Origin of the sequence: Streptomyces violaceusniger Tu 4113 (genome assembly GCF_000147815.2) — a bacterium.
Taxonomy (GTDB): Bacteria; Actinomycetota; Actinomycetes; order Streptomycetales; family Streptomycetaceae; genus Streptomyces; species Streptomyces violaceusniger_A.
This window is the reverse complement of sequence record NC_015957.1, coordinates 9,742,933-9,800,283: the sequence shown is the minus strand read 5'-3', so window position 1 is coordinate 9,800,283 and position 57,351 is coordinate 9,742,933. Positions and strand designations below refer to the sequence as shown.

The following is a 57,351-nucleotide window of genomic DNA, read 5'->3' as shown; positions in this document are numbered from 1 at the left end:
GATGGCCATCAGCATGTTGAGCTTGGAGGCCCGCCGGGCCGGCCACAGCGCGGCGATCACGCCGACCAGCGCGGCCATCAGCAGGAACAGACCCATCCGGGCCCACGGCAGCACCATCTCGTAGGTCGGCAGCTCGGAGGCGATCAGCTCACCGGCCGCCCAGCCGAAGAAGACGCCGAGGCCGATGCCGAGCACTCCGCCGAAGAGCGAGATGACCAGTGACTCCAGCCGCACCATCCGCTTGATACCGGCCCGGTCCAGGCCGATCGCCCGCAGCATGCCGATCTCCTTGGACCGTTCGAAGACCGACATCGCCAGGGTGTTGATGACCCCGAGCACCGCGACGATCACGGCCATGCCGAGCAGCCCGTAGAGCATGTTCAGCATCAGGGTGAAGGCCTTGGCGATTTCGTCCGAGAGGTCCTGCTTGTTCTGGACCTTGATCGCGGGGTTGTCGCCGAGCGTCTTCTTCAGCAGGTTCTGGGTGTCCTGCGTGGCGCCGCCCTTGGTCTTCAGCATCACCTGGAAGTCGGCGACGGTCGTCATGTGCGGGGTGACCGTGGCGCTGTCGAGCATGACGCCGTTGACCATCTGGTTGCCCTCGTAGACACCGCCCACGGTCAGCCGGCCCTTGCTGCCGTCCTCGTAGGTCACGGGGAAGGCGGAGCCGACCTTCCAGTGGTTGTTGTGGGCGATCTTGTCGTCGACGAGGACCTTGGTGCCCCCGAGCGCGCCGAAGGAGCCCTCGGTGAAGTCCACGTTCACCAGTTCCTTGATGGCCTTGGGGTCGACGCCCATCAGGGTCTCGGTGTCACCGGCGACCCGGGCCGGGGAGGAGCGCAGCGGGCTGATCGCGGTGACGTCGGGCACCTTGGCCAGGGTCTTGGACACCTCCGGCGACAGCGGCCGTACGCCGTCCCCGCCCATGCTGACCACGTAGTCGGACTTCAGCCCGTCGGCGGCCATGTTGTTGATGCCCTTCTGCATGCTCCCCGCGATCACCGTCATGCCGGTGATCAGGGTGAGGCCGACCATCAGGGCGGAGGCGGTGGCGGCGGTACGGCGCGGGTTGCGCACCGCGTTCTGCCGGGCCAGCTTGCCGGGCATCCCGAAGATCCGCAGCACCGGGGAGACGGCCGCGATCAGCGGCCGGGACAGCAGCGGGGTGAGGATGAAGACGCCGATCACCAGGACGGCCGCGCCGAACGCCATCGGGCCCTGGCCGTCGCTGCCGCTCATGCCCGCACCGGCCACCACCAGGGCGACACCGGCCGCGGCGAAGAGCGAGCCGATGGTGTTGCGGACCACCAGACCACGGGTGGTCGGCGCGGCGTGCACGCTGTTCATCGCGGCGACCGGCGGGATCTTGGCGGCGCGGCGGCCGGGCAGCCAGGCGGAGAGCACGGTCACCACGACGCCCACGAGCACCGAGACCAGCACGGTGGTCGGCGCGACGACCAGCGGACCGTCCGGGACGCTGGCCCCGGTGGAGTTGAGCACCGAGCGCAGCAGGGCGCCGATGCCGACACCGGCCGCGAGGCCCACCACGGCCGCGACGGCACCCACGAAGGTGGCCTCCAGCAGCACCGACCGGGTCACCTGACGGCGGGTCGCACCCACCGCGCGCATCAGGGCGAGCTCCCTGGTGCGCTGGGCGACCAGCATGGAGAAGGTGTTGACGATGATGAAGATGCCGACGAAGAGCGCGATCCCGGCGAACACCAGCATCGCGGTCTGCATGCTGCTCATGCCCTCTTCGATCACCTTGGCCTGGTCCTTGGCGAGCTTCTTGCCGGTGGTGGCCTTGGCCTGCTCGGGCAGGACCTTGTCGATCTCGGACTTCAGCGTCGCCTGCGAGGTGCCCGCGGCGGCCTTCACGTCGATCTCGTCGAACTGCCCGGGCTTGGCGAACAGCTTCTGGGCGGTGACCGTGTCGTAGAGCGCGAGGGTGCCGCCGGCCGCGACAGTGCCGTCGTCGGTGGTGAAGACGCCGACGACCTTCTCGGTGCGCACCGGGCCGTCGACGGAGACCCGGATGGAGTCCCCGGCCTTGTACTTGCCGCGCTCGGCGGTCTTGGAGTCGAGCGCGATCTCACCCGCGGCCTTGGGGGCGCGGCCCTCGGCCATCGTGTACCGGGGGTCCTTGCCGTCGGCTCCCGGGTAGTAGTTGCCGCCGCGGTTGGAGAAGCCGCCGCCGAGCAGGTCGCCCTTCTTGTCGGCGAGGGCGGAGTAGCCGTTCACGACACCGTAGGCGGAGCCGACGCCGGGCGCCTTGGCCGCCTTGTCGAGCACCTGCTGGCTCAGCCGGGGGGCGTCACCGGGGATGGCGGAGTCGTCGTCCTTCTTGTCCGGGCTGATGGCGACGTCGACGCCCTGGAAGCCCTTCTGGGAGCTCTTCTGGTAGGCGTCGGAGATGGTGTTGGTGAAGACCAGGGTGCCGGCGACGAAGGCCACACCGAGCATCACGGCGAGCACGGTCATCAGCAACCGGGCCTTGTGCGCAAGCACATTGCGCAGGGCTGTACGGAGCATGAGTGTCAGTCCTGAGAGGTGGGGAGGGGAGTGCGAGGCGGCGTACGGATACGGGCGCGCCCCGCGTCAGCTCGTACGGCCCTTGGCGTCGAAGCGCTTCATGCGGTCGAGGACCGAGTCGGCGGTGGGGTTGCGCAGGTCGTCCACGATCCGGCCGTCGGCGAGGAAGACCACGCGGTCGGCGTAGGACGCGGCGACCGGGTCGTGGGTCACCATCACGATCGTCTGGCCCATCTCCCGCACCGAGTTGCGCAGGAAGCCCAGGACCTCGGCGCCGGAACGGGAGTCCAGGTTTCCGGTCGGCTCGTCGGCGAAGATGATCTCCGGCTGGCCGGCCAGGGCGCGGGCCACCGCGACGCGCTGCTGCTGACCACCCGACAGCTGGTTGGGCCGGTGCTTGAGCCGCCCGGCCAGACCGACCGTGGCCACGACCTTGTCCAGCCACGCGGCGTCGGCCTTGCGACCGGCGATGTCCATAGGGAGGGTGATGTTCTCCAGCGCGTTCAGCGTCGGCAGCAGGTTGAACGCCTGGAAGATGAAGCCGATCTTGTCGCGGCGTAGCTGGGTGAGCTTCTTGTCCTTGAGCGTGGTCAGTTCGACGTCGCCGATCCGGGCCGAGCCGCTGGAGATCGTGTCGAGACCCGCCATGCAGTGCATCAGCGTCGACTTGCCGGAGCCCGAGGGGCCCATGATCGCGGTGTACTCCGCCTGGCGGAACTCGACGGAGACCGAGTCCAGGGCGATGACCTGGGTCTCGCCTTCGCCGTAGACCTTGGAGAGATCGGTGGCCCGGGCGGCCGCCGCTGACGTGCGGTGGGCGGTTTCGACGCCGAAGGGGGTGGTGGTCACGGTGGATGACTCCTGTCGTGCTCTGCGGGAGTGGGCGGGACGTCACTCCATGGTTCCGGTTGTGAAAGGGGACGGGATCAGCCCGTGCTCCGGTTCTGCGGGGGGTCTCGCGATGTAGGTGGTGGTGGCGGAGTCCTCCTTGAGGAGGAGAAGACACCCCGGGCGGGGCGTCGAGATTGCGTCAATCCCCAGTTAATGGGGGTTCAGGGCATATCGGCAGGTCCAATGGCCGTCGGCAACTTCGGGTACCCCGCCCCGCTGCTGATGCACCCTCAGTTGCCAATAAAATAAGACAACCTCGGTCCGAGGATTCACTGTGCGGGGGCATGTCCCCGGATAGGCTCGTGCTGCTCTCTTCCAGGGGAGGGCCGTATGCGCTCCGTATGGCCCAGGGGGAACCGCCGCCCGGATGGTGGAATGCAGACACGGCGAGCTTAAACCTCGCTGCCCCTCGCGGGCGTACCGGTTCAAGTCCGGTTCCGGGCACCTTCAGATCCGGTGGGCGCACTCAGCGTGTGTGGATGGTCGCCCAATGTGCGTGCGCGGGGCCCGCAGGGGCCTCGCGCGGTCTCTCTCTGCGTGAAAAGATCCTCCTTGGGCACTAGGGTGCCTTCTTTGCTTACCTATTACTCTTGAGTCAAGGTCGCGCCCGGCGGCCATGGAGGAGTGAGATGAGGAGCAGCAACCCGGTCTTCTCGCGACGGGGGTTCAGCCGCAGCGGCGGCTACGCCGGTTTCGGCGCGGCGCCGCAGGCCGGGAACCCCGTCGCCGGTCAGGGCAATCCGTACGCGCAGACACAGGCGCCCACGAACCCCTATGCGGCGGGCGACCAGCAGAATCTGACCCCTGAGCAGCTGCAGCAGATGTACGGCGCGCCGCCGGCGGGCCCGCTGCAGACCGGCCGGATGACGATGGACGACGTCGTCATGCGCACCGGTATGACGCTCGGCACCGTCATCGTCGCCGCCGCGGTCGCGTGGATCGCGCAGCTTCCGGTGGGCGTGGGCTTCGGCGCCGCGCTCGTGGCGATGGTGCTCGGTCTCGTCCAGGCGTTCAAGCGCACGGCCTCGCCTGCGCTGATCATGGGTTACGCCCTCTTCGAGGGTCTCTTCCTCGGCGTCATCAGCCAGGTGTACAACGACCGCTGGTCCGGCATCCCGATGCAGGCCGTGCTCGGCACGATGGCCGTGTTCGTCGGTGTGCTCGTCGCGTACAAGACCCGTCTCATCCGGGTGAACGCGCGATTCCAGCGCTTCGTGCTCGCCGCCGCCATCGGCTTCGTGCTGCTGATGGCGGTCAACTTGCTGTTCGCCGCCATCGGAGGCGGGGACGGCCTCGGCTTCCGCAGCGGTGGCCTCGGCATCGTCTTCGGCCTCGTCGGTGTCGTGCTCGGCGCGGCGTTCCTGGCGATGGACTTCAAGCAGATCGAGGACGGCGTCCAGTACGGCGCTCCGCGCGAGGAGTCCTGGCTGGCGGCCTTCGGGCTGACGCTCTCGCTGGTGTGGATCTACCTGGAGCTGCTCCGGCTGATCTCGATCTTCAGGGACTAGCGTCGGGTGGTGCGGGCCTCGTCCGCACCACCGGCTCGGACCCGCCACACCTGAAAGGGCCCGCGGAGGCGATGACCTCCGCGGGCCCTTCTTCCTGCGCGGCTTAAGCCGCCCGGTTCGGTGGGTCTGTCATACACGCTTCTGCCTCCGGGCAGCGGCTACAGCAGCTTGCGTGCCGCACGCCTCAAGTCGTGTTCATGGATGATGGCTTTCGCATGGCCGTAGGCGAGCTGGTGCTCGCCGCGCAACCAGCTCACCTTCTCCTCGAAGCGGAAGAAAGCGGGGCCATCGTCGACCGTGCGCAGCCAGTCGGCAACTTCACGGCCCGTGCACTGGGGGATGCGGGAGAGTAGGTTCCGGTGAGTCTCGTCGGAGAAGATTTGGGACATCGGCGCCTCCGGACGCTTCCATGCCGGCCCCCGGGTCCATGGCCCGGGTTTCCTTCAGCTCACCGTGCCTGAGTGTTCGCCCGTTGGCAACAGTCCCTCAGTGGCGCATACGCTCGGAGCGTGGATGATGCGACCCCCCTCATGACCGCCGTCGACCGGCTCGCCGACCGGCTGCGCGCCCTTCCGCAGTCCCGGCTGCGCGCGGGCGCCGCGGCCGAAGGACTGGCGCTGGCTAGGGAATTGTCGGCGCGCGCACAGCGTCTGGAGGAGCCGGGAACCCCGCCGCGGATCATGCCGGACGCGGGGCTGTTCGTGGTCGCCGACCAGGTCGCGGTGGCCGGACATGACTTGGTGCACGCGCTGGAGCGTGCGCCGGGCGGCTCCGGGGGCGGCCGGGCGGCGCGGGGGGTCACCGAGGCGGTGGCGCTCGTGGTGCAGACGGCCGGGCGCTGCGGGGTCTGAGGGCGCCGGTCGCTGAGGCTGACCGCGGGTTCGTGCCGGGGCTGACCGCGGGTTCGTACCGGGGCTCACCGCCGGTTCGTACCGGGGCTCACAGCGAGGCGATGACGCGGTCGGCCAGGACGTACACATTGTCCTCGCCGCAACCGAACGTGAGCGCATACGCACCGGAGACGCCCGAGCCGCCGAGCAGCACCGGGGTGGTGCCCTCGCGCAGCGCGTCCGCCAGCCGCTCGGCCGTCTCCCGGTGGCCCGGGGTCATGCAGATCGTGGTGCCGTCGGCGAAGACATAGACATCCAGGGTGCCGAGGGGCCCGGGGCGCACATCGGACAGCGGGGTGCGGGCGTCGGCCAGTTCGGTGATCCGGGTCACCGTACGGTCGTGGTCGGCCACGGGTGACGACGGGGAGAAGTCGGGGTGGGACGGATGGCGCCGGCGGGCCGCCGCGAGCTCGGCCGACTCCCGGGGCTCGGCCGCCGGCTCGGGCTCGACGCTCAGCTCCAGCTCCACCTCGGCCTCGACCTCGGGTTCCTGGTCCCCGGCGGAGTCCAGCGCCTCGGGACCCAGCGCGTCCAGGCCGAGCAGCGGTTCGAGCCCGGCCAGATCGGCCTGGCGGGGCACGAAGAGCTGCGCGTCCTGTACGGCGTCCTCGCCGTACCCGCCGGGCCCGCCCAGCAGCGAGTGGGCGTCGGCCGTTCCGGCGGAGTCCCTGGCCTCCTGGGCGGCCCAGAACGCCCGTGCCTCGGCCAGCTCGCGCTCCCGCTCCTCGGCGAGCGCCTCGGCGACGGCCGCGCGTATCTCGGCGACCGGGGTGGCGCGGGGTGCGGGCACCGTCACACCGTTCTCCTCGCCGCCTCTGCTCTCCTGGGCGCCGGCGGCGACGGTGGCCGCGAGCTCGGCGCGCAGCTCACAGATCTGCCGGCGCATACCGCGCGCGGTGTGCAGGGCGGCCGCCCCTACGGCCGTGGCGGTCACCGCGGCCAGGAGGAGGGCAAGAGTCGTGGGGCTCACTGACGTACTCCCGGTTGGCTGTTGATCCCCCGAATTCCTACCTCAGCTTGAGGCTTATCGCCTCTCGACGTCAGTGCATACCATCACCAAATGGGCAGAATTCGGTACCGGAAGGGCCTTTGGTCACCGGTGCTGAGCTGGGCAGACGGCTCTCCCCCAGGACCTTTGTCACATCCTGGGGGAGATTCGGTCACGGCTCGATCGAAACCAGTGTCTCAGACGCGGGGCGGCTCGGCCCCTCGGCCCGGCCCGGATCGGTCCAGCGGCTCGGCCGGGCTCGGCCGCCCGGCTCGACCCGGCTCAGCTCAGGCGCTCGATGACCATCGCCATGCCCTGGCCGCCGCCGACGCACATGGTCTCCAGGCCGAACTGCTTGTCGTGGAACTGCAGCGAATTGATCAGCGTGCCGGTGATCCGGGCACCGGTCATGCCGAAGGGGTGGCCCACGGCGATCGCGCCGCCGTTGACATTGAGCCGGTCCAGGTCGATGCCCAGATCGCGGTAGGACGGGATGACCTGCGCGGCGAACGCCTCGTTGATCTCCACCAGGTCGATGTCGCCGACCGACATCCCGGCCCGGGCCAGCGCCTGCTTGGACGCCTCGACCGGTCCGTACCCCATGATCTCGGGGGAGAGGCCGGAGACGCCGGTCGACACGATCCGGGCCAGCGGGGTCACGCCCAGCTCCCGCGCCTTGGTGTCGGACATGATCACCAGCGCCGCGGCGCCGTCGTTGAGCGGACAGCAGTTGCCCGCGGTGATCCGGCCGTCGGGACGGAAGACCGGCTTCAGGCCCTGCACGGCCTCCAGGGTGGTGCCCGCGCGGGGACCGTCGTCCTGGCTGACGACCGTGCCGTCCGGGGTGGTCACCGGGGTGATCTCACGCTCCCAGAAGCCCTTCTTGATGGCTTCCTCGGCGAGATTCTGGGACCGGACGCCGAACTCGTCCATGTCCTCGCGGGTGACTCCCTTGAGCCGGGCCAGGTTCTCGGCGGTCTGGCCCATGGCGATGTACACATCGGGGAGCAGGCCGTCCTCGCGCGGGTCGTGCCAGCCCTCGCCGCCCTGCTCGGCGCGCGTGACCGTACGGGCCTCGGCGTCCGCGAACAGCGGGTTGTGGGTGTCCGGCAGCCCGTCCGAGGTGCCCTTCTTGGCCCGCGAGACCATCTCGACGCCCGCCGAGATGAAGACGTCGCCCTCGCCCGCCTTGATGGCGTGCATCGCCATCCGCGAGGTCTGGAGGGAGGAGGAGCAGTAGCGGGTGATCGTGCAGCCGGGGAGGTGGTCCATCCCCATCTGCACGGCCACGACTCGCCCCAGGTTGTGCCCCTGCTCACCGCCGGGCGCCCCGCAGCCGAGCATCAGGTCGTCGATCTCGCGCGGATCGAGCTCGGGGACCTTGGCGAGCGCGGCCTGGATGATCTCGGCGGTGAGGTCGTCCGGGCGCAGATCTTTGAGCGATCCCTTGAAGGCGCGGCCGATGGGAGAACGGGCTGCAGAGACGATCACTGCTTCGGGCATCACGGCTCCATGGGGGCGGGGGTGCGGGTGGGACTCTGAGGGAAGTTACCCGTACGTATCGGCAGGGTCACGGGGTGCGGGCTGTGACGCGGAACTCTTTTTTCCAAGCGTACGCTCAGCGACCCCGGTCTCGCTCTGGTCGCGGCGCCCTTCCCTCGCGCCCTACGGGACGCCGATACGCACCCGGGCGCCGCCGCTGGGGCCCAGCGGCCCCGGGGCCCCGAACGCGGGCCGGGCCGCCCGCTGCCCGGACGGGCGGGAGCTTCCAGGGCCGGGTGCCCTGCTCCCGGCGCGCCCAGTACTTGACCTGACGCAACTAATTCATCAAGCGATTTCCAGAGGGGTACCCCACCCCCCCTGCCCCCGGCATCGGCCTCGCCCCCGGCCCACGGAAGCCGCCACCGCCCCGACGGCCGGCGGCGCGGCCCCGGCCCGCCACCGCCTGCTGCCCGGCGTTGGCCTTGACCCCTGGCGGCGGGAGCCGCGACCGGCCCTCGCCCCCCTGCGGCCCGGCGGTCGGCGGCGAGGGCTCGGCCGGGCACCTCCGCCGCCGCTGCTCATTTGCGCCGAAGGCGCGAGACGAAACCCGCGCTCGGTCGGGCAGATCAGCGCGCGCCCGGAGGGGCATGGCCGCCGGGGGCCGCGGCGGCATGGCAGCCGGGGCGCGGCCATAGGAGCCGCTATCGGCCCGGCGGCGTGGGCGCAGCCCGGCACCGCCCGCTCTCCGGCGTTGGCCTTGACCCCTGGCGGCGGGAGCCGCGACCGGCCCTCGCCCCCGCCGGCCCGGCGGTCGGCGGCGGAGGCCCGGTGGGCACCTCCGCCGCCGCTGCTCATTTGCGCCGAAGGCGCGAGACGAAACCCGCGCTCGGTCGGGCAGATCAGCGCGCGCCCGGAGGGGCATGGCCGCCGGGGGCCGCGGCGGCATGGCAGCCGGGGCGCGGCCATAGGAGCCGCTATCGGCCCGGCGGCGTGGGCGCAGCCCGGCACCGCCCGCTCTCCGGCGTTGGCCTTGACCCCTGGCGGCGGGAGCCGCGACCGGCCCTCGCCCCCGCCGACCCGGCGGTCGGCGGCGGAGGCCCGGTGGGCACCTCCGCCGCCGCTGCTCAATTGCGCCGAAGGCGCGAGACGAAAGCCACACCCGGCCGGGCAGATCAGCCCCCACCGAAGGGGCCCGGGCCGCAGGCCCGGGTGGGCTGGGGCCCCAGCCCAAGGGGAGCCGGGCCCGGTGGGGGTCAGCAGCCTGAAGGGGGCGGGGAGGTCGGGGACGAGGTGTCGGGGGAGCCGGACACGGTCGCCGGCTCCTGCGTCGCGGGCCGATGGCGCCGCAGCAACCGGGCCCAGGGCCCGCGAGCCGCCGTGACCTCGGTGCCACCCTCGGCGGCCGCCTCGGCCGCCGCCGTGGCGACCGGCAGGATGCCCTCGTCGAGCGTCTCCGGCGCCTCCTCGGGCCACAGGCCCAGCGAGTCGCACAGGGTCGGCAGAATGGCCATCGCGGCCGTGGCGTACCCCTCCGCCGAGGGGTGGAAGTTGTCCGGGCCGAACAGCTCGCGCGGATTGGCCGCGAACTCGGGGCCGAGCAGATCGCCCAGCGAGACCGTGCGTCCGTCCTGCTCCACCACCCCGATCGTCTGCGCGGCGGCGAGCTGTCGGCTCAGCCGCCGCGCGACCCAGCGCAGCGGCTGATAGACGGGCTCGATCGTGCCGAGGTCGGGACAGGTGCCCACCACCACCTCGCAGCCGCTCTCGCGCAGTCTGCGCACCGCGTCCGACAGCAGCCGCACCGACTTGGCGGGCGGCATCCGACGGGTGACGTCATTGGCACCGATCATGATCACGCACACGTCGGGAGGCAGCTCCGCATCCTCCAGCACCAGCGTGACCTGGCGCTCCAGATCGCTGGACTGCGCCCCCGGCAGTGCCACGTTCCGCAGGTCCACCGGGCGCTCGGCGACCGCCGCGAGCCCCGAGGCGAGCAGCGCGCCCGGTGTCTGACGAGGGCGGTGGACGCCCTGCCCGGCGGCCGTGGAGTCGCCGAGAAAGGCCAGCCGCAGTGGGGGCTGGCCGGTCCTGCGGGCGAAGGCGAAGCCATATCGGCCGTCCGCGCGCGGCGGAGGATCGTCCGACCCGCCCACGACCCGTTTCGCATGGGACACCTCGGTGAGCAACAGCACGGCGGTCACCCCGCCCAGCAGCCCGATCCCGCCGCCCCCGTACGCCGCCGCGGCCGCGATCCGCCGCGCCACCCTCGCCCTCGACATCGACATGGGTCCAGCCCACCTCCGTCCGCACGCGCACGCGCTTCTTTCTCCTTTGTACGCCTCGCTAACAACTTGTTGCCCCGCACAGCCTTCCTCCCAACTCACGGGTCGCAGGGCGGGGGCGCGCAATAAGCTGATAGCACGGCGCCGCGATGGCGGCCGCCCCGACGCGGAGATCCCGCGGAACCGGACCAGGAGCAGGTGTGCAGTACTACGAATCGATGATTGAGCTGGTCGGCAACACCCCGCTGGTGAAGCTCAACACCGTGACCGAGGGCATCCGGGCAACCGTCCTGGCCAAGGTCGAATACTTCAATCCCGGTGGCTCGGTGAAGGACCGGATCGCGGTCCGGATGATCGAGGCAGCCGAGCGCTCCGGTGAGCTCAAGCCGGGCGGCACCATCGTCGAGCCGACGTCCGGCAACACGGGCGTGGGCCTCGCCATGGTCGCCCAGCGCAAGGGCTACAAGTGCATCTTCGTCTGCCCGGACAAGGTGTCCACGGACAAGATCAACGTGCTGCGGGCCTACGGCGCCGAGGTGGTGGTCTGCCCCACCGCCGTGGACCCCGAGCACCCCGACTCGTACTACAACGTCTCCGACCGGCTGGTCCGCGAGACGCCGGGTGCCTGGAAGCCCGACCAGTACAGCAACCCGAACAACCCGCTCTCCCACTACGAGTCCACCGGCCCCGAGCTGTGGGAGCAGACCGAGGGGAAGATCACCCACTTCGTCGCGGGCGTCGGCACCGGCGGCACGATCTCCGGCACCGGCCGCTATCTGAAGGAGGCCAGCGAGGGCCGGGTCCAGGTGATCGGCGCCGACCCCGAGGGCTCGGTCTACTCCGGCGGCTCCGGCCGCCCGTATCTGATCGAGGGCGTCGGCGAGGACTTCTGGCCGACCGCCTACGACCAGACCGTCGCGGACGAGATCGTCGCGGTCTCCGACAAGGACGCCTTCCAGATGACGCGGCGGCTGGCCAAGGAGGAGGGGCTGCTGGTCGGCGGCTCCTGCGGAATGGCGGTCGTGGGCGCGCTGAAGGTCGCCGAGCGGCTCGGCCCGGACGATGTGGTGGTCGTGCTGCTGCCCGACAGCGGTCGTGGCTATCTGTCCAAGATCTTCAACGATGAGTGGATGGCCGACTACGGCTTCCTGGAGGAGGACGGCCCCTCGGTGCGCGTCGGCGACGTCCTCCAGGGCAAGCAGGGCGGACTGCCCTCGCTGGTCCATATGCACCCGGACGAGACGGTGGGCGAGGCCATCGACGTGCTGCGCGAATACGGCGTCTCGCAGATGCCGATCGTCAAGCCGGGCGCCGGGCACCCGGATGTGATGGCCGCCGAGGTCATCGGTTCGGTGGTGGAACGCGAGCTGCTGGACGCCCTGTTCGCCCGGCGCGCGGAGCTGACCGACCCGCTGGAGAAGCACATGAGCCCGCCGCTGCCGCACGTCGGCTCCGGCGAGCCGGTCGAGGACCTGATGGCGGTGCTGGGCACGGCGGACGCGGCGATCGTGCTGGTGGAGGGGAAGCCGAAGGGTGTGGTGAGCCGGCAGGACCTGCTGGCGTACCTGGCCAGCGGCGCCAAGTAACCGCTCATAAGCGGGCTCATCAGGGGGCTCGAACTGGACCCGAACGGGGCCCGAACGGGGCCCAACTGCCCTTCGAGGGAGGTCCGCCAGGGCTTCGGGGAAGTGGTACGTACGTGTCACGCGCCCGCAGCACAGGGTTAACACAGCTCCGGCAGATTAGTGGGCGTCGGAAGGACGACACCGACACCCAGGATGAGGCGACAGGACCTCCGGAGCGGCTCCCGGACTCCATGGTCGCCTGGACGCGGAAGTCCGGCCCTGACCCGGCCCGCGTCCCCCGCGGGGACCGCCGTCGTCCCGCCCTCGGTGCCCAGCACCGGGGTGCGGCGGTCCCCGCGCAGTCTTTTTTGGGCATCGGTTCGCCTCCGGGGCGCTTCAGTCTCCCCCAGCTACCGCTGGGAGGCGCCCCCTGTCGACGGTCGACCGTGCTCGGTCGCTCACGAGGCGGAGCCGCAAATCGATCGCAGCCCTCGCTCCCTGCGCGCGCTCTCCCTTTCGACAGCGACGCGCCCCTTCGGCTCGCCCCCAGCTACCGCTGGGAGGTGCCCCCGGCCGGTCAGTCCAAGCGCCCGGAGGCTCTACGGCGTCCGAGGAACCTAGTAGCGTGTCGCTGCTTAGTTATGGCATGTCTAGTTGGGAGGTTGGTGTCTGGCAGAGTCCTTCCCCTTTGCCAGACAGGACTGTTGTCATGGGTTCGCAGAAGAAGCGGCCGGTCAGGTTGACCGCGCAGGATCGCGAGGAGTTGGTACGGGTGACCACGACGGGTGTCCGCCCAGCCTCGATGACCATGCGCGCCCGAGTGCTGCTTGCGCTGGATACCTCGGTGGGTGAGGTGGATCCCAAGGAGGTGATCGCGGCCCGGCTCGGCGTCTCCGGTGAGACGTTGCGGCTGGTCGCCAAGCGTTTTGCCGAGACCGGTGGCGATGTTCACGCCACGATCGCGCGGAAGAAGCGCGACCTCCCGCCGGTGCCCTCGCCGGTGACCGGCGAGGTCGAGGCCCGGCTCATCGCGATGGCCTGCTCGCAGCCACCGGCGGGGCATGCCCGATGGTCGCTGCGGCTGCTGGAGAAGCACGTCGCGCTGAGTGAGGACATCCCGGACCTGGACCACTCCACCATCGGGCGGGTGTTAAAAAAACGGAACTGCGTCCTCATCTGAAGAAGTGCTGGACCATCCCGCCACGGGCGAACGCGCAGTTCGCTGCGGCGATGGAAGACGTCCTGGCCGTGTACGCCCGGCCCTACGACCCGGCCAGTCCGGTGGTGTGCATGGACGAGAAGCCCTACCAGCTCCTGGCGCATGCCCGGGACCCGATCCCCGCCCGGCCGGGACAGGACCTGAAGGAAGACAGCGAATACGTGCGGCACGGCACCTGCTCGGTCTTCTGCTGGGTCGAGCCCCTGCAAGGGTGGCGGCGCGTGGACGCCCAGCCCCGCCGGACCAAGGTCGACTGGGCACGCCAGGTCGAACGGCTCCTGACCCTCGACTACCCCGACGCCGCCAAGGTCGTGCTGGTGATGGACAACCTCAATACCCACACCACCGGGTCGCTGTACGAGGCGTTCGGCCCAGCCAAGGCGTTCACCCTGGCGCAGCGCCTGGAGATCCACCACACCCCCAAACACGGCTCCTGGCTCAACATCGCCGAGATCGAACTCTCGGCCCTGACCCGGCAATGCCTGGACCGGCGCATCGAGGACCTCGCCGTGCTCAACGCCGAACTCACCGCCTGGCAACACGCCGCCAACACCAATCAGCGCCAGGTCAACTGGCACTTCACCACCCAAGACGCCCGCACCCGACTCCGCCACCTATATCCCAACGTTTAGCCGCGACGGTCTACTAGTCCCGGCTCTCCTCCAGGCTTTTGCCCCGGCGCAGCCAGGAAAGGGCCCCCGCCGCGTGGACCGCGTTGACCCCGAAGATCCCGGCCCAGGTGATCAGTAGGCCGGGCAGGCCCTCGTTCACCACGCCGATCGCCGACAGCGGGATCGCCAGCACCAGGGAGATCCCGACGAAGGCGAAGCGCTCACCGATGCCCATCCCGTGGGGCTGGTCCGGGTTCGTGCCGGTGGCGTACGGGCGGGTGCCGCGGGCCGTCGCCATCTGCTGTTCGGCGAGCTGGCGGCGGACATGCCGGTCCGCCGTATCGTTGAAGCGCTGCTCGACTTTGTCCATGAAGGAGTCGACCAGTTCCGACTCGTACTCCGCACCCAGCTCCTTACGGGTCTGCAGGGCCGCGTCGAGTTCCTTTTTCAGATCCGGGTCACGGGCGTCCATGCTTAATGACGGTACGGTCGCGGGGACGCTTTGTCGGTAGGGCTAGCCCCCGAAAGACGCGCGGGCGCGAAGAGGTACCCCCCGGGTGCCCCCGGCCCGCTGTGGAAGGAGTCAGTTCCGTGACCGCACCTCTCCTCACGTCCCTCGCCGCGCCCGGCGGCGACCGCCCCGACGCGCTGAGCGTCGGCGGCCGCTCCCTCTCGCGCGAGGAACTGCTCGGTGCCGCGGGCGCGGTGGCGGCCCGTATCGCCGGTGCGCCGGTCGTCGCGGTCCGGGCGACCGCGACGCCGGAGACGGTGGTCGCGGTGGTCGGCGCGCTGCTGGCCGGGGTGCCGGTGGTGCCCGTACCGCCGGACTCCGGCCCGGCCGAACGCGACCACATACTGCGGGACTCGGGCGCCACCCTGCTGCTCACCGGGGAGGCGATAGAGGCCCCGATCGAGACCGTCCCGGTGGACCCGGCCGAGCGGGCCGCGTGGACGAAGCCGGAGCCGGACGCGGAGTCCACGGCGTTCATCCTCTACACCTCGGGGACCACGGGGGCGCCCAAGGGCGCGCTGATCTCCCGGCGGGCGGTGGCCGCCGACCTGGACGGGCTCGCCGCGGCCTGGGCCTGGACCGCGGAGGACACCTTGGTCCACGGGCTGCCGCTGTTCCATGTGCACGGCCTGGTGCTGGGCGTCCTGGGCGCGCTCCGGACGGGCAGCCGTCTCGTCCACACCGGCAAGCCGACCCCGGCGGCGTACGCGGCGGCGGGCGGCAGCCTCTACTTCGGGGTGCCGACGGTCTGGAACCGGATCGTCCAGGACCAGGACTCCGCCCGCGCCCTGGCCTCCGCCCGGCTGCTGGTCTCCGGCAGCGCCCCGCTGCCCGCCCCCGTCTTCCGCGACCTCGAGCGGCTCACCGGCCAGCGCCCCATCGAGCGCTACGGCATGACCGAGAGCCTCATCACCCTCTCCACCCGGGCCGACGGAGAGCGCCGCCCCGGCTACGTCGGCACCCCGCTGGCGGGCATCCGTACCCGGATCGCCACCGAGGAGGGCGCCGAGATCGGTGAACTCCAGCTCACCGGCCCCACCCTCTTCGACGGCTATCTGAACCGGCCCGAGGCCACGGCCGGTTCGTACACCGAGGACGGCTGGTTCCGCACGGGCGACATCGCCGCGGTCGAGCAGGACGGCTTCCACCGCATCGTGGGCCGCGCCTCCACCGACATGATCAAGTCCGGCGGCTACCGCATCGGCGCGGGCGAGGTCGAGAACGCCCTCCTCGACCACCCCGCCGTCCGCGAGGCAGCCGTCGTCGGCGCCCCGCACGAGGATCTGGGCCAGGAGATCGTCGCCTACGTCGTCGCCGACGGCATCGGCGAACAGGAGCTGATCGACTTCGTCGCCTCCCAGCTCTCCGTCCACAAGCGTCCCCGCAAGGTCCGCTTCCTGGAGGCCCTGCCCCGCAACGCCATGGGCAAGCCCCAGAAGAAACTCCTGCCCCCGGCCTGACCCCGGCCCCGGCCTGATCCCGCCCCCGGCTTCCGGCCGCCGTTGCCATCCGTGACTCTCATTCCTACACTCAGTGACCACGACGGATGAGTGGAGAGACCGATGGCCCGCGCATGGGAAGCCGACCCGTCCGCATCGTTCGCGCGCCGATTAGGAAAGTCGGCGCGCGAGCTCGGAAACACCGGTGGACGCGACGGGTGCCCCGACATCTGGCAGCTCGACAACGGTGACATCGCGGTCATCGGCCGCGACCTCACCGACGCCTACCGGGCGAAACTCCCCGACGACGCCGGCATCGCCCCGGACGAGCGCCTCGTCGTCATCCCGGGTTCCACCCTGAGCGCCGCGAAACCGGATATCCCCGATGCTCGGGCTTGACGGCCCCGGCCGCGAGCCGGTCACTCCGGCGGGATGCTGTACTGCTCCAGGGTCGCCTTCGACATCGAGGTGTCCATCAGGCGCAGTTCCCACGGCCCGGTGTTGACGTCGAAGTCCTTGCCGAATCCGACCCACTTGCCGGCCATACGGCGACTGGTTGGCTCCACGAGCATCTGAATCGCGCCGTGGTAACAGGCTCCCTGGTAGTAGCCATCCGTGGCCGTCTGCTCTGTCCAGGCGCCCGTGACCACGTTGCGGTCAACAGTGAGATCCAGGCTGAGCGGGGAATCCGGGTTCAGGGACGCCCCGTTCAGCGACCGCCCCGTCAGGCGATTGCCGTGCTGGACGAGCACCACGTAATGCCTGCCTTCGTAGACGTCGTCACGGCCTGACGAGTAGTACTCGTACCGGGAAAGCCAGACGCCGCTGAAGTTGTCTCCCGCCATCTGCTGGCCCTCCCGGGTATCGGCCGACGCAGGGGCGACACCCTCCGCACTCGGTGCCATGTCATGGCCTCCTGACCCATCGCCATGGACTCTCGCCATGGGCACCTGCGGGGCGAATCCCAGCGACTCGACCGGCATCCCTGTGACCCTCTCCAGTGCGCGGATGTAGACCGGCCTCGGCGATCTGCTGATGCCGGATTCCCAGCGTTGGACCAGTCGTTTGCTGGCCTCGTTCGGCTCGCCCAGCTCCGCACCTGCTCGGCGGAGCGCCTTCGCCAGGTCGTCCTGACTCATCCGCAGGCCGATCCGCACAGCCCGCAGCGCGTCGTTCGGTGCGTGCACCTCGGTCGTCATGACGTCCACGCTAGCCCCAGATGCCCATCAATGACACCTAAATGACGCCTATTGAGGGACGCCTGAACAACACCTTCTCTGTCGTCGCGATGGCCTGGCCGCCAACGGCACCATCACGACCGGACACGACAGAAAGGGCGGATCGTGATGGACGGAACGGCAAAGGGGCAGCGGCTCATGAGTATCCGGGTGTCCCGTGACAGCGGCCGGACGTGGGACGCCGAAGTGGTGGTCATCAGCAGTGACCCGCTGGCTCCCCTGCACACCTCGGCGTGGCCACCGTGCCGATGCTTGCGCTGTGTGTCCGGATCAGGTGCGGCGCCACCGGATCACCGGCGGCACGGCCAGGTAATCGAGGGCGGCGGACGACGATGAGGAAGTCCCCCGGAGGAGCGCGCGGCGGCGTTGCGCCGGGTGCTGGTCTGGTATCTGCACTCCGCGGACGCGGCCCAGACCTGGATCAACCCCCAGGAGGCCCATATCCCGCTCGATCCGCCGGGCGATGACCTCACCCCCGCGTCCTTCGCGGACTACGAGGAGGCCATGCGGTGGTACGAGGCAGAGCGCGGCAATCTGCTGGCCGCGACCCGCGCCGCCGGTGAGGCCGGTCTCGATGTGATCGCCTGGCAGCTTCCCGCGGTGCTGCGGAGCGTGCACATGCTGCTGAACCCGTTCGAGGAATGGCTCGCCATGGGCCGGATCGGACTGCGCGCCGCACGCAGGCTGGGCGACCGCACCGCGGAGGCCGAGCTGTTGGAGAGCCTCGGGATGGCCTGTACGCAGTCGCATCGCCTCGCCGAGGGCGCGGAGTACCACCAGGGCGCCCTCGCCGCCCGCCGGGAGACCGGCGACCGGCTCGGGGAGGCGCTCTCGCTGAACGACATCGGGCTGATCCACTTGCGGGGACGCCGGCTGGAGGAGGCGAAGGAGCGGTTCGAGCAGGCCGCGGCGGTTTTCCGGGAGCTGGGGGCCGCCCAGTGGGAGGCCGTTGTGCTGGCGAACCTGGCCGAGGTGATGTACGAGCTCGCCCGGCCCGAAGAGGCGTCCGGCTTTGTGCGGCGGGCCTTGGAGATGCACCGCGAACTGGGCAACCAGGGCGGCGAGGGCAACGCGCTGCGCATCCTGAGTGCCGTTCAGCGGGACCGTGGGCAGCCGGAGGAGGCGCTGGGCTCCGCCGAGGGCGCGCTGGAGATCGCCCGAACCCACCGCAACCACATGTGGGAGGGGTACTGGCTGCTGGAGCTGGGCCGGGCGCAGCAGGCCAACGGCGCGTTCGACGCCGCCCTGGTCTCGTTCCAGCGGGCCGCCTCGCTCCAGCGCCGACTCGGCGACCGGGCGCGGGAGGCCCGGGCGTGGGACGGCGCGGGGGAGAGCTACCGGCGGCTCGGGCGGCCCGGCGAGGCGGCCGACTTCCACCGCCGGGCCGCGGCGGCCCACCGGGAGCTGGACGACCTGTGGCACGCGGCGCTCGCCCTCGACGGCCTCGCCACCGCGCTGCGCGAGGCCGAGGAACCGGGCGGGGCCGAAGAACCGGGCGGGGTCGAGGAGGCGGGCGGGGCCGAGGAGGCGGGCGGGGCCGAGGTGCCGGGCGGCGCACAGGAAGCGGGCGGGGCCGAGGAGGCGCGGCGGCACTGGACCGAGGCCCTGCACGCGCTCGCCTCGTACGACGATCCCCGGGCCGCCGCGCTGCGCGAACGCGTCGTCGCCGCCCTGGAGTCGGGCGGCACCTGAGCGGTGCCGGTCCGGCTCACCCGGGCTCGGTGGCGTACGGGCGGTCGGGGGACGGTTCCGGGGCGAGGATCATGTGGTCGGGGACGTGGGCGGTGTCGCGGTGGGCCAGGAGCCAGTAGAGGGCGGCGGGGATGGCGAGGCCGACGAGCCAGGAGATGTCCGCGCCGCCCAGTGGGGCGACGAGGGGGCCGGTGTAGAAGGCCGTTGACAGGAAGGGGAGTTGGGCCAGGACGCCCACGGCGTAGGTGGACAGGGCCTTCCAGCGCCAGGCGCCGTAGCGGCCGTCCGGGTCGCTGAGGGCGGGGATGTCGTAGCGCTCCTTGGCGATGGCGTAGTAGTCGACGAGGTTGATCGCGCTCCACGGGGTGAAGAAGGTCAGCAGGAACAGCAGGAAGTCCTTGAAGGAGGACAGGAAGCTGTCCTTGCCGAGCAGCGCGACCGCCGTGCCCGCGACCATGATCCCGGCGATGTAGGCGGCCCGGCCGCGCGGGGAGAGGGTGGCGTTGCCGCGGAAGCCGCTGATGCTGGTCACCATCGACATGAAGCCGCCGTAGGTGTTCAGGACGTTGATCGTCAGTTTGCCGAGGGCGATGACGAAGTAGAGCAGTGAGGTGATCACGGCCGCGCCGCCGCCGAGGCCGACGATGTAGGAGACCTCGTTGCCGACGAAGGCGTGGCCGGCCGCGGCGGCCGCGAGGGCGCCGAAGGTCATGGACCACTGCGAGCCGAGGACGGTGCCGGCCAGGGTCCAGGAGAAGGTGGCCTTGGGGGAGGTGGTGCGCGGCAGGTAGCGGGAGTAGTCGGCGACGTACGGGCCGAAGGCGAGCTGCCAGGAGGCGGACAGCGACACCGCGAGGAGGAAGAGCGGGAAGTCGAAGGTCCGGTCGTGGAGGAGGGTGGCCAGGCCGGTGCGGTCCAGCAGCCGGATGCCCAGATAGACGAAGGCCAGGGCGCAGACCACGCCCGCGATCCGGCCCAGGGTGTGGATCAGGCGGTAGCCCACGGCGGCCGCCACGCCGGTGATGAGGGCGAAGAGGATGATCCCGGTGGTGTCGCCGAGATGGGTGAGTTCCCCGACCGCCTGGCCCGCCAGCACGCTGCCGCTGGCGAAGAAGCCCACGTACATGACGATGACCAGCAGCAGCGGGACGATCGCGCCCCGGACCCCGAACTGGGCCCGGGAGGAGATCATCTGAGGGAGGCCCAGCCGAGGACCCTGGGCCGAGTGGAGCGCCATGACAGCTCCACCGAGCAGGTTGCCGAGCAGCAGGGCGATGATCGACCAGAAGGCGCCCGCGCCGAAGACGACGGCCAGTGCGCCGGTCACCACGGCGGTGATCTGGAGGTTCGCGCCCAGCCACAGGGTGAACTGGCTGAAGGCGGTGCCATGGCGTTCCGCGTCCGGGACGACGTCGATCGAGCGCTTCTCGACGAGAGAGTCGAGGGCGTCGCGGGAGTCGAGAGAGTCGGGCATAAAAGTGCTCCTGCCGCTATTTCTTGGTGAGGCCGTTCTTGGCTGCCCAGTCGGCGGCGACCCGGTCCGGGTCCTTCTTGTCGTTGCTCACCAGCTTGTTGAGACGGGCCAGTTCCTGGGTGGTGAGGGCGCCGCCCAGGCGGGCCAGGGCCTTGCGGACCTTGGTGTCGGCCTTGGCGGAGCGGACGACGGGCACGATGTGCTGGGCGGGGATGAGGGCCTTGGGGTCGGCGAGGATCACCCAGTCGTTGGCCTCGATGTCGGGGTCGGTGGAGAAGAGGTTGGCGACGTCGACATCGCCCTTCTTCAACGCGCCCTTGACCAGCGGGCCGGAGGCGTCGAGGGCCTTGAACTCCTTGAAGGTCACGCCGTAGCGGTCCTTGAGGCCGACCAGGCCGACCACGCGGTTCTTGTCCTCGGCCGGGCCGCCGAAGATCAGCTTGCCGTTCTGCTTGGCCAGGTCGGCGAAGCTGCGCAGACCGTGCTTCTGCGCGGCCTCATGGGTGACGCAGAAGACGTCCTTGTCCTCGGCCGCCGCGTACGACAGGGCCTCCAGGCCGCTGGGGAGGGCGACGGTGAGGGCGTTCTGGAGGTCGCCGGCCTCGGTCTGGGGGGCCTTGTCGTCGAAGTGGAGCAGCAGATTGCCCTGGTACTCGGGGAGCAGATCGATATCGCCCTGCTGGAGCGCGGGGATGACGATCTCGCGGGAGCCGAGGTTGGGCCGCACGCTCGTCTTGATGCCCGCGCCCTTCAGCGCCTCGGCGTAGAGATAGCCGAGCAACTGGTTCTCGGTGAAGTTGGCGGTGCCGATGACCAGGCCGCCCAGGCTGCTGCCGCCGCCCGAGCCACCGCTGCCGCCGTCGCCCTTGAGCGAGGTGACGCCGCCGCTACAGGCGGCCAGCGCGGGTACGGAGGCGCCGGCGAGCAGGCCGCCGAGCAGTTTCCTGCGGTTCATGGGGTGCTCTCCTCGGATCCGGAGTGAGTCGGTGACGTCAGTGCGCGTGGGCGCGCGGGGGGCGGTTGCGGAACAGCAGGCGTTGCACTCCGGCCAGCGCCAGGTCCAGGGCGATGGCCAGCACGCCGACCAGCACCGCCCCGCCCAGCACCTGCACGAGATCGCGCTGGGCGAGCCCGTCGAAGACGTAGCGGCCGAGCCCGCCGAAGCTGACGTACGCGGCGATGGTGGCGGTGGCGACGACCTGGACGCAGGCCAGCCGCAGCCCGGTCATGATCAGCGGGAGCGCGAGGGGCAGTTCGACCTGGAACAGCACCTGGTACCAGCGCATGCCCTGGCCCCGCGCCGCGTCCCGGACCTCGGGGTCGACGGCGGCCATGCCCGCGTACGTATTGGTGACGATCACGGGGACCGCGAGGGCGACCAGCGAGATGTACACCGGCCACATGCTCAGCCCGCTGGCCAGGAAGACCAGGGTGACCAGGCCGACGGTGGGCAGCGCCCGCCCGAAGCCGGAGAGGTTGATGGCGAGGAACGCGCCGCGCCCGGTGTGCCCGATGAGCAGCCCGACCGGGAGGGCGATGGCGGCGGCGACCAGGGTGGCCAGCAGGGAGTACTGGAGGTGTTCCAGGAGGCGGGTCGCGATGCCGTCGGTCCCGGACCACTGGGAGCCGCTGGTCAGCCAGCGGAGGAGGTCCTTCAGCAGTTCGATCATGTCAGGCACGCCTCCTCAGCCACGGGGTGCACAGCCACTGGATGGTGACCAGCACGGCGTCCGCGACCAGCGCGAGCAGCAGGGACAGAAGGACCCCGGCCACGACGGGGGTGGGGTAGTTGCGCTGGAAGCCGTCGGTGAAGAGCTGGCCGAGACCGCCGTACCCGATGTAGCTGGCCACGCTGACCAGGGAGATCGCCATCACCGTGGCGACCCGTACGCCCGCCATGATCACCGGGAAGGCGAGCGGCAGCTCGACGGTGAGCAGGGTGCGCAGCGGACGGGCGCCCATCGCGGTGGACGCCTCGCGGACCTTGGTCGGGACGCTGTCGAGCCCCTCGACGGTGTTCCGGAGCAGCACGACCAGGGTGTAGACGGTCAGGCCGGTGATGGCGGTGGTGCGGGTGAGGCCGGTGACCGGCAGCAGCAGCACGAAGATCGCGATGGAGGGGATCGTGAACAGGATGTTCGAGAGCCCGAGCAGGAGTCCGCGCAGCGCGCGCACCCGATGGGCGATCACGGCCAGCGGCAGCGCGATCAGCAGACCGAAGAGGACGGCGGGGACGGCGGTGGAGAGGTGGTCGAGGGTGAGCGTGACCAGGTCGCTTTGGTGATCGGGGAACCAGCCCCAGTCGACGGTCACGCGGTCACGCTCGGGTCGGAGGCCGGGGTGTCGTCGGAGTCCTGGGAGTCCCCTCCGGCTTCACCGGTCTCGGGGGCCTCGGGGGCCTCGGCGGCTTCGGGGGCGTCGGCGGGGTTCTTGAGGGCGGCCGCGCGGCCCGCCTCCGCGTGCTGGCGCCCCGCGAACTCGTGTATTCGCTCGCGCCCGGTGACCCCGGTCAGGACGCCGTCGGCGTCCACGCGGGCCACCAGACCGGCGGGGGAGGCCAGCGACTCGTCCAGGGCGGTGAGCAGCGAATCGCCGTCCCGCAGCGCCCGCACCGGCAGCAGCGGCGCCCGGTCACCGTCCGGCCCCTCGGTGTCGCGCCAGCCCAGCGGCTCACCGCGTTCGGAGGTGACCAGCCGCCAGCGGTCCCCATCGGCGGGCGCGGGCTCCTGCGGCAGCTCCGCGAGGGTGGACAGGGAGAGCAGCTTCAGCCCGCGCTCGGCGCCCAGGAAGCCCGCCACGAAGTCGTCGGCGGGGCTCGCCAGCAGCTCGGCGGGGGGCGCGCACTGGACGAGATGGCCGCCGGTGCGGAAGATCGCGATGCGGTCGCCGAGCCGTACCGCCTCGTCGATGTCGTGGGTGACGAAGACGACCGTCTTGCGCAGCTCGCTCTGCAGCCGCAGCAGCTCGTTCTGGAGCTGGGTCCGTACGACCGGGTCGACCGCGCCGAACGGCTCGTCCATCAGCAGCACCGGGGGGTCGGCGGCCAGCGCGCGGGCGACCCCGACGCGCTGCTGCTGACCGCCCGAGAGCTGGTGCGGATAGCGCTTGCCGGAGTCGCCGGGCAGCCCGACCAGTTCCAGCAGCTCGGCGGCGCGGGCCCGTGCCTTGCGGCGGCCCCAGCCCAGCAGCAGCGGGACGGTGGCGATGTTGTCGAGGATCGTGCGGTGCGGGAAGAGCCCGGCCTGCTGGATCACATAGCCGATTCCGCGCCGCAGCTCGGCCGCGTCCGCCGCGAGGACATCACGCCCGGCCACGCTCACCGTGCCGCTGCTCGGTTCGACCATGCGATTGACCATGCGGAGGGTGGTGGTCTTACCGCAGCCCGACGAGCCGACGAGAACGGTGATGCCCCCTTCCGGGAGTTCGAGGCTGAGACGGTCCACCGCGGTGGTGCCGTTCGGGTAGTGCTTACTGACGTCCTTGAAGCTGATCATCCGCTTCCCCTTGCCCTGTCTGCATATAGTCATGCACAGTCATAGTCGAGTGAATAGAAGTCAAGAGGTCTGCGTTAATCACCGGTTACTTCTGCTCGCGATGTGGACGAAGTGCCTGGCGGCTAACCCGGAATGGGCGTTTTGAGAGGGGTTGCCCTGGATGTTGTCTCACATGCTGGATGCTGATGCCGCGGCGGCCGAGGGCACAGGCGGCACAGCTCAGCGGATCACATTGGACGGCCGGAGCCTACGCGTCGTCGATATCGCCCGCTTGGCCGACCGCGTCAGCCGGCCCACGGCGCCCGATCCGACCGCGCTCGCCCTGGCCGAGCGCGCCTGGGAGACCGCGGACCGGCTGGCCGCCACCGGCCGCGTCTACGGCCGGAGCACCGGCGTGGGCGCCAACCGTACCGAGGACGTCGGCCCGGCCGACTCCGACCACGGGCTGCGGCTGCTGCGCAGCCACGCCGGCGCGATCGGCGCACCGCTGCCCGCGCGCGAGGTGCGCGCCATGATGACCGTCCGCGCCAATCAGCTACTGGCGGGCGGCGCCGGGCTGCGCCCCGCCGTCGTCACCGCGCTCGTCGAGGGCCTGGACAGCGGCGCCCACCCGGTGATCAACGAATACGGCGCGGTCGGCACCGGGGACCTCGCCGCGCTCGCGCAGACCGGTCTCGCGCTCGTCGGCGAGCACCCCTGGGACCTCACCGAGGCCGCCCCGGGACGCCGCGCCCCCGACCCCATCGTGCTCGACAGCAACGACGCCCTCGCGCTCATCAGCAGCAACGCCCTCACCCTCGGCCAGTCCGCGCTCGCCCTCGCCGAGCTGCAGCGGCTGCTGTCCGCCTCGCTCTCGGTGGCCGCGCTCTCGCTGATCGCGGTCGGCGGGTCGTACGAGGCGTACGCCGAACCCGTGCACGCCGCCCGGCCGCACCCCGGCTCCGTCGCGGCCGCCGCCCGGATGCGCGCCCTGCTCGGCGCCCCGGCCCGGCCCACCCCGCCGCTCGGGCGCATCCAGGACCCGTACGGTTTCCGCTGTCTGCCGCAGATCCACGGACCGGCGCTGGACGCGGCGGAGTCGCTGGAGCGGGTGCTGACCGTCGACTTCAACGCGGCCACCGAGAACCCGCTGATCAGCTCCGCCGACGAGGCCGCCTACCACCACGGCAACTTCTACGCCGCGCACGCCGCCCTCGCCCTGGACGCCTTCCGGCTCGCCGCGCTGCAGACCGCCCGGCTCTCCACGGCCCGGCTCGCCGCGCTCAGCGAACCCGACTTCACCCGGCTGCGCCCCTTCCTCGGCGACGCCGCGCCCGCGAGCTCGGGCGTGATGATCCTCGAATACGCGGCGGGAGCGGCCCTCGGCGAGATGCGCGCGGTCTCCCACCCCGCCTCGCTGGGCCATGCCGTGCTCTCCCGCGGCGTCGAGGAACAGGCCAGCTTCGCCTCGCTCGGCGCCCGCCAGACGCTCCGGGTCGCCGACCACTACCGGCTGGTGCTGGGCTGTGAACTGGTCGCGGCCGTACGGGCGTTGCGCCAGCGCGGTCTGGAACCGGACCCGGAGCTCCCGGCCGGTGTCGCCTTCGCCATGGCGTCGGAAGTGCTCGATCCGCGCATGGAGGACCGGCCGTTGACGGAGGATGTGGCGGTGGCCGCGCGTCTGCTCGACCGGCTGGCAGGGGTATGAGGGACGAGGGTACGAGGTTCGGGAGGACGGGATGAGTACGGACCATGGGGTGAGCGACGGGGTGAGCGGTGCTCGGACGGCGCCGGCGGGCGAGGATGTCGCGGTGGCGTCGGCGGGGGTGCCGGTGGGCGCGGAGGGCTCGGCCGGGGCGGCTGGTTCGGGCGGTGCGGGTGGTTCGGTCGCTTCGACGGGTTCGGCCGCTTCGACGGGTTCGGCCGCTTCGACTGGTTCGCTCGCGTCGACCGCTTCCGGTGCTTCGACCGCCGCTCGGCTGCAGGCGCTCTTCGAGGGCCACCGGCTGACCCCGACCCAGCGGCGGATCGCCCACTGCATGGTGCGGCGGGCCGCCGACGCGCCGTTCCTCTCCAGCGTCGAGCTGGCCGAACTCGCGGGCGTCAGCCAGCCGTCCGTGACCCGCTTCGCGGTCGCCCTCGGCTTTGACGGCTATCCGGCGCTGCGCAAGCATCTGCGCGATGTCGCCCCCGCCGAGCCGGAGGCGGGTGAGGGGTCGTACAACGAGTACCAGCAGGCCGTGCAGTCCGAGATCGACAATCTGCGCCATCTCGCCGCGCTGCTGGCCGACCCCGCCCCCGTCGTCCGCGCCGGCCGGCTGCTCGCCGACTCCCGCCCGCTGCTGGTCCTCGGGCTGCGTGCCGCCTCCGCACAGGCGCGCGGCTTCACCTACTTCGCGCGCAAGGTCCATCCGGACGTCCGGCTGCTCGACGAGGGCGGCACGATGCTCGCCGACCGCGTCGACGCGGCGAAGCGAGCGGGCGCGACGGCGCTGCTGTGCTTCGCGCTGCCGCGGCATCCGCGGGAGGTCGTGGAGGGTCTGGAGTACGCCCAGGAGGCGGGCCTGACCGTGGTCGCCGTCGCCGACAGCGCCTTCGCCCCGATCGCCCGCCACAGCGATCTGCTGCTGCCCGCGGCGGTCGGCACGGGCCTGGCCTTCGACACCGCGTGTGCGCCGATGCTGCTGGGGCGGGTGCTGCTGGAGGCGATGTGCGACGCGTTGCCGGATGCGCAGGCGCGGCTGGAGGAGTTCGACGCGAAGGCGTCGGAGCGGGGACTGTTCGTGGAGTGAGCGGCGCCTGAAGGCTCTCGGGGTCCTGAGGGCCCTTCGGCTGCTCGGAATTTTCGGGTCGCTCTGCGTTCCGACCCCGTCCCTCTCACCCAATTCTCAGGCATCCTGGCTGGATTCCTCGATTCGACAGGGATTTCATCAGGGATTCGGGTGTGAGTAGTTGAGGTACAGGAAATCCCGGTGAGAACGATCATGGTCGGCTAGCACACCGCTGGGTCGCTGTGCCGGGGTTCAGGGAAGGACCGCCGGGTGGGCGCCGGGGCTGGCTACGGTCCGGCTCGTGCCGGTGGAGTTTCTGACTGATGAGCAGGCCGAGGCGTACGGGACGTTCACCGAGGTGCCCACGCGCCCGGAGCTGGAGCGGTTCTTCTTCCTCGATGACGACGACCGTGATCTGATCGCGCTGCGTCGTACGGACGCGCACCGGTTGGGGATGGCGGTGCAGATCTGCACGGTCCGCTACATCGGCCGGTTTCTGGGCGAGGAGCCTCTGGCGATGCGGTGGGAGGCCGTGGAGTACCTGGCCGGGCAGCTCGGCATCGCCGACGCCTCGTGCGTGAAGCAGTACCCCGAGCGGCGGTCGACGGTGTACGAGCACGCGGACCAGATCCGGGAACGGTTCCGGTACCGGGACTTCACCGACCGGAGGTGGGGCCGGGAGTTCCGCGGGTTCCTATACGGGCGGGCGTGGACGCACGCCGAGGGGCCGGTGGCGTTGTTCAACCACGCGGTGACGTGGCTGCGGAAGAACCGGGTGCTGCTGCCGGGGGTGTCGGTGCTGGCCCGGCAGGTGTCGGAGGCCCGTACGGCGGCCGAGCGGCGTCTGTACGAGGCGGTGGCGCGGGCCACCGATCGGGCTGATCCGGCGCTCGCGCCGGCGCTGGCCGGGCTGTTGGTGGTGCCGGAGGGCAAGCGGGTCTCGGAGCTGGAGCGGCTGCGGACGCCGCCGGTGAAGACGACGGGTACGGCGATGGTGCGGGCGATGGAGCGGGTGGAGGAGATCTCCGCGTTCGCGCTGGGGCGGGTGAACCTGTCGCGGGTGTCGGTGAACCGGCTGTCGACGCTGGCCCGGTACGGGCAGCTGAGCAAGGCGCAGACGATCGAGTGAGCGCCGCAGCCGCGGCGGACGGCTCTGCTGACGGCGGTGGTGCGCCAGCTGGAGCCCAGGTGGTCGATGACGCGCTGGACCTGTTCGCGGTGCTGATGGCGAGCCGGCTGATCAGCCCCGCGCGGCGGGCCTCCGAGCGGGAGCGGCTGGCGATGCTGCCGTAGCTGGAGAAGGCGGCGCGCATCCTGGCGAAGGCGTCGAAGATCCTGACCGAGGAGCTGGACCTGGTCGCCGAGCACGACGCGGACCTGGACGTGGCCGCGCTGTGGGCGGCGGTGGAGGAGGCGGTGCCGCGTACGGCGGTGGCCGGTGCGGTGGCGACCGTGGAGGCGCTGGTGCCGGAGGAGGACGGGTCGGCCGAGGCGGCGATGCGGGAGAAGCTGAGCCTGCGCTACAACACCGTGCGCCCGTTCTTGTCCCTGCTGGGCGAGTCGCAGGCGCTGGGCGCGGCACCGGCCGGGCGGCGCCTGCTGAAGGCGGTGCGCCGTCTGCCCGCGCTGTCGCGCCGGCGGGTCAAGGACCGTCCGCTGCTGCCCCGGGAGATGGGCGCCGACCTGGTGCCCGCGATGTGGCGGCGGGCGGTGTTCTCGAACGCCAAGCTGCCCCAGGGCGCGGTCGACCGGGACGCGTACGTGGTGTGCGTGCTGGAGCAGCTGCACCGCGCGCTGAACCGGCGCGACGTGTTCGCCGCCCCGTCGAACCGGTGGGCGGACCCGCGCGCCCGGCTGCTGGACGGTTCGCGGTGGAAGGCGATGTGCCCGGACGTGCTCGCGGGCCTGTCCCTGACCGAGGACGCCGGCGAGCACCTGGCCCAGCTCGCGCGCGGGCTGGACGCGGCATGGCGGCAGATGGCCGACCGCCTGCAGGAGGCCGGCGCCGACGCGAAGGTCGAGATCGTTGTCCCCGAGGGCGGCGGCCGGGCCCGTCTTTCGGTGGACAAGCTCGGCGCGGTGGGCGAGCCGGAGTCGCTGACCTGGCTGAAGGCCACCACGGAGGCCATGCTGCCCAGGATCGACCTGCCGGGCCTGCTGTTCGAGGTCCACTCCTGGATCGGGTTCCTCGACTCCTTCGGGCACGTCTCCGACCGGCGTACTCGCATGGAGGGGCTGCTCGTCTCCCTCGTTGCCCTGCTGGTCTCCCAGAGCTGAAACATCGGGCTGACCCCGGTCATCGACCCGAACACCAAGGCGCTGACCCGCTCGCGGCTCTCGCACGTCGACCAGAACTACGTGCGCGCCGACACCATCGCCGCAGCGAACGCCGCGCTGATCGGCGCGCAGTCCCGCATCGAGCTGGCCCAGATATGGGGCGGCGGGCTGCTCGCCTCCGTCGACGGCCTGCGCTTCGTCGTCCTCGTCAAGAGCATCAACACCGGGCCCTCGCCCAAGTACTACGGCTACAAACGCGGCGTGACCTGGCTCAACGCCGTCAACGACCAGGTCGCCGGTATCGGCGCGATGGTCGTACGCGGCACCCCGCGTGACAGCCTCTACACCCTGGACACCCTGCTGAACCTGGACGGCGGGGTGAAGCCGGAGATGGTGGCGACCGACAACGCCTCCTACTCCGACATGGCGTTCGGCCTGTACAAGATGCTCGGCTTCCGTTTCGCCCCGCGCTTTCGTGACCTGGCCGATCAGCGGTTCTGGCGGGCCGACCTGCCCGACAACGAGGAGCCATCGGGCGGGTACGGGCCGCTGGAGGACGTGGCCTGCAACAAGGTCAACCTAAAGAAGATCGCCACGCACTGGCCGGAGATGCTGCGGGTGGCCGGGTCGCTCATCACCAACCAGGTGCGGGCCTACGACCTGCTGCGGATGTTTGGCCGCGAGGGGCACCCGACCCCGCTGGGGGCGGCGTTCGCCGAGTACGGGCGGATCGACAAGACCATGCACCTGCTCGCCCTGGTCGACCCGGTGGACGACACCTACCGGCGGCTGATGAACCGGCAGCTCACCGTGCAGGAGTCCCGCCACCGGCTCGCCCGCGCGATCTGCCACGGCGGCCGGGGCCAGATCCGCCAGGCGTACCGCGAGGGCCAGGAGGACCAGCTCGCCGCCCTGGGCCTGGTCCTCAACGCGGTGGTGCTCTGGAACACCCGCTACCTGGACGCCGCCGTGGCCCGGCTCCGCGCTGAGGGAAACGACATCAAGGACGAGGACGTGGCCCGGCTCTCCCCGCTCAAGGACCGGCACATCAACTTCCTGGGCCGCTACCTGTTCAACATCAGAGCCAGCGGCCCCGGCCAGGGTCTGCGCCCCTTCCGCGACCCCGCCGCCATCGAAGACGCCGAGGACGACTGATCCCGCGCATCCGATCCGTTGGGCCGCTCGCTGTACCCCGCGCAGGCCCGGTGCCGCAGCCCCGGCACGAGGTGATGCTCGTCAGCCCGTGGGTGTGCCGATCTGGTTGCGTTCGAGCACGGAGCGCAGCTTGGAGAGGGCCTGTGCGGCGGCCGTCGCTGAGGAGCTGTCGAGAGTGCCTCCGATCAGCTCGGCCACTTCGGCGGTGAAGGTTTTCTCTGCCGCGCCGACGAGCTGGGTGCCGTTGTCGGTCAGGGCCAGCAGCGAGGAGCGGCGGTCGGCTGGGTTCGGCTGTCGGGCGGCCCAACCCTGCTTCTCCAGGCGGTCGATGGTTTTGCTGGTCGCCCCGATACCGATGGCGAATTCGGCGGCGAGGTCCGCCACGCGGGACCCTGGGTGGTCGCGCAGGTAGCGCAGGGCCTCGAACTGCGAGGTGACGATCCCGTGCCGCTCGCGGAGACGGTCGTTGAGGGCGTTGTACAGACGCGTCTCGCATCGGACCAGGTCGGCGAAGAAGCCTGAGAGCTCGACCGTTCCGCCGCTCGATGTGGATGCCATGGCATCTAGTCTAACTTATATTCCACAGCATATAGTTCCATGGAAGTCACCTACGGTGGGAGCGTACCTATGAGCAAGGAACAGCGCGCGAAGGTCGACGCGATGCTGCGGCAGCCCCGACCCGAGGGTCCCCGGTCGGTCGAGGAGATCCGAGCCGGATTTAAGGCGCTGATGGCCCAGATGACCGTGCCCGACGGCATCCGCACCACGCAGACGACGCTCGGCGACCGACCCGCACTGTATGTCGAGCCGGACAACGGGCCGCGCGCCGGGACGATCCTTTACTTCCATGGCGGCGGCTGGGTGTTCGGCTCTCCCGAGACCGCCCTGTCGCTGACGGGACACCTCGTGGCCAAGACCGGCCTCGGGGCGTACTCGCTGGACTACCGGCTTGCCCCCGAGCACCCGTTCCCGGCCGCAATCGAAGACACGCTGAGCGCCTACCGCGCCCTCCTTGACAGCGGCAAAGACCCTTCGACCATCGCGTTCGCCGGCGACTCCGCCGGCGGCGGCCTCACCGTCACCACCTGCCTCGCCGCCCGCGACGCGGGCCTCCCGCTGCCCGCCGCCATCGTGGCGTTCTCCCCAGGCCTCGACGCCACCCGAACCGGCGAGAGCATGGACACCAAAACGGGCATCGACCCGATCTTCACCCGCGAGGCCGTTGAACACACCGGAGCCATGTACCTCGCCGGAGCCGACCCGCATCAGCCCCTGCTCAGCCCGGCCGTCCTCGCCGACCTGACCAGCTTCCCCCCGATGCTGATCCAGGTAGGCACCAACGAGATCCTGCTGGACGACTCCACGCGCCTGGCCACGCGTGCGAGGGCAGCCGGAGTGGACGTCGTCCTGGATATCACCGCCGACGTGCCGCACGTGTTCCAGGCGTTCGCCGGCGTCCTGGACGAGGCGGACGAGGCACTGGACCGCGCAGCACTCTTCCTCGGCCAGCGCATCCGCGTCGCGAGCGCAGCGCACACGTCAGCAGAGTAGGGCCAGCCCCGGCCTCACTCGGGCCGCGACCTCCACCCCGGGCCTTGCTCGCCATTCCCTTCCAGGTGGTCGGCCCGGGGCCCATTCCTCCCCTTGGGCCTCCCGCCCGAGTCACCGAGAAACGGCCCCTCTGGGACCTGACACAGCCAGTCTCGCCATTGCTCGACCCGCTCCTGGGCGCCTTCGCTCTGCCGGTCACGAAGCCGTCCGCGCCGTCCTCCGGGTCACCTGATCGCCTTTCAGTTCTTCAAAAAACCTTCGTTTTCTGAAGATCGCTCTGCGGGACTACCTGGAGCCCGCAAGGCGTTCAAAAACCCCTTCAAAAACCTGAGCCAGTCAACAACCCAAGGCCACCGTTTTCTGACATGACCCGGGGCCATGACCACCCCCGAACCGGCCGACGAGCCGGACCTCCTCGTCGCCGAACCGCTCGTCCGCACCGAAATCAAGATCGGATACGCGCGATAGCCGGGCATGAGACGTGTCCGGTCGATCGATGTCGACTGCGCGCCTGATGGTTTGCCGCCCACGTCGGCGGGAGTGCGCGAGGCTGTGTCTCACGTAATCGACCTCTGGGACTGGGATCCTTCGAGATCGCGGTCAGTCCCTACGATTGCGTAATCCGGTCGCGCAGCCAGGAGTCGACGCTGCTGAGCGCTGTCCTGGCCATTGCCGTGGGGTGGGCCGTGAAGCCGTGAGGTGAGTCGGGGTAGACCCGGAGCTCGACGTCATTGCCAGCCGCTGACAACCGACCTGCCAGCGCCAGGTTGTCTTCCAGCAACACGTCTGCGCTTCCGACGATCAGCAGCGTTGGGGGAAGCCCGCGAAGAACGCCGTAGATGGGAGAGATGTCGGGAACGGTGCGGTCTTCCACATGGCCGGCGTACGCCTGGATGAAGTATTCGTCCGCGATGCGGCGACCGGCCGGGGTTCGTGCGCTCAGGTCGTAGGTCCCGAATTGGAGTGCCGCGCCGGTGAACTGACCAACGGTATCTCTGTCCCTCAGCCGGAGCAGGGTCGCCAAGGCGAGTGTGGCTCCCGCGGAGCTCCCGCCGATCGCAAGTCGGGACGTTCCGAAGCGGGCATCGGCTTCTTCGACGAGCCAGAGCGCCGCTGCTTCGCAGTCGTCGGGTGCCGCTGGCCACGGGTGCTCGGGGGCCAGCCGGTAGTCGACGCTGACAACGGCGAGGTGGAGGGCGTCTGCGAGTTCGCGGTTGCGTTTGTCTCCTCGCGCTGCGGAGTCCATGTAGAAGCCGCCGCCGTGTATGTCCAGGTAGACGCCCTGCGGCGGACCGTCGATAGGAGTGAAGATTCTGACAGGGACGCGTGCTTCTGCGGCTTCGATCGTCTCTTCGATGGCAGGCGGATCGGCGGCAGGAGCAGGAGGAGCTGACCTCTTCGCTCGGACATCCTTCAGCTCCTCCAGTGAGCCGGGGCCACGGCCTGCCGCCCTCGACTTGTAGAAGTCGCGAGCTTCATCGAGCTGCTCCGCGGGCACGTCAGCGAACAGTGCGTCCAGCGCGAGTCGCACGCGCCCTCCTCATCACTCGGGTCTAACTCCACGCTATCGAGGAAGTGTGCGGACTGACGCCACCGGGGTGGCGTCAAGCTGTCGTCGAAGCGTGGTGATCTCTTCGTGCTGGGCTGCGAGGCGGGACAGGGCTGTGGCCTGGAACTCCTTCAGAGCGTCTAGCTCAGTGTTCTTCCTGCTGAGGCGCTCGCGCAGAGTGGCAACCTCGGCCTTGAGACGTTCGATCTGAGCCAGGCGTGGGTCGGGCTGCTGTCCGGCTTCCTGGGCGGCTTGGCGCTGACGGTCGAACTCGGCCTTGAGGTGTGGGTAGGTGCGGTAGAGCGTCGCTCGCGGTACTCCTGCGAGGGTGCACAAGCTCTTGACGTCGCACTTCAGCCCGTCGGGAACGGGCCCGGCGAGAAGTTGCCGCATCGCGTTCTGAATCCTGGCCTCGGGTTCCGCTTGGGGGTTGTGCATCATGAGCGCGGCTCCTCGTCAGGGTGGCCGGCAGCGTCGATATCGGCGACGATGCGAGTGGCACGGTCGAAGGCGGCCTGGGCTCGGGCCCGTTCGGGCTTGGAGAGTCTGGGGTTGCCGAGAAACACGGCCCGAGTGCTGTCGGCGTGTTCGGCCCAGATCTGCCGGTGCTGGGGGTGGTGGGTGGCCTGCGGGCAGCGGGCCGAGTCGCACATCCCCATCAGCGGCTCGGCTGCGTCCGGGGTGCCGGCGATTTTCAGGCACAATGCCTTGCCCGGATCGGAGAACCAGCAGTAGTTGCCGACACCGAGGTGCAGGGTCTTCGCCTTCGCTTTGAGGACTCGCTCGACGCGCCGGTCGTCGATGACGGTGACCGGCCCGGCGTCGTGCCGCCCCAGGACTTGGTCGACGGCCCTGAAGGCGCCAATGAGGTCGCGGGCGCCTTGGCCGCTGGGCAGGATGCCGCGCTGGTAGTCCTCGTAGGCGGCGACGGTCAACCGCAGGTGTTCGGCTTCTTCCTCGGCGGCGACTTCGGCGGCGAAGGCGGCCTGGTGTCCGCCGGGGCGGGCGGCATAGCCCTCGGCTGTGGCGACGCTGGCATGCTTGAGGTGCAGTTTCACGGCCATAAGGCCGTGCGGGCGCTGGGCGATGGCCATCGCGAGCGTGCGCCGCAGAGCTCGGGGATTGACCGGGCCGTCGGGGATGGGCTCCAGGCCGAGCCGCTGTCCGTACTCGCCGTTCACCCATGCGCGCAGGGCGGTATAGCGGCTGTTGCTGTTGTTGGATGCCTTGGCGAACAGCCGCTCACCCGGGGCGGCGCCTGTGAGGGCTTCGGCGGTGGCGATGGCCAGGTGCACGTCTTCGGTGACTACCCACGCGTCCTCGGTCCCGCCGAATACCTCGCCCTTGATGCGGCGGGAGACCAAGCGGTAGCGGGTGCCGCCGCCGGGCCGCTGTTCCTGCTGGCGGCAGTTGCTCGTCAGTTCCGCCAGTTCCGAGGAACGCATCCCGGAAAGCGCCGAGGTGAGGAAGTAGGCGGCAGAGGTGACGGCATGGACCGTGACGTCCAGTTGGTGCCGGGCCATCGGCAGGGCCCAGGGCACCGGGGTGCCGTCATCGGGGCGGGACACCAGGGCTGCATCGCGGCACCAGGGCTGCTGAAGGCCGCACTCACTTACCCACCGTTCCAGTTCGGGACGGAGTCTCTCCAGGTCCCTGCGGTGTCCCATGGCTCCCGCCGCCTGAACGACGAGCGGATGCCACGACATGTGCAGGAGCGGGTCGCCCGCGTCCCATCCGCGCTTCAAGCGCTGAGTGACGGTCGCGTCAGCGGCCCGTGCAGCGGCAAGCCCGGTCTCTCGCCGTCGCTCGATGACCTCGCGCAAGCCATCGACCTCAGTGACCAGCAGGCCGCGCCGCGAGGCGGCCTCACGTTGGTCGGCAGCGCGGGCCACGGCCGCCTCGGCCACCAGCAGCGGGCCGATCGTCTCCAGCAAGTACAGACAGTTCGCCAGTAGAGGCCGCAACAGGGTGTCCGGGACCGGCGGCACCCGGTTCTCGTCACTGCGTACATATCCCGTGACCTCGTCCGCGCTGCGGCCCGGCCACGGGGTGAAGCCCGGCTGGTAGCAATCGCTGAGGATCTCTGTATAGAGGACGAGGAACTGTGGAATGCGGACCATCGCCACCGTGGTCGCGGGTGACAGCAGCCGGTCAGGGTCGGTGGCACTGCGCGAGGCAGCCGCGAGATAGACGTCGCAGTGATGCTGGCGGACCTGCGACAGCGAGGTGATGCCAACCGCGGTGAGGTGGTTGAACCACAGGGCCAGGTGCTTGAGTTCGGACCAGAGGGAGTTCGGGTTCAGTGGGGTGCGGAACGCCTGCGGCAAGACGGCCACGTCCGGATGGAGCGGGGCCATCCGCGCCATCAGGTACTCGCGGGCAACCTGCCGCCAGCGGGGGTTGATGATGGCGGTGAAGTCCAGGATCTTGCGGTGTGCGCTCATCACCACCGGGGCGTCGGCGAGGCCGGTCAGGTCCCAGACATCCTGGTCGAATACGGGCCGCGGGCTGCCGGGCTCACGCCGCAGGCCGGCGGTCTCGATGACCGGGAGACCGTGGAAGGGGCGCCGCCCGGCCAGGGCCGGGGAAGAGGCATGGGCGGTCGTCACTGGGGCTGTTCCTCCAGGTGCAGCGGCAAGAAGGCGGCGGTCTCGGTGCTCTGCCGGGTGACGGCCTCGATGGCGGCCGGGCCGAAGCGGGGCAGGATGTCCTCGTCCAGGCGGGCCGTGTATGGCCCGAAGATCCGCAGGAACTGCGTGGTGGTCATCTGCTGGGCCTGCCGGGAGAAGTACGCCTTGAGCCTGAGCAGATTGGGCAGGTGACGGGTCGCGAACGCGGCGAGCGGACACAGCAGACACACCCAGGGCCGGGCCGGACACAGGGTTCCCGCCGGGGCGCGCGGGCCGTTGAGCGGGCTGGCGCACGCGGCGACGAACATGTCCTGCTCACCGGAGAGCAGAGCCTGGATGGCCGCCGCGTCCAGACCGGCTTCCTCGACCAGGCGAGGGAAGCCCGCGGCGAACGCGGCAGCGTCCTCACCGCTGATCACGACCGGCGGGCCGGCCTTGCGCCGCACATCGCCCTGGGCCTGCTCGATGACGCCCTCAAGCGCGTCCAGCTGGGCCGGGGTGTGAGAGCTGAGGTAGTGATCTCCCTCGACGCGGGCGCTGTGGTTGGGGTCGATCGTCGTGCGGCCGGTCCAGGCCGTGCGGTCGCGCCGGTGGTGGTAGGTGGCCCTGACCCGGCCGCCGTGCACCGGAAGGGACTGCCCGTCGTCGCCGAGCACGCCCGAGGACTCCATCCAGGCCCGGCGCTGGCGCTGGCCGCGGGGGCGGTCGAAGATCCTGCCCTGCCCTCTTCCGAGTCCGTCGCGGCCCACATAGATCCATACACGATCAGCCAAATCCCCGGCGTGCTCACGTAGTTGGGCTGAGTGCTCCAGCCAGCGGTCCAGCAGCCGCACGGCATCACGGGGCAGGTTGAGCGCCTCGTCCCCGGTGCGGCCCTTGCGGTAGGAGAGCAGGACGGTGTTCGCCGAGGTCCGGGTGATGTTGTCGAGTCGCAGGGCGTCGATGCCGTCAGGGACGATGCCCGTGCGCATCGCAAACAGCGTGAGGTAGGCGAACGCCGTCTCCGAGGCCGGGAACAGCGCGGCTTCGACCGCTGCGAGCTGAGCCCGGTCAACACCGGCGCCCATCGTGCCGAACCGCTCGATGGCCTTTCTCGCCTCCGCGGGGCCCGCGTGGAGCCAGAGCCAGGCGAGGTTGTCGAAGGTGACGCCGTGGACGGACGGATCGGCACCCCGGCCGGCTGCCTCCTGCGCCTGACGGTGTGCGCGGCGGGCCGCCGCGATCTGTTCGGTGCAGGAGGCTTCCAGCCGCCGCCATTCACCGTCGCTGTAGGGCTGGTTGGGCCGGCTCTTCTGCACCTTGTTGATCCGCCGCCCGGCCAGGTGACGGCAGATACCCGGGTCCAGTCCTCCGGCTGTCTCCTGGAAGGCGTCCAGCACCACGCGGATGCGCCGTTCGCGGTGGTAGTCGCAGGTCAGCCAGTACTGGACCAGAGTGCCCGGGGTCAGATCGGCAAGACCGCCCGTGACACCCCAGGCATCGAGGTCGCGCGCCATCCGGCGCATCGTCGTCATGTACTGCCGGGCCACCGAGCGGGTGCGGATCGGCCCGTGCGGATGCGTGGCCGCAACCAGTCCCACGGCCAGGTCCGTGGCAAGCTGCTGGTTCGGCAGATCGTGCAGGACACCGTGGTGGATGACGCCGTCCGGCAGCGTGAACAGCACCGCCAGGGGGTGCTGGATCTCGGCTGGCATCAGACCTCGCCCTCGAACTCGGCGACCGCGTCGGCATCCACGGTCAACGCGCCTCCGGCGGTCGCGTAGGCGTCCCGGTAGATCCGCTGGATGTCGAGCAGATGCAGATACGCCTGAGTAGTGGCGGCACTGGTATGTCCTAACAAATCACGCAGCACCAGCAGGGGATCGGCCTTGGTCAGATAGAGCGCCAGGGCGTCGTCGCCGCCCGTGTCCACGACGAGCTGGGCGGCCTGCTGGTAGTAGCCGCGTACCAGCCGCTCCAGCGTGGCCATCGCGAAGGTGTGCCTGGTGACATGGGGATGGACATGTGGGAAGGACGACTCAAAGCGGTCCCGGATCCGTAGCGCGGTCCGGCGCAGAACGGTCGCCCAGTCGACGAATGGCTTCCCGCCGGACTGCACTGCCAGCAGGGCGCTGCCTCCGCCGGGTGCCACCAGCCGCAGCCGCTCGGCCGGGGTGAGGGTGTGCCAGCGGCGTCGCATTCCGTTGATCAGCGCGCCGTCGTGAGTCGGGGCCTCGACGAACAGCGGATCACAGGGCTGCCAGCGCGAGCCCTCCGCCGCCGCGGCCCGCTCCCAGCCGATGTAGTCGTGGACCCGGGCCAGGTCCTCGTAACCGATCCACGTCGACCGGCCCTTCCTGCCCTTCGCCGTCGGCGGAGCGAGCACCAGCGGCACCGGCACCGCCGTGCGGCGGCGCGGCAGCGGCGGCAGCTCGTAGACCGTCAGATGCGTGAACTCCTGCGACCGCAGCCCGCTGGACAGCGCCAGGCCGATCACGGCCGCGTTGCGACCGGTCTCCCGCCCCCGGAACGAGACATCCCGCTCACCCGCCGGGTCGTTGCCCGCCAGGGCCTGCATCAGCAGCTCAGCGTACGGCCTCTCCAGGTACTTCCGCGTCGCGTGCGCGTTGCCCGAACGCACCGTCGCCAGGTTCCTGGTGACCTCCACCCGCGCACCGTCCGGGCGGGTCATCGACTGGCGCACGTAGGAGAACGGGACCGTCGGCGCGTACCCCTCGGCCGCCGCCCACCGGTAGAAGGACGACAGCGTCTTGACCGCCAGATTCCAACTCGCCGAGCTCAGCCGCACCTCCAGCGGCCCGGACAGCCGGTACTCGGCGTACATCGACAACGCATCCCGAAGCCGCTGCCGATCAGCGAAGACCGGGATCCGGCGGGCGCCGAGAAACTCCACCCAGCCCTTGAGCGCCTGGGCGTACGTACGCCACGACTTCGGCGACGGCGCCCCGCTCACCGGTAACTCCCGGAGCCACAGGTTCATCACCACCGTCGGCCGAGGCACCGCAGCGTCCTCGAAGCAGAGGTCCTCGTCGATGAGGACGGGCATGGTCTCCCGGATGACGGGCCGCTCGTACAGGCCCCACTCTTCCCACCCGGCGGAACTGAAGTAGTGCAGGATCACGGAACGAACCTGGAGTGAGGCACGAGACAGAGCAAGAGCTAACACTCGTACGAGGGACAGAACTTCACCCTCACGAGACACGCTCAAACCGCAGAGCTAACGCTCGGGTCTCGACCGGCGGACAGAAGCTCGAACGACAGCTCGACGCACTCACCGCCGCAGGGTGCCGGAAGATCTTCGCGGACAAGAAGTCCGGCAAGAACGCGCTCCGCCCAGAGCTGAAGGCGTGCCATGCCTTCCTCGACGCCGGCGACACCCTCGGGGTCCCCTCACTCGACCGCTACGGCCGCAGCCTCCAGGACGCTCGCTGACTTACTGCCCGAAGGTGATCCGCTAAGCCCGCTGGAAGCTCACTCAGGACGCCGTATCGGCATGGGCGCGGTGGCCGACCCAAAGGTGCCCTGGCCGGGCATGGCTGGTGTGGGTGTTTCCGCCCACGACAGCGGATTCGACGCCCAGCTCCGTCATCAGGCTTGACTGAAGGTGCGTCGGTAGGCGCCGGGTGTGGTGCCCAGATGCGTCCGGAAGCGGCGGCGCAGGTTGACTGCCGAGGTGAGTCCGACGCGGGTGGCGATGGCCTCGACCGGCAGGTCGGTCTGTTCCAGCAATACCCGTGCCGCGTCGATGCGCTGGCCGACCAGCCACTGTCCCGGGCTGGTGCCGAGCTGTTCGGCGAACCGCCGGGCGAGGGTGCGGCCGGAAAGCCCGGCGCGTTCGGCGAGGTGGGCGAGGGTCAGTCGGGTGTCGAGCCGGGAGGTGGCCCACTCCAGTACGGGTGCCAATGACTCGTCCGCCTTGGCCGGGGCGGGCTGTGCGGCGTACTGGAGCTGACTGCCTTCCCGGTGCGGCGGCAGGACCATGTTCCGGGCGATCTGGGCGGCGTATGCCGCGCCGTGGTCGGCACGTACCAGGTGAAGGCACAGGTCGATGCCCGCGCCTGTTCCGGCGCTGGTCGCCACGTCGCCGTGGTCCACGAAGAGCACGTCCTGGTCCATCTGCACCTCGGGGAAGGCGGCGGCGAGTCGGGCCGTGTCGCGCCAGTGGGTGGTGGCGCGGCGGCCATCCAGCAGTCCGGCCTGGGCGAGGACGAACGCCCCCGTACAGATGGCGACGATCCTCGCGCCGCGCCGGTGGGCACCCCTCAGTGCCGCGGTGATGATCGGTGGCACGGGTGTCCCAGGCGGTTGCCAGCCGGGGACAACCACGGTGTCCGCCTGCTCCAAAGCCTCCAGCCCGGCGTCGACGAGCATCGCGTAGCCGGCGGTGGTCTGCAGAGGGCCGGGGTGCTCGGCGCAGATCCGGAAGCTGTAGCGGGGCGGCTCGTCCTGCGGGACGGTGCCGAAGACCTCGGTGGCGCAGGCGAGTTCGAAGGGCGACTGAGGCGGGTTGAGCAGGGCCACCACCCGATGAAGGCTCATGGCAGGATTGTACCTGTGGGTGTCTTTCTGGACTCTCGGCCGGATGACCCGCACAGGACACAGTGGACCCATGAGCGAAACCGACGAAACGACAGTGCGGAGGACCGCAGTCCAGGTCGACGGCGAGCCGGCCAGCTACGTGACCGCAGGGCGCCAGGACGCCCCGCCCGTGCTGATGCTGCACGGAACGTACTGGAGCCGGGTCTGGCTCCCCGTACTCGACCACCTCGCCGACGCGGGGCTGCGGCCGCTCGCGGTCGACCTCCCTGGGCTGGGACGCTCAGGAGGCCGGCTCACCCCGGAAACGGCCACGGTTCCGGCCCTCGCCGACTGGGTGACGCGATTCGTCTCCGCGCTGAACCTCTCCGGCCCCATCGCCCTGGCAGGACACGACATCGGCGGCGCCATCGCCCAGCACCTCCTTGCCCGCAACCGGCTCGACGTGTCCCGGTTCGCCTTGGTCAACTCGGTCCTCTACGACTCCTGGCCCGCGCCCCACGTGGCCCAATTCCGGGGCGGGGGCACGGGCGAGGATGTGCTCGCCGCCCGTCGGCAGGCGATTACGAGGGTGCTGGCCGGTGTCGCCACTGAGTCGTTGATCGCGGACTACGCGGATCCGTGGACCGATGAGCGGGTGCGCCGCTCCTGGACGGCCCTGGCGGCCGCGGCCGATAACCGCTACACCCTTGACCTCGTTCCCGCGCTGCAGCGGTCCACGACGCCCAAGCTGTTGATCTGGGGCGAAGATGACCTCCACGAGACGGTGAAATACGCCGAACGGTTCGCCTCAGAGATGCCCCGCACCACGCTCATCCGCATCCGAAATGCGGATCACATCCCCACGGAGAACGCCCCCGACCACATCGGCCGCGCGCTCGCCGACTTCTTCACAGCGTAGAGATCTCCGGTCGCGGCGCCCCTCCGGTCCGGGCTTCGCGCCGAACCGGACTGCGGGGGGGTACCCCCTCTCGAAATCGTTTGATGAATTAGTTGCGTCAGATCAAACGTTTTCTGGAAGGGGCTACCCCCACCGGGTGGAGGTGGCCGGGCACGCGGGTGGGACGTTGGGCCGCCCGGAACATGTTGGCTCTTCGGCGACCCGCGAGGGCGCGGTGCTGCCCGGCCTGGGCGCCTGGGTCTGGGCGCCTGGGCCGGGGCCGTGGTCGCCGGGCCGCAGGGACCCGCAGTCCGGCAGTGGCCTCGGCTCTAGATCACCGGTGCCGCCACCGGGCTTCGCTCCCACCGGCCTGGTGTTCGGCGACGCGGTCTGCGCCCGCCGCCACCTGCCCCGATGCTCAAAGGGCGGCAGGCGAGACGAAGCGGTAGTCGCGGCGGACCTTGGGGCCATGCGGCCTGGGCGCACTTCTCGATGTGCAGCGCGCATTGCGGCGCATCGCGGCGCGCCTGGACGCGCGGCTCTACCGCAGACGGCTCAGGCCCAGCGCATGCGCCGCGCCGCTCTCGATCACGATCTCGTCCACCGTCTGCGGCTTCCGCACCGTCGCGAAGCGCACCTCGTCGCCGGTGGAGCCGGTGGCGTCGAAGCCGTAGATCCCGGGGCGGGGCAGGCTGTTGTACGCGAAGTGGTTGGAGAAGTAGTACGCGCCGGTGTCCAGCAGGCCGACCAGATCGCCCGCCGCCAGCTCCGGCAGGGGCCGGTCGCGGGCGACCAGGTCGCCCGCGAAACAGCAGGGACCGGCGATGTCCTGGGGCACCTGGCCGTCGGAGGAGCCCCCGGCCTTGGGGCGGCCCTCCGCGTCGTAGGCCGTGACGCGCAGGGGCCAGGCCTCGGGGGCGAAGACCGTACGCGTGGCGAGCTGGGCGCCCGCGTGGGTGACCGCGATCAGGCGGCCGCCCGCGGACTTCGCGTACTCGACCCGCGCCAGCACCAGGCCGGACTTGGCCAGGAGGGACCGTCCGAACTCGGTGACCAGCTTGTACCGCCCGTCGAAGAGGCCCGGCACGGTGGTCCGCAGGAGCTGTGCGTACTCCCGGTAGCCGGGGGTGATCTCGTCGGAGGCGAAGTTCACCGGCAGGCCGCCGCCGATGTCGAGGGCGTCGATCTGCTGTCGGCCGACCGCCCCGTTGATCTCTTCGGCCAGTTCGTAGGCCACCCGTATGCCCGCCGCCATCAGCTCCAGCGGACAGCCCTGGGAGCCGACGTGGGCGTGCAGCCGGGTCAGCCAGGGGCGCTCGGCAAAGGTGCGGACGACCCACTCGCGCGCCCCCGGGTCCTGGAGGGCGACGCCGAACTTGGAGGTCGCGGTGGCCGTGCTCATCGCGTCGATGCTGCCGCCGCCCACCTGCGGGTTGATCCGCAGGCCCAGGGGTGCGGGCGGGTCCGCGCGGTCCCCCACCAGCGCGCCGAGCCGGTCCAGCTCCTGTGGGTTGTCGGCGTTGAGGGCGATGCCCAGGTCGAGGGCCTCGCGCAGCTCCTCGGGGGTCTTGGCGGGGGAGTCCAGGACGATCCGGTCGGGCGTCACCCCCGCCGCGCGGGCCAGCGCCAGCTCGCCGGGACTGGCCACCTCGCAGCCCAGGCCCTCGTCGGCCAGCAGCCGCAGGACCGGGACGAGCGCGGCGGCCTTGACCGCGAAGGCGTGCAGGACCGGGGTGCCGGGCGTGACGACCTCCTCGAAGGCCGCGCGCAGCTCGGCGGCGGCGGCGCGGATCCCGGCCACGTCCAGCAGCCCGACGACGGGCTGATCCGGGCCGAGCAGCCCCTGCTCCACGGCGGCCCGCACGGCCTGTTCGCGCCGGGCGGCCATCGCAACTGGTTTCGAAGTCATGACCTCAGCCAACCATTCCGGGTTCCGGGGACGGCTGCCAGCCGATTCGCGCTCTCCGCCATACCTCCACGCTAGGCGCCCGGCGCGGTCTGAGCCTGCCCCTGTAACTCCCAGGATGCGTGGGGCCCTGGCTGGGGGTGATGGGCGGGGTTGGGAACTGCTGCCTGTTGGCTGCGATTGATCGTGTTCTGGCGTGCCTGAGTGAGTGGCGGCGACTGCGCCCCGTGTGCACGGCGGAAGTGAACGGGAGTTCTTGTATCGAATGGGTGACCTTTGCGTGCGGTGGTCGTTGAGTGCGGTGACGATGTCCTGGAGTCGGGTGGGGGTGGCGGGGTTGGGCGGGTTGCGGGAGATGGCGGCGCCGTTCGTGGTGTCCGGCCCCGCCGGGGTGGCGATCCGGGACCGGCTCAAGGGGTTGACCGTCGAGGACGAGGAGGTGCTGCGGCTGGTCGGCGGTCACCTCGGTTCGCTGGCCTCCCGGGATTTGAAGGCGCGGTGTGCGGACGGGCTGGAGCACGGCAGCGAGCGGTGGGCGGTGCGTAAGCGGGCGCTGACCGGGGAGTCGTCGTCGCGGTGGGCGGGCAGCATCACGAAGGCCACGCATGATCAGTGGGGGCTGGCCCGGCGTGGTCAGGCCGCACACCTCCACGGTCTGGAAGCCGGGATCGACACGGTCCGGCACCGGCTGTCGTTGCCCCTCGTGGAGCGGGGCCCCAAGCGGGCGGCGGGCGGCTACTTCAGCCAGAAGGAGTGGTTCGCCAAGCCGCGGCGCCTGCACGTGCTGGAGGACCGGCTGGCCGCCGTCAGGGCCGGCCAGGAGGCCGGGCGGGTGCACGTGGTGCGGGGCGGGAAGCGGCTGCTGAACACCCGCCACCACCTGGAGACGGCCCAGCTCGACGAGGCCCAGTGGCGGACTCGGTGGGAGGCGTCGCGCCGGTTCCTGCAGGCGGACGGCGAGTCCGGCAAGCGCTGCGGCAACGAGACGATCCGCGTCAGCCCGGACGGCGAGGTGAGCATCAGGCTCCCGGTGCCGCTCGCGCATCTGGCCAACGCCGCGCACGGCCGCTACGTGCTCGCTGCGCGAGTGGCCTTTCCCCACCGGGGGGAGACCTGGCGCGACCGGATCACCGCGAACCGGGCCGTCGCCTACCGCATCCACGAAGACACCGACCGGGGGCGCTGGTACCTCACCGCCTCCTGGACCGTCCCCCCGGTGAAGACCGTGCCCTTTTCCACCGCCCGGGCAAGTGGCCTGATCGGTGTGGACACCAACGCCGATCACCTGGCCGCCTGGCGACTGGACGCGCACGGCAACCCGGTCGGCGCCCCGCGCCGCTTCGACTACGACCTGTCCGGCACCGCCGCACACCGCGACGCCCAGGTCCGCCACGCCCTCATCCGCCTGCTGCACTGGGCCAAGCGGTACCACCTGGCCGTCGCCGTCGAGGACCTGGACTTCACCGCCGAGACCACCCGGGAGAAGCACGGCCGACGCAAGCGGTTCCGCAAGCTGATCTCCGGCATGCCGGTCGCCCGGCTGCGGGCCCGGCTGCTGGCCATGGCCGCCGGACTCGGCATCCCCCTGGTCGCCGTCGATCCGGCCTACACCTCCCACATGGGGCGCCCAGCACTGGAAAAAACCTCTCACCAGCAGCAAACGTAAACCCAGTCGCCACGACGCTGCCGCCGTGGCGATCGGAAGGCGCGCCCTGGGGCACCCGATCCGGCGACGGACGACACCGCCCCCTGCTCACCAGAGCGATGAGCAGGGGCATCGGACCGTCCAGGCCGGACCAGCCACCCCGGGCGTGAGGGACCCCGCCCCCGCATCCCCGGACCACGATCGCGAGTCGTGCCGCCCGGACGCGGAGCGAAAGCGGGCAACCAGAACACCCACCACCGTTCGGGGTGTTCGGCTGAGCATGAGACCTGGCAACAGGACTCACCCCCGCTCAGTCTTTAGGAACGGTGACGCTAGGAGCATGGACCGTAACGAAACACGCATTACGAGACCTTTCGGTGCCCGTTCCACCGCCGCCGAGGTGATCGACGGCATCGAACTCTTGGGCAAGCGCGCGGTGGTCACCGGGGCCGCCTCCGGCATCGGCGTCGAGAGGTCGGCGCCCAGGCACGCTGGGCGGGCGACGGCATCACGGCCAACGCCCTCAGCCCCGGAGGCATCCGGACCAATCTGCAGCGCCACGTCGGGAACATCACGGCCCCCGCGATGGCGTGGAAGACCCCGGAGCAGGGGGCGGCCACCTCGGTGCTGCTGGCCGCCTCGCCACTGCTGGAGGGCATCGGCGGGCGCTACTTCGCGGACTGCGCCGAGGCCGAACCGGTGAGCCGCCGCCCCGAGGACCTCATCGCCATGATGGCGGGGGTCGCCCCGTACGCCCTCGACCCGGAGGGCGCCGACCGCCTCTGGGCGACGTCGGAGCGGCTCCTGGCCGCGCACTGACCGCGCCCTCCGGGCCCACCCATACCGCCCGTGGTCTACAGCTCCACCAGGACTGCCCCGAGGTGGCGGCCCGCCACCAACTCGCACAGCGCGCGCGGCGCTTGGCCGATCCCCGTCAGCCGGGTGTACGGATAGGTGAGGGTGCCCTCGCGCAGCGCCCGGCCGAACTCGCGCGTGTACGCGGGCATGGCGTCCTGGTGGTCCATCGCGCTGATGCCGCGCAGCGTGACGCCCCGGGCGATGAGGGCCAGGGTGCTGATCCCGGTCGGGGCCGACGCGTCGTCGGAGAGCTGCGCGGCCAGTGCGCCGACCAGGGCGAAACGGGCGTTGCGGCGGGCCACCGCCAGGGCGGCCCGGAGCTGTTCGCCGCCGACGGTGTCGAGGAGGACGTCGATGCCGTCGGGGGCGGCCGCGCGCAACTGCTCCTCGATCGGTCCGGCGCCCCGGAGGACGACCGCGTCGTAGCCCAGCTCCCGCGTCAGCCGGTCGGCCTTGTGGCGGGAGCCGGTGGAGCCGATGACCCGTTCGGCGCCGTGCAGCCGGGCGAACTGCCCGGCCAGGGAGCCCACGCCGCCCGCCGCGCCGGTGACGAACACCGTGTCGCCGGGCCGCACCCCGGCCCCGCGCACCACCCCCAGCCAGGCGGCGAACCCCTGCGAGAGATGGGCGGCGGGGTCCGGCAGCGCCTCGGGGTCGATGGGCGACGCCTGCGCGGCGTCGAGGACCGCGTATTCGCGCCAGCCCGCGCGGTGGCGGACGAGGGTCCCGGGGGCGAGTTCCGTGCCCGGAGCGCCGATCACCTCGCCGAGGGCCGGGCCCCGCATCACCTCGCCGGTCTTGTGCAGCAACTGGGGAAGGCCGAAGGTGGCGGGGTCGGCGAGCGTGAGCGGGCGCATCACGGCGGCGACGCTCATCAGCCGGTTGCGCACCAGCACCTGTCCGGGGCCGGGGATGGGGGCGGGAGCGGTGACGACCTCGAAGTGACGGGGGGTGAGCGCCCCTTCGGGCAGGGCCGCCAGATGGACCTCGCGGTGGGTGGCGGGAAGGGACACGCAGGGCTCCTCGGCGGGCGGAGCGGACACGTCCCGGTGACGCTACCCCGGGGGGCCGGACCGTGCCGGTCGTGCCCACGGCGAGCCCGCGCCGCTGAACCACTCGGGTGTATGCGCAGCTCCGCGGTATTGACTAGTCATATTCATCGGCATCAAGATGTGAATAACTCGATCCAATCGATGGCAGGGAGGCTTGGCCCCATGACAGGACCGCGACCCGTACGGGCGCCGCGTGGTGCAGAGCTCAGCGCTCGGGGGTGGCAGCAGGAAGCCGCCCTGCGGATGCTGCAGAACAACCTCGATCCGGAGGTCGCCGAGCACCCCGACAAGCTCGTCGTCTACGGCGGCACCGGTAAGGCGGCCCGCGACTGGCGCTCCTTCGACGCCATGGTCCGCACCCTGCGCACGCTCAAGCAGGACGAGACGATGCTGGTCCAGTCGGGCCGCCCGGTGGGCGTCATGCAGACGCACGAATGGGCGCCGCGGGTGCTGATCGCCAACTCCAACCTGGTCGGCGACTGGGCCAACTGGGAGGAGTTCCGCCGCCTGGAGGCGCTGGGCCTGACCATGTACGGCCAGATGACCGCCGGCTCGTGGATCTACATCGGCACCCAGGGCATCCTCCAGGGCACCTACGAGACCTTCGCGGCCGTGGCGGCCAAGAAGTTCCACGGCACCCTGGCCGGGACGATCACCCTCACCGCGGGCCTCGGCGGCATGGGCGGCGCCCAGCCGCTGGCGGTCACCATGAACGACGGCGTCGCGATCTGCATCGACTGCGACCCGCGCGCCATCGAGCGCCGTATCGAGCACCGCTACCTGGACGTCCGCGCCGACAGCCTGGACCACGCCCTGCAGCTTGCCACCGAGGCGCGCGACGCCCGGCGCCCCCTGTCGATCGGCGTGCTGGGGAACGCGGCCGAGCTGGTCCCGCAGCTCCTCGCGATGAACGCCCCGATCGACATCGTCACCGACCAGACCAGCGCCCACGACCCGCTGGCGTATCTGCCGATCGGCGTGGACTTCGACGAGATGGCGTCGTACGCCGCCGAGAAGCCCGCCGACTTCACCCAGCGGGCGCGCGAGGCGATGGCCCGCCACGTGGAGGCCATGGTCGGCTTCATGGACGCGGGCGCCGAGGTCTTCGACTACGGCAACTCGATCCGCGGCGAGGCCCAGCTCGCGGGCTACGACCGCGCCTTCGCCTTCCCCGGCTTCGTGCCCGCCTACATCCGGCCGCTGTTCTGCGAGGGCAAGGGCCCCTTCCGCTGGGCCGCCCTGTCCGGCGACGCGAGGGACATCGCGGCCACGGACAAGGCGATGCTGGAGCTCTTCCCGGAGAACGAGTCGCTGGCCCGCTGGATCAAGATGGCGGGGGAGCGGGTCCACTTCCAGGGGCTGCCCGCGCGTATCTGCTGGCTCGGCTACGGCGAGCGCGACAAGGCGGGCGAGCGCTTCAACGAGATGGTCGCCGACGGCACGCTCGCCGCACCGCTGGCGATCGGCCGCGACCACCTCGACTGCGGCTCGGTGGCCTCCCCGTACCGCGAGACCGAGGCCATGCTGGACGGCTCGGACGCGATCGCCGACTGGCCGCTGCTCAACGCCATGGTCAACGTGGCCTCGGGCGCGTCGTGGGTCTCCATCCACCACGGCGGCGGCGTCGGCATGGGCCGCTCGATCCACGCGGGCCAGGTCACGGTCGCCGACGGCACCGCGCTGGCGGGCGAGAAGATCCGCCGGGTGCTGACGAACGACCCCGGCATGGGCGTGATCCGCCACGTGGACGCGGGCTACGACCGCGCGGACGAGGTGGCGGAGGAACGGAACGTGAGGATCCCCATGAGGGAGACGGAGTGACTGTTGTGGGCAATCGTCCCGCGGAGGGGGCACCTCCCAGCGGTAGCCGGGGGAGGGACGGGTGGGCACAACCCAACCGACCGTCAGCCGCCCACGAAACCCCGTCGTTCCACGAGATGTGGCGCGACCTGGCGCCCGTAGGCCGCGAGAAGACGACCAACGGCTACCGCCGCTACGCCTGGACGGAAGCCGACGCCGACTGCCGAACGTGGTTCAAGGAGCAAGCCCAGAACCGCGGCCTCACCTACGAGGTGGACCGCAACGGCAACCAATGGGCCTGGCTCGGCGACCCCACCGCCCAAGGCGCCGTGGTCACCGGCTCCCACCTCGACTCCGTGCCCGACGGCGGGGCCTTCGACGGCCCGCTGGGCGTCGTCTCCTCCTTCGCCGCCCTCGACGAGCTGCGAGCACGGGGTGCGCACCCCACCAAGCCGCTCGCCATCGTCAACTTCGGCGACGAGGAGGGCGCCCGCTTCGGCCTGGCCTGCGTGGGCTCCCGGCTGACCGCCGGGCAGCTCACCACGGACCAGGCGCACCTGCTGCGCGACGCGGACGGGCTGAGCCTCCCCCAGGCGATGGAGCGCGCCGGATACGATCCGGACGCCATCGGCCCCGACCCGGAGCGGCTGGCCCGCATCGGCGCGTTCGTCGAGCTGCACATCGAGCAGGGGCGCGCCCTCGCGGACACTGACGACGCCGTGGGCGTCGCCTCCGCGATCTGGCCGCACGGCCGCTGGCGGTTCGACTTCCACGGCGAGGCCAACCACGCCGGGACGACCCGGATCGAAGACCGCCGCGACCCGATGCTCACCTACGCCAACACCGTCCTCGCGGCCCGTAAGAAGGCCAGGATCGCCGGGGCACTGGCGACGTTCGGCAAGGTCAGCGTCGAGCCGAACGGGGTCAACGCGATCGCGAGCCTGGTCCGCGGCTGGCTGGACTCGCGCGCCGCCGACGAGGAGACCCTGGCCGCCGTGGTCGGCGAGATCGAGCGCGCCGCGCTCGAGCGCGGGGAGCGCGACGGGGTGGACGTCCGGGTCACCCGGGAGTCGTTCACCCCGGTCGTCGAGTTCGCCCACGACCTTCGGGACCGGTTGTCCGGGCTGCTGGGCGGCGTGCCGGTGCTGCCGACCGGGGCCGGGCACGACGCCGGCATTTTGTCCGCGTCCGTTCCTACGGCCATGCTGTTTGTAAGGAACCCCACCGGCGTCTCGCATTCACCCGCGGAGACGGCGGGCGAGGACGATTGCCTCGCCGGTGTGGCCGCACTCGCGGAGGTACTGGAGGGCCTGGCGTGTCACTGACGGCGCAGACGTACTGGGCGGAGCACGCCTGGGTGGACGGAAGCGTGCGGTCGGACGTGGTGATCGTGGCCGCGGCCAACGGACGGATCGCGGCGGTGGTGCCCGAGAGTCCGCGCCCACCCGCCGGATCCGTCACTCTCCGTGGCCTCACCATCCCGGGTCTGGCCAACGCCCACAGCCACGCCTTCCACCGGGCCCTGCGCGGTGTCGTACAGGCGGAGAGCGAGGCGGGGACCGAGGCGGCGGGCGCGCCGGACCGGCAGCGCGAGGGGCAGGGGAAGGGCGCGCCGGACTCGTTCTGGACCTGGCGCGAGGTGATGTACGGGGTCGCCGACCGGCTGACCCCGGACAGCTACTTCGAGCTGGCCCGCGCCGTCTACGCCGAGATGGCGATGGCCGGGATCACCTGTGTGGGGGAGTTCCACTACCTCCACCACGCGCCCGGCGGCGCCCGCTACGGCAACCCCAACGCGATGGGGGAGGCCCTGATCGCGGCCGCGGCCGAGGCCGGTATCCGGATCACCCTGCTCGACACCTGCTATCTCTCCTCCGGTTTCGGGGCCGAGCCGGGCGAGCACCAGTTGCGCTTCTCCGACGGCACGGCGGACGCCTGGGCCGAGCGGGTCTCCGAGCTGAAGAGCGACGGCAACACCCGCATCGGCGCGGCGATCCACTCGGTGCGGGCCGTCCCCGCCGATCAACTGGCGACCGTGGCCGGGTGGGCCCAGGAGCGCACGGCGCCCCTGCACGTCCATCTCTCCGAGCAGACCGCCGAGAACGACGCCTGTGTGGAGGCGCACGGCTTCACTCCCACCCGGCTGCTCGCCGACCACGGTGTGCTGGGCCCGGAGACGACCGCCGTGCACGCCACCCATCTCACCCCCGGCGATATCCGGCTGCTGGGCCATGCCGCCACCGGTGTCTGTATGTGCCCGACCACCGAACGTGACCTCGCCGACGGGATCGGCCCGGCCGCCGAGCTGCAGAGCGCGGGCTCACGGCTCTCGCTGGGCAGCGACAGCCATGCCGTGATCGACATCCTGGAGGAGGCGCGCGCCATGGAGCTCGACGAGCGGCTGCGCACCCGCGCCCGCGGTCACTGGACCGCGGCCCAGTTGCTGCGGGCCGCCACCGTGGACGGTCACGCGGCGCTCGGCTGGGGCGCGGAGGCCGGCCGGATCGAGGTGGGCGCGCTCGCCGACCTCACCACGGTCGCGCTGGACTCGGTGCGCACGGCGGGGCCGCCGCCCCGGCTGGGCGCCGAGACCGCCGTATTCGCGGCGACCAACGCGGACGTCCGGCACACCGTGGTCGGCGGCCGCCATGTCGTACGGGACGGCACCCATCAGCTTGTCCCGCGCGTCCCGCAAGCGCTGGCCGAGTCCATCGAAGCCCTGCACGGACGGTGATCCGGCCGCCACCGCAACGGCCGACGAAGGAGAACACCCCCACGATGACCACCGCGACGACTGCGACGACCGCGCCGACCACGACCGCCATCACCGACATCGCCGGTCTGGTCACCAATGACCCCTCCCTCGGTGAAGGCCCCCTCGGCCTGATCCGGGACGCGGCCGTCGTCATCGACGGCGACCGCATCGCCTGGGTCGGTGAGTCCAGCAAAGCACCCGCCACCGACAACCGGGTCGACGCCGGTGGCCGGGCCGCCATTCCGGGCTTTGTGGACTCCCACTCCCATCTGGTCTTCGCGGGCGACCGGACCGAGGAGTTCAACGCCCGGATGTCCGGCCGCCCGTACAGCGCCGGCGGGATCCGCACCACCGTCGCCGCCACCCGCGCCGCGTCGAACAACGTGCTGCACGCCAACGTCGGCCGCTATGTGGCCGAGGCGCGCCGCCAGGGCACCACGACCGTCGAGATCAAGTCCGGCTACGGGCTGACCTCGCAGGACGAGGCCCGCGCGCTGACCATCGCCGGTGCCCACACCGACGAGGTGACCTTCCTCGGGGCGCATATCGTCGCCCCCGAGTTCGCCGACGACCCGGCCGCGTACGTGGATCTGGTCACCGGCCCGATGCTGGACGCCTGCGCCCCGTACGCGCGCTGGATCGATGTCTTCTGCGAGCAGGGCGCCTTCGACGGCGACCAGGCCCGCACCATCCTGACCGCGGGCAAGGAGCGCGGGCTGATCCCGCGGGTCCACGCCAACCAGCTCTCCTACGGCCCCGGGGTGCAGTTGGCGGTGGAGCTGGGCGCCGCCTCGGCCGACCACTGCACGCATCTGACCGATGCGGACGTCGACGCGCTGGCCCAGGGGGAGACGGTCGCCACCCTGCTCCCCGGGGCGGAGTTCTCCACCCGCTCGACGTATCCGGACGCGCGCCGGCTGCTCGACGCGGGCGCCACGGTCGCGCTGTCCCCGGACTGCAACCCGGGCTCGTCCTTCACCAGCTCCATGCCGTTCTGCGTCGCCCTGGCCGTACGGGAGATGGGGATGACGCCCGACGAGGCGGTGTGGGCCGCCACGGCCGGCGGGGCGCGGGCGCTGCACCGTACCGACGTGGGCCGGGTGAGCCCGGGCGCCCGCGCCGATCTGGTGCTGCTGGACGCCCCGTCCCATGTGCACCTCGCCTACCGCCCCGGTGTCCCGCTGGTCTCGGCGGTGTGGCACAACGGCACCCTGATCTGATCTGATCTGACCTGACCTGATCTGACGGAACGGCAGCGATCCGACGAGACGTGAGGGCGAACGGCGGCGCGCACGGATAAGGGCCCGTCCCGGTCGGCCGGGGGCGGGCCCTTACCCGTCTGCGGAGGCGTCACTCCTCGATCATCAGACCCTTACGGAGCCGACGGAGGGTGCGCGACAGCAGCCGCGAGACATGCATCTGGGAGATGCCCAGCTCCTCACCGATCTCCGACTGCGTCATATTCGCCACGAAGCGCAGGGAGAGGATCTTCCGGTCGCGCGCGGACAGATCGGCGATCAGCGGCTTCAGGGACTCGACGTACTCGATGCCTTCGAGCCCGTGGTCCTCGTAGCCGATCCGGTCCGCCAGCGCTCCCTCGGAGTCGTCCTCCTCCGGCTGGGCGTCCAGCGAGCTCGCGGTGTACGCGTTGCTCGCGGCCATGCCCTCGACGACCTCGGACTGGCTGATGTCCAGCCGCTGGGCCAGCTCGCTGACGGTGGGGGCGCGGTCCAGCCGCTGGGCGAGTTCGTCGCCGGCCTTGGCCAGGTCGAGACGGAGCTCCTGCAGCCGCCGCGGTACGCGCACCGACCAGCTCGTGTCGCGGAAGAATCGCTTGATCTCACCGACGATCGTCGGCATCGCGAAGGTCGGGAACTCGACGCCCCGGCCGGTCTCGAAGCGGTCGATGGCCTTGATCAGGCCGATGGTGCCGACCTGGACGATGTCCTCCATCGGCTCGCTGCGGGAGCGGAACCGGGAGGCGGCGAACTTGACCAGCGCCAAGTTGAGCTCGACCAGGGTGTTACGCACATAGGCGTATTCGTGGGTGCCTTCCTCCAGCACCTCGAGACGCTCGAAAAGGGTCTTCGACAGAGCCCTCGCGTCCACCGGTGCTACCGTGTCATAAGGAGGTATTTCCGGCAGATCGGACAATTCCGGCAGTTCGTCGAAGAGGTGGCCAACGGTCGCCTGGGCGTCCGCGTCGGGAGTGAACTGCTCGGGCAGGGGGGCCGACGAAACGGTGGTCCGAGTACTCCCCGAGGGTTCGGTACGCGTGTCGTCAAGGCGGGGTGACATAGTCTCCTCCATCGTTCTCGGCATATGGCTGCCGGTGCCATAGCGTGCTGCTCCGGTGAGCGGCGCCTCCAAAGCCGGGCCGTAAGCGGATGTGACCCTCTACGCCTACCTGCATCAGCCACCAAGTGGCAAGTCCACGTTGTCCATATTTGCCGAACTATGCGAAATGTTCAGCTACCAGAGGACCGGGTAGAAGGCGTAGGGTTCGATGCGCGCAATCGAAAGCAACGAGACGCCAGAAGAGGTGCGCAGATGGACCGCGGGATGGTCGGCAGCGCCAGCAAAGGCCGGCTCCAGGTCGAGGTTCGGCACCACGGGGCGAGCGCGATCGTGACACCGGCGGGTGAGCTGGATCACCACACCGCCGAAGTGCTGCGCGAGCCGCTCGAGAAGTGCGTAGAGGGGGGACGTGTCCGGCTGGTGGTGGACTGCTCGAAGCTGGAGTTCTGCGACTCCACCGGGCTCAATGTCCTCCTCGGTGCACGGCTCAAGGCCGAGGCCGAAGGCGGTGGCGTCCATCTGGCCGGGATGCTGCCGATCGTTGCCCGGGTGTTCGAGATCACGGGCGCGGACGCTGTCTTTACGGTGCATGAGTCGCTTGACGCGGCCCTTGTCGAGTGACATAGATCACTCCTGTTTCCGGCGTGTCATCGGTGGGTCATCGATGCGTTGCCCGCGTCACATCGGTGAGGCGGAAGTAGTGGGTGTTCTCACGCTTTGGCCGGGCAGGAGACAGGCTGAAACTGTTGAAGAGATCAGGTATCCCTTGACCCTGAATCGGTGAATCGGTGAGGTGAAGCGCTGATGAGCACCACCCGGCCGTATCCGCCGGGCGACCGCGGCCCGGACCCGGACGGCCCCGCGGCTTCGGCCTCCCCACCGGCACCCCCGGCACCCCCGACCGCCGGCCCCATCCGCCAGACCCGCAGGCTCGCTCTGATCGGGGCCAGCGGGGCCGTTCCGCGCGCCCGCGACTTCACACGCGAGGCGCTGCGCGACTGGGGGTGGCTTCCGGCCGCGACCGCCGACCGCCGGGCCGCCGCCGAGGACGTCCTGCTCGTCGTCTCCGAGCTGGTCACCAACGCCTGTCTGCACGCCGAGGGCCCCGAGGAGCTGCGCGTGAGCTGCAACGCCAAAGTGCTCCGCCTCGAGGTCGTGGACCTCGGCACCGGTACGCCCGCGCCGCGCACCCCGCACCGCGCCGGCCGGCCCGGTGGCCACGGCATGTTCATCGTCCAGCGGCTGTGCCTCGACTGGGGGGTCGTGCGGAACGTGGAGGGATCCGGCAAGACGGTCTGGGCCGAACTCGCCGCGCCGGGCTGAAGAGCGCGGCCCAGGCCCCACCGCGATGCCACCGCCCACCCGCAGGCCCGGCTGATCCGCCGCGCCGGCCCGGCCGTGGTCGACCCGGCCGTGCCGTCCACGGCCGGGGTCTCCTCCGGCTTTTCCGGCCACGGGTCCGCCTGACCCCCGCCGCATTTCCGGTCCAGGCCCGCCTGGCCCCGCCGCATTTCCGGTCCGGGCCCGCCTGATCCCCGCCGCCGCGGCGGCCACTTCACCCCTCTTCTCCGCTACGCGCCGATCCGGCGTGCTTTTTGTCTTCCCTTGGCAAGGTCCCCGGCGTACCGTCAGCGCCCAATCTGATGTGCCGTCAGTTACATTCGGCTGCGGCGCTTGACGAGAGGGGATCTCGTGGTGTCCCACAACCAACGGCGCCCGGCCGGCCGTGGCGGCGCCCTCACGCTCGCGGCGGCCCTGGCCGGCTCCGTGGTGCTCCTCACCGCCCCGGCCGCGCACGCCGACACCGTGGACGTCGACTACCAGTGCAAGACACCGATCGGTGACAAGAGCGCCGTATCGCCCATCGATATCAAGAGCGTCGCGAGCGGCGGCTCCTACAAGCTCACGATGTCCTTCGAGAAGGGCGTCTCCTCCAGCCCCGTCGAGCTCGGCAAGGGCGCCATGCACCCCAGCGCGCTGATCAAACTGGGCGGAGCGGAGAGCGGCACGCTGTCGGTGTCGGGGCCCGCCAACGACAAGGCCATCCCGGCCAACACCCCGATCAAGATCAGTGATCTGTCGGGCACCTACACCCCCAAGAAGAGCGGAAAGGTCACCTTCACCGCCTCGACCCTCACCATCAAGGCGCTGGGAACGACCACGACCTGCACCCCCGGCAACAACCCCAAGCCCTCGCTGACGCTGGACGTCAAGGGCGCGGGCGGCGGCGGGGACTCCGGTTCCACCGGCGGTACGGGCAGTACGGGCGGTACGAGTACGGGTGGCACGGGCGGATCCGGCGGTGCGCAGGGCGGCTCCGGCAACGACCAGTTGCCACAGACCGGACCAGCGGACTCCGCCGTCGCGCTCGGCACCCTCGGCGGCACGGTGCTGCTCGCCGGAGTGGCCGGGGCGCTCTGGCTGACCCGCCGTCAGCGGACCCCCTGACGCTCGCGGCAGCCGAGGAGCCGCCGATGCCGTCGCGTATCCGTGCCGTCAGCCGCGCAGTGAGTCGTACTTCCGGCCGAGCGGTCAGGCGTGCAGCCGGCCGTGCAGTCGGCCGTGCGGCCGTGCACGCCGTCGTCCGCCCAGCCGTCCGCGTCTGTGCCCCGGCCCTGCTGGCCGCGTTCCTGATGACCCCGGCGACCCCGGCGACCCCGGTGTCCTGGGCCTCCCCGGCTGCCGCCGCCGGACCCGACTGGTCGGCGGCTCCCGCCGCCGGGGGCGGCAGCGCACCGGGCGCGGGCGACCGGCCGTACATCTACCTCGAAGGCGGGCCCGGCGCCGTCCTCGAGGACAAGCTGTCGGTCACCAACAAGGACGAGCGCCCCCGCACCGTCCGGCTGCGCGGCGCCGACGGCGCTCGTATCGCGCTCGCCGAACAGCGGGTGACGGTGCCGCCCCGCACCCGCGCCGACATCCCCTTCACCGTCACCGTCCCCTCCGACGCGGTGCCCGGCGAACGCCCCGGCGCGGTCATGGTCTCCTCCGGCGGCCGCGAGATCGCGGTCCGGCTGCGGCTGCGGGTCAGCGGCGCGACGCTGCCCGCCCTCGCCGTGGAGGACGTGACGATCCAGGGCCGCGGCGACCGGGCGGCCATCCGCTACGCCCTCGTCAACCGCGGCAACACCGTGCTCACGCCGCGGCTGGCCGTACGCGCCGACGGGCTCTTCGGCCAGGTGCTGCGCCGGGACCCCCGCACCCTGCCGGTCGAGCTGCCGCCGGGCAAACGGGTGCGGCTCACCGAGAGCTGGCCGCATCCGCCCGCCCTCGACTCGGTGGACGTGCGGCTCACGGTCACCGCGGGCGGGGGCGCGCACGCCACGGCGACCGCCGGATACACGGCCGTCCCCTGGTGGCTGCTCGCCCCCGCGGCGGCGGCTCTGGTGGGCGCGGGCACCGGCGGAGGCGTCTGGCTGCTGCGAAGACGACGGCGCCGGCCCCAAACCCCGCGACCGCAGCCACAACCGCAGAGCACAGGGGCAGGAGCGACCACGTGAACGCATGCCGATTTGCAGGCACCCCGGCCCGGCCCTCCGCCGTGGTCACCGTGCTCGCCCTGGTCCTCCTCGCCCTCGGCGCGCCCCTTACGGGCGGCGCCAAGGCGGCCGAGGGCCCGACCGCGAAGGTCTCCCGGGCCGAGGCGGGCACGGGCGGCACGGTCACCGTGACCGGCGCCCGATGGCGGCCGCGCGCCCTGCTCACCCTGCTCATCTGCGGGCAGAACATGATCGGCGGCACCAACTCCTGTGCCAACGGCGACGGCAGGGCGGTCACCGTCGGCGCGGACGGCACCTTCACCAAGAAGCTGCCGGTGTCCGAGCCGCCCGAACCCTGTCCCTGTGTCATCCATATAGCGACCGTCACCGGTGAAGCCGCCGCCGCGGACGTGG

45 protein-coding genes, 1 tRNA gene and 3 pseudogenes (2 of these 49 cut by a window edge) are annotated in these 57,351 nt (G+C 71.0%); 26 read left to right on the top strand and 23 right to left on the bottom strand.

Features of this window, described 5'->3' with window-relative positions; all coding sequences use genetic code 11:
- Together STRVI_RS40015 and STRVI_RS40010 are read right to left on the bottom strand one after the other, a co-directional pair.
- Positions 1 to 2,532, bottom strand: the 5' portion of a protein-coding gene (locus STRVI_RS40015) for an ABC transporter permease (protein WP_014061260.1). Its footprint begins 12 nt before the window's first position; only the first 2,532 of its 2,544 coding nucleotides appear in the window; the start codon lies at positions 2,530 to 2,532; its stop codon lies beyond the left edge, outside the window.
- A 66-nt stretch (positions 2,533 to 2,598) separates the two neighbouring features.
- Complete coding sequence (locus STRVI_RS40010; RefSeq protein ID WP_014061259.1) at positions 2,599 to 3,381, bottom strand: ABC transporter ATP-binding protein; 783 nt, start codon at positions 3,379 to 3,381, stop codon at positions 2,599 to 2,601.
- Between the two features lie 403 nt (positions 3,382 to 3,784).
- Here STRVI_RS40010 and STRVI_RS40005 point away from each other — a divergent pair.
- Together STRVI_RS40005 and STRVI_RS40000 are read left to right on the top strand one after the other, a co-directional pair.
- Positions 3,785 to 3,867: transfer RNA gene (locus STRVI_RS40005), tRNA-Leu, on the top strand.
- 185 nt (positions 3,868 to 4,052) lie between these two features.
- Entirely contained in the window at positions 4,053 to 4,931 is an 879-nt protein-coding gene (locus STRVI_RS40000; protein WP_014061258.1) for a Bax inhibitor-1/YccA family protein, read from the top strand.
- Positions 4,932 to 5,089: 158 nt separating this feature from the next.
- Here STRVI_RS40000 and STRVI_RS39995 read toward each other — a convergent pair whose 3' ends face one another.
- Complete coding sequence (locus STRVI_RS39995) at positions 5,090 to 5,320, bottom strand: DUF4287 domain-containing protein (protein ID WP_014061257.1); 231 nt, start codon at positions 5,318 to 5,320, stop codon at positions 5,090 to 5,092.
- Between the two features lie 141 nt (positions 5,321 to 5,461).
- Here STRVI_RS39995 and STRVI_RS39990 point away from each other — a divergent pair, with 141 nt between their 5' ends.
- Positions 5,462 to 5,782 (top strand): hypothetical protein, encoded by a 321-nt coding sequence (locus STRVI_RS39990; protein ID WP_014061256.1) that lies wholly within the window; start codon positions 5,462 to 5,464, stop codon positions 5,780 to 5,782.
- An 88-nt stretch (positions 5,783 to 5,870) separates the two neighbouring features.
- Here the strand turns inward: STRVI_RS39990 and STRVI_RS39985 are convergent, their stop codons facing one another.
- The 3 genes from STRVI_RS39985 to STRVI_RS39975 form a co-directional block, all read right to left on the bottom strand.
- Complete coding sequence (locus tag STRVI_RS39985; RefSeq protein WP_014061255.1) at positions 5,871 to 6,791, bottom strand: hypothetical protein; 921 nt, start codon at positions 6,789 to 6,791, stop codon at positions 5,871 to 5,873.
- Positions 6,792 to 7,091: 300 nt separating this feature from the next.
- Positions 7,092 to 8,312 carry an acetyl-CoA C-acetyltransferase gene (locus STRVI_RS39980; protein ID WP_014061254.1) on the bottom strand — a complete coding sequence of 407 codons (1,221 nt, stop codon included), beginning with the start codon at positions 8,310 to 8,312 and terminating at the stop codon, positions 7,092 to 7,094.
- Positions 8,313 to 9,544: 1,232 nt separating this feature from the next.
- Positions 9,545 to 10,576, bottom strand: coding sequence for an SGNH/GDSL hydrolase family protein (locus tag STRVI_RS39975; protein ID WP_014061253.1), 1,032 nt, complete (start codon positions 10,574 to 10,576; stop codon positions 9,545 to 9,547).
- A gap of 197 nt (positions 10,577 to 10,773) precedes the next feature.
- Here STRVI_RS39975 and STRVI_RS39970 point away from each other — a divergent pair, with 197 nt between their 5' ends.
- From STRVI_RS39970 to STRVI_RS53850, 3 genes are all read left to right on the top strand, one after another.
- Positions 10,774 to 12,159, top strand: coding sequence for a cystathionine beta-synthase (locus STRVI_RS39970; RefSeq protein ID WP_014061252.1), 1,386 nt, complete (start codon positions 10,774 to 10,776; stop codon positions 12,157 to 12,159).
- A 688-nt stretch (positions 12,160 to 12,847) separates the two neighbouring features.
- Positions 12,848 to 13,318 (top strand): helix-turn-helix domain-containing protein, encoded by a 471-nt coding sequence (locus tag STRVI_RS53855; RefSeq protein ID WP_014061251.1) that lies wholly within the window; start codon positions 12,848 to 12,850, stop codon positions 13,316 to 13,318.
- Positions 13,303 to 13,989 carry an IS630 family transposase gene (locus tag STRVI_RS53850; protein WP_208949302.1) on the top strand — a complete coding sequence of 229 codons (687 nt, stop codon included), beginning with the start codon at positions 13,303 to 13,305 and terminating at the stop codon, positions 13,987 to 13,989. Before STRVI_RS53855 ends, STRVI_RS53850 begins: the two co-directional genes overlap by 16 nt.
- A 13-nt stretch (positions 13,990 to 14,002) precedes the next feature.
- On the opposite strand, the gene STRVI_RS39955 is transcribed toward STRVI_RS53850, so the two are convergent.
- Positions 14,003 to 14,440 (bottom strand): hypothetical protein, encoded by a 438-nt coding sequence (locus STRVI_RS39955; protein WP_014061249.1) that lies wholly within the window; start codon positions 14,438 to 14,440, stop codon positions 14,003 to 14,005.
- 119 nt (positions 14,441 to 14,559) lie between these two features.
- Here STRVI_RS39955 and STRVI_RS39950 point away from each other — a divergent pair, with 119 nt between their 5' ends.
- Together STRVI_RS39950 and STRVI_RS39945 are read left to right on the top strand one after the other, a co-directional pair.
- Positions 14,560 to 15,939, top strand: coding sequence for an acyl-CoA synthetase (locus STRVI_RS39950; RefSeq protein ID WP_014061248.1), 1,380 nt, complete (start codon positions 14,560 to 14,562; stop codon positions 15,937 to 15,939).
- 102 nt (positions 15,940 to 16,041) lie between these two features.
- Positions 16,042 to 16,317: a hypothetical protein gene (locus STRVI_RS39945; RefSeq protein WP_014061247.1), complete on the top strand. Its 276-nt coding sequence runs from the start codon at positions 16,042 to 16,044 to the stop codon at positions 16,315 to 16,317.
- A gap of 20 nt (positions 16,318 to 16,337) precedes the next feature.
- On the opposite strand, the gene STRVI_RS39940 is transcribed toward STRVI_RS39945, so the two are convergent.
- On the bottom strand, positions 16,338 to 17,117 hold the full coding sequence (locus STRVI_RS39940; protein WP_014061246.1) for a helix-turn-helix domain-containing protein: 780 nt from the start codon (positions 17,115 to 17,117) through the stop codon (positions 16,338 to 16,340).
- A gap of 414 nt (positions 17,118 to 17,531) precedes the next feature.
- Between STRVI_RS39940 and STRVI_RS39935 the strand changes: the two genes are divergently transcribed.
- Positions 17,532 to 18,848: a tetratricopeptide repeat protein gene (locus tag STRVI_RS39935; protein WP_251983000.1), complete on the top strand. Its 1,317-nt coding sequence runs from the start codon at positions 17,532 to 17,534 to the stop codon at positions 18,846 to 18,848.
- Between the two features lie 16 nt (positions 18,849 to 18,864).
- On the opposite strand, the gene STRVI_RS39930 is transcribed toward STRVI_RS39935, so the two are convergent.
- From STRVI_RS39930 to STRVI_RS39910, 5 genes are read right to left on the bottom strand one after another with little or no spacing between them, the layout of a single operon-like run.
- The gene (locus STRVI_RS39930; protein ID WP_014061244.1) at positions 18,865 to 20,322 is read right to left on the bottom strand and encodes a purine-cytosine permease family protein; all 1,458 of its coding nucleotides are present in this window, start codon (positions 20,320 to 20,322) and stop codon (positions 18,865 to 18,867) included.
- Positions 20,323 to 20,338: 16 nt separating this feature from the next.
- A complete protein-coding gene (locus STRVI_RS39925; protein ID WP_014061243.1) occupies positions 20,339 to 21,277 on the bottom strand; it encodes an ABC transporter substrate-binding protein in 939 nt (312 codons plus the stop codon).
- 37 nt (positions 21,278 to 21,314) lie between these two features.
- Positions 21,315 to 21,992 carry an ABC transporter permease gene (locus STRVI_RS39920; protein WP_014061242.1) on the bottom strand — a complete coding sequence of 226 codons (678 nt, stop codon included), beginning with the start codon at positions 21,990 to 21,992 and terminating at the stop codon, positions 21,315 to 21,317.
- A 1-nt stretch (position 21,993) separates the two neighbouring features.
- Complete coding sequence (locus tag STRVI_RS39915; protein WP_014061241.1) at positions 21,994 to 22,635, bottom strand: ABC transporter permease; 642 nt, start codon at positions 22,633 to 22,635, stop codon at positions 21,994 to 21,996.
- Complete coding sequence (locus tag STRVI_RS39910) at positions 22,632 to 23,816, bottom strand: ABC transporter ATP-binding protein (RefSeq protein ID WP_014061240.1); 1,185 nt, start codon at positions 23,814 to 23,816, stop codon at positions 22,632 to 22,634. The genes STRVI_RS39915 and STRVI_RS39910 overlap by 4 nt, the downstream gene beginning before the upstream one ends.
- A gap of 160 nt (positions 23,817 to 23,976) precedes the next feature.
- On the opposite strand from STRVI_RS39910, the gene STRVI_RS39905 reads away from it, so the two are divergent.
- The 3 genes and pseudogenes from STRVI_RS39905 to STRVI_RS39895 all read left to right on the top strand — a co-directional run bounded on the left by STRVI_RS39905 (position 23,977) and on the right by STRVI_RS39895 (position 29,998).
- Positions 23,977 to 25,503 (top strand): aromatic amino acid ammonia-lyase, encoded by a 1,527-nt coding sequence (locus STRVI_RS39905; protein WP_014061239.1) that lies wholly within the window; start codon positions 23,977 to 23,979, stop codon positions 25,501 to 25,503.
- A 31-nt stretch (positions 25,504 to 25,534) separates the two neighbouring features.
- On the top strand, positions 25,535 to 26,587 hold the full coding sequence (locus STRVI_RS39900; protein ID WP_014061238.1) for a MurR/RpiR family transcriptional regulator: 1,053 nt from the start codon (positions 25,535 to 25,537) through the stop codon (positions 26,585 to 26,587).
- Between the two features lie 280 nt (positions 26,588 to 26,867).
- Positions 26,868 to 29,998, top strand: a pseudogene (locus STRVI_RS39895) (Tn3 family transposase).
- A gap of 81 nt (positions 29,999 to 30,079) precedes the next feature.
- Here the strand turns inward: STRVI_RS39895 and STRVI_RS39890 are convergent.
- Positions 30,080 to 30,556, bottom strand: a complete 477-nt coding sequence (locus STRVI_RS39890; RefSeq protein ID WP_014061237.1) for a MarR family winged helix-turn-helix transcriptional regulator — start codon at positions 30,554 to 30,556, stop codon at positions 30,080 to 30,082.
- Between the two features lie 69 nt (positions 30,557 to 30,625).
- Between STRVI_RS39890 and STRVI_RS39885 the strand changes: the two genes are divergently transcribed.
- The gene (locus STRVI_RS39885; RefSeq protein ID WP_014061236.1) at positions 30,626 to 31,549 is read left to right on the top strand and encodes an alpha/beta hydrolase; all 924 of its coding nucleotides are present in this window, start codon (positions 30,626 to 30,628) and stop codon (positions 31,547 to 31,549) included.
- 607 nt (positions 31,550 to 32,156) lie between these two features.
- On the opposite strand, the gene STRVI_RS39880 is transcribed toward STRVI_RS39885, so the two are convergent.
- The 5 genes from STRVI_RS39880 to STRVI_RS39860 are packed head-to-tail and all read right to left on the bottom strand — an operon-like array spanning position 32,157 to position 38,849.
- A complete protein-coding gene (locus STRVI_RS39880; RefSeq protein ID WP_014061235.1) occupies positions 32,157 to 33,080 on the bottom strand; it encodes an alpha/beta hydrolase in 924 nt (307 codons plus the stop codon).
- Between the two features lie 33 nt (positions 33,081 to 33,113).
- Positions 33,114 to 33,539 (bottom strand): hypothetical protein, encoded by a 426-nt coding sequence (locus tag STRVI_RS39875; RefSeq protein WP_014043567.1) that lies wholly within the window; start codon positions 33,537 to 33,539, stop codon positions 33,114 to 33,116.
- A complete protein-coding gene (locus STRVI_RS39870) occupies positions 33,536 to 35,707 on the bottom strand; it encodes an integrase (RefSeq protein WP_014043568.1) in 2,172 nt (723 codons plus the stop codon). The genes STRVI_RS39875 and STRVI_RS39870 overlap by 4 nt, the downstream gene beginning before the upstream one ends.
- Positions 35,704 to 37,422 (bottom strand): hypothetical protein, encoded by a 1,719-nt coding sequence (locus STRVI_RS39865; protein ID WP_014043569.1) that lies wholly within the window; start codon positions 37,420 to 37,422, stop codon positions 35,704 to 35,706. The genes STRVI_RS39870 and STRVI_RS39865 overlap by 4 nt, the downstream gene beginning before the upstream one ends.
- Positions 37,422 to 38,849 (bottom strand): tyrosine-type recombinase/integrase, encoded by a 1,428-nt coding sequence (locus STRVI_RS39860; protein ID WP_014043570.1) that lies wholly within the window; start codon positions 38,847 to 38,849, stop codon positions 37,422 to 37,424. Before STRVI_RS39860 ends, STRVI_RS39865 begins: the two co-directional genes overlap by 1 nt.
- A 14-nt stretch (positions 38,850 to 38,863) precedes the next feature.
- Here STRVI_RS39860 and STRVI_RS49395 point away from each other — a divergent pair, with 14 nt between their 5' ends.
- A complete protein-coding gene (locus tag STRVI_RS49395; protein ID WP_435532601.1) occupies positions 38,864 to 39,160 on the top strand; it encodes a recombinase family protein in 297 nt (98 codons plus the stop codon).
- Positions 39,161 to 39,316: 156 nt separating this feature from the next.
- Here the strand turns inward: STRVI_RS49395 and STRVI_RS39855 are convergent, their stop codons facing one another.
- Positions 39,317 to 40,267, bottom strand: a complete 951-nt coding sequence (locus tag STRVI_RS39855; protein ID WP_014061234.1) for a GlxA family transcriptional regulator — start codon at positions 40,265 to 40,267, stop codon at positions 39,317 to 39,319.
- Between the two features lie 70 nt (positions 40,268 to 40,337).
- On the opposite strand from STRVI_RS39855, the gene STRVI_RS39850 reads away from it, so the two are divergent.
- Entirely contained in the window at positions 40,338 to 41,165 is an 828-nt protein-coding gene (locus STRVI_RS39850) for an alpha/beta fold hydrolase (RefSeq protein WP_014061233.1), read from the top strand.
- Positions 41,166 to 41,685: 520 nt separating this feature from the next.
- Here the strand turns inward: STRVI_RS39850 and STRVI_RS39845 are convergent.
- On the bottom strand, positions 41,686 to 43,053 hold the full coding sequence (locus tag STRVI_RS39845) for a diaminopimelate decarboxylase (RefSeq protein WP_043237300.1): 1,368 nt from the start codon (positions 43,051 to 43,053) through the stop codon (positions 41,686 to 41,688).
- Between the two features lie 334 nt (positions 43,054 to 43,387).
- On the opposite strand from STRVI_RS39845, the pseudogene STRVI_RS39840 reads away from it, so the two are divergent.
- Both STRVI_RS39840 and STRVI_RS39835 read left to right on the top strand, forming a co-directional pair.
- Positions 43,388 to 44,969: pseudogene (locus STRVI_RS39840) on the top strand (IS200/IS605 family accessory protein TnpB-related protein); the annotation flags it as partial.
- Between the two features lie 200 nt (positions 44,970 to 45,169).
- Positions 45,170 to 45,514 (top strand): annotated as a pseudogene (locus STRVI_RS39835) (SDR family NAD(P)-dependent oxidoreductase); the annotation flags it as partial.
- Between the two features lie 35 nt (positions 45,515 to 45,549).
- On the opposite strand, the gene STRVI_RS39830 reads toward STRVI_RS39835, so the two are convergent.
- A complete protein-coding gene (locus tag STRVI_RS39830) occupies positions 45,550 to 46,566 on the bottom strand; it encodes an MDR family NADP-dependent oxidoreductase (RefSeq protein WP_014061231.1) in 1,017 nt (338 codons plus the stop codon).
- A 201-nt stretch (positions 46,567 to 46,767) separates the two neighbouring features.
- On the opposite strand from STRVI_RS39830, the gene hutU reads away from it, so the two are divergent.
- The 4 genes from hutU to hutI all read left to right on the top strand — a co-directional run bounded on the left by hutU (position 46,768) and on the right by hutI (position 52,380).
- Entirely contained in the window at positions 46,768 to 48,426 is a 1,659-nt protein-coding gene (hutU, locus tag STRVI_RS39825; protein ID WP_014061230.1) for a urocanate hydratase, read from the top strand.
- Between the two features lie 116 nt (positions 48,427 to 48,542).
- Positions 48,543 to 49,730, top strand: a complete 1,188-nt coding sequence (locus STRVI_RS39820; protein WP_014061229.1) for an allantoate amidohydrolase — start codon at positions 48,543 to 48,545, stop codon at positions 49,728 to 49,730.
- Positions 49,721 to 51,139, top strand: a complete 1,419-nt coding sequence (locus tag STRVI_RS39815) for a formimidoylglutamate deiminase (RefSeq protein WP_014061228.1) — start codon at positions 49,721 to 49,723, stop codon at positions 51,137 to 51,139. Before STRVI_RS39820 ends, STRVI_RS39815 begins: the two co-directional genes overlap by 10 nt.
- Before the next feature lie 44 nt (positions 51,140 to 51,183).
- On the top strand, positions 51,184 to 52,380 hold the full coding sequence (gene hutI, locus STRVI_RS39810) for an imidazolonepropionase (RefSeq protein WP_014061227.1): 1,197 nt from the start codon (positions 51,184 to 51,186) through the stop codon (positions 52,378 to 52,380).
- Between the two features lie 130 nt (positions 52,381 to 52,510).
- Here the strand turns inward: hutI and STRVI_RS39805 are convergent, their stop codons facing one another.
- A complete protein-coding gene (locus STRVI_RS39805; protein ID WP_014061226.1) occupies positions 52,511 to 53,458 on the bottom strand; it encodes an RNA polymerase sigma factor SigF in 948 nt (315 codons plus the stop codon).
- A 252-nt stretch (positions 53,459 to 53,710) separates the two neighbouring features.
- Between STRVI_RS39805 and STRVI_RS39800 the strand changes: the two genes are divergently transcribed.
- From STRVI_RS39800 to STRVI_RS39780, 5 genes are all read left to right on the top strand, one after another.
- Positions 53,711 to 54,079 (top strand): STAS domain-containing protein, encoded by a 369-nt coding sequence (locus STRVI_RS39800; protein WP_014061225.1) that lies wholly within the window; start codon positions 53,711 to 53,713, stop codon positions 54,077 to 54,079.
- Between the two features lie 183 nt (positions 54,080 to 54,262).
- Entirely contained in the window at positions 54,263 to 54,781 is a 519-nt protein-coding gene (locus STRVI_RS39795; protein ID WP_014061224.1) for an ATP-binding protein, read from the top strand.
- 369 nt (positions 54,782 to 55,150) lie between these two features.
- The gene (locus STRVI_RS39790) at positions 55,151 to 55,906 is read left to right on the top strand and encodes an LPXTG cell wall anchor domain-containing protein (RefSeq protein WP_014061223.1); all 756 of its coding nucleotides are present in this window, start codon (positions 55,151 to 55,153) and stop codon (positions 55,904 to 55,906) included.
- A 26-nt stretch (positions 55,907 to 55,932) separates the two neighbouring features.
- A complete protein-coding gene (locus STRVI_RS39785) occupies positions 55,933 to 56,958 on the top strand; it encodes a COG1470 family protein (protein ID WP_014061222.1) in 1,026 nt (341 codons plus the stop codon).
- Positions 56,955 to 57,351: the beginning of a hypothetical protein gene (locus STRVI_RS39780; RefSeq protein WP_014061221.1), read on the top strand. 695 nt of this gene lie beyond the right edge of the window; only the first 397 of its 1,092 coding nucleotides appear in the window; the start codon lies at positions 56,955 to 56,957; its stop codon lies beyond the right edge, outside the window. The genes STRVI_RS39785 and STRVI_RS39780 overlap by 4 nt, the downstream gene beginning before the upstream one ends.

Bases quoted from the DNA above. Each gene is read 5' to 3' on its own strand.
- STRVI_RS40000 (WP_014061258.1), top strand. From the start codon at position 4,053: ATGAGGAGCAGCAACCCGGTCTTCTCGCGACGGGGGTTCAGCCGCAGC.
- STRVI_RS39995 (WP_014061257.1), bottom strand. From the start codon at position 5,320: ATGTCCCAAATCTTCTCCGACGAGACTCACCGGAACCTACTCTCCCGC.
- STRVI_RS39990 (WP_014061256.1), top strand. From the start codon at position 5,462: ATGACCGCCGTCGACCGGCTCGCCGACCGGCTGCGCGCCCTTCCGCAG.
- STRVI_RS39980 (WP_014061254.1), bottom strand. From the start codon at position 8,312: ATGCCCGAAGCAGTGATCGTCTCTGCAGCCCGTTCTCCCATCGGCCGC.
- STRVI_RS39975 (WP_014061253.1), bottom strand. From the start codon at position 10,576: ATGTCGATGTCGAGGGCGAGGGTGGCGCGGCGGATCGCGGCCGCGGCG.
- STRVI_RS53855 (WP_014061251.1), top strand. From the start codon at position 12,848: ATGGGTTCGCAGAAGAAGCGGCCGGTCAGGTTGACCGCGCAGGATCGC.
- STRVI_RS39955 (WP_014061249.1), bottom strand. From the start codon at position 14,440: ATGGACGCCCGTGACCCGGATCTGAAAAAGGAACTCGACGCGGCCCTG.
- STRVI_RS39945 (WP_014061247.1), top strand. From the start codon at position 16,042: ATGGCCCGCGCATGGGAAGCCGACCCGTCCGCATCGTTCGCGCGCCGA.
- STRVI_RS39940 (WP_014061246.1), bottom strand. From the start codon at position 17,117: ATGACGACCGAGGTGCACGCACCGAACGACGCGCTGCGGGCTGTGCGG.
- STRVI_RS39930 (WP_014061244.1), bottom strand. From the start codon at position 20,322: ATGCCCGACTCTCTCGACTCCCGCGACGCCCTCGACTCTCTCGTCGAG.
- STRVI_RS39925 (WP_014061243.1), bottom strand. From the start codon at position 21,277: ATGAACCGCAGGAAACTGCTCGGCGGCCTGCTCGCCGGCGCCTCCGTA.
- STRVI_RS39920 (WP_014061242.1), bottom strand. From the start codon at position 21,992: ATGATCGAACTGCTGAAGGACCTCCTCCGCTGGCTGACCAGCGGCTCC.
- STRVI_RS39910 (WP_014061240.1), bottom strand. From the start codon at position 23,816: ATGATCAGCTTCAAGGACGTCAGTAAGCACTACCCGAACGGCACCACC.
- STRVI_RS39905 (WP_014061239.1), top strand. From the start codon at position 23,977: ATGTTGTCTCACATGCTGGATGCTGATGCCGCGGCGGCCGAGGGCACA.
- STRVI_RS39900 (WP_014061238.1), top strand. From the start codon at position 25,535: ATGAGTACGGACCATGGGGTGAGCGACGGGGTGAGCGGTGCTCGGACG.
- STRVI_RS39890 (WP_014061237.1), bottom strand. From the start codon at position 30,556: ATGGCATCCACATCGAGCGGCGGAACGGTCGAGCTCTCAGGCTTCTTC.
- STRVI_RS39885 (WP_014061236.1), top strand. From the start codon at position 30,626: ATGAGCAAGGAACAGCGCGCGAAGGTCGACGCGATGCTGCGGCAGCCC.
- STRVI_RS39875 (WP_014043567.1), bottom strand. From the start codon at position 33,539: ATGATGCACAACCCCCAAGCGGAACCCGAGGCCAGGATTCAGAACGCG.
- STRVI_RS39865 (WP_014043569.1), bottom strand. From the start codon at position 37,422: ATGCCAGCCGAGATCCAGCACCCCCTGGCGGTGCTGTTCACGCTGCCG.
- STRVI_RS39855 (WP_014061234.1), bottom strand. From the start codon at position 40,267: ATGAGCCTTCATCGGGTGGTGGCCCTGCTCAACCCGCCTCAGTCGCCC.
- STRVI_RS39850 (WP_014061233.1), top strand. From the start codon at position 40,338: ATGAGCGAAACCGACGAAACGACAGTGCGGAGGACCGCAGTCCAGGTC.
- STRVI_RS39845 (WP_043237300.1), bottom strand. From the start codon at position 43,053: ATGACTTCGAAACCAGTTGCGATGGCCGCCCGGCGCGAACAGGCCGTG.
- hutU (WP_014061230.1), top strand. From the start codon at position 46,768: ATGACAGGACCGCGACCCGTACGGGCGCCGCGTGGTGCAGAGCTCAGC.
- STRVI_RS39820 (WP_014061229.1), top strand. From the start codon at position 48,543: ATGTGGCGCGACCTGGCGCCCGTAGGCCGCGAGAAGACGACCAACGGC.
- hutI (WP_014061227.1), top strand. From the start codon at position 51,184: ATGACCACCGCGACGACTGCGACGACCGCGCCGACCACGACCGCCATC.
- STRVI_RS39805 (WP_014061226.1), bottom strand. From the start codon at position 53,458: ATGTCACCCCGCCTTGACGACACGCGTACCGAACCCTCGGGGAGTACT.
- STRVI_RS39800 (WP_014061225.1), top strand. From the start codon at position 53,711: ATGGACCGCGGGATGGTCGGCAGCGCCAGCAAAGGCCGGCTCCAGGTC.
- STRVI_RS39795 (WP_014061224.1), top strand. From the start codon at position 54,263: ATGAGCACCACCCGGCCGTATCCGCCGGGCGACCGCGGCCCGGACCCG.
- STRVI_RS39785 (WP_014061222.1), top strand. From the start codon at position 55,933: ATGCCGTCGCGTATCCGTGCCGTCAGCCGCGCAGTGAGTCGTACTTCC.